49 protein-coding genes are annotated in these 57671 nt (G+C 55.2%); 16 read left to right on the forward strand and 33 right to left on the reverse strand.

Annotated features, from left to right (window positions below; genetic code table 11):
- The first annotated feature begins 103 nt into the window (after window positions 1-103).
- Complete coding sequence (locus tag B9A24_RS01950; RefSeq protein WP_084443447.1) at window positions 104-1567, forward strand: DUF6056 family protein; 1464 nt, start codon at window positions 104-106, stop codon at window positions 1565-1567.
- An 8-nt stretch (window positions 1568-1575) separates the two neighbouring features.
- Here the strand turns inward: B9A24_RS01950 and B9A24_RS22555 are convergent, their stop codons facing one another.
- Window positions 1576-1962, reverse strand: coding sequence for a 3-hydroxyacyl-CoA dehydrogenase family protein (locus B9A24_RS22555; protein WP_234996911.1), 387 nt, complete (start codon window positions 1960-1962; stop codon window positions 1576-1578).
- Between the two features lie 367 nt (window positions 1963-2329).
- On the opposite strand from B9A24_RS22555, the gene B9A24_RS01960 reads away from it, so the two are divergent.
- The 5 genes from B9A24_RS01960 (at window position 2330) to B9A24_RS01980 (ending at window position 6140) form a co-directional block, all read left to right on the forward strand.
- Window positions 2330-2719 (forward strand): RidA family protein, encoded by a 390-nt coding sequence (locus tag B9A24_RS01960; protein WP_084443449.1) that lies wholly within the window; start codon window positions 2330-2332, stop codon window positions 2717-2719.
- 63 nt (window positions 2720-2782) lie between these two features.
- Window positions 2783-2968, forward strand: a complete 186-nt coding sequence (locus B9A24_RS01965) for a hypothetical protein (RefSeq protein ID WP_084443450.1) — start codon at window positions 2783-2785, stop codon at window positions 2966-2968.
- A 118-nt stretch (window positions 2969-3086) separates the two neighbouring features.
- A complete protein-coding gene (gltX, locus tag B9A24_RS01970; RefSeq protein ID WP_084443451.1) occupies window positions 3087-4628 on the forward strand; it encodes a glutamate--tRNA ligase in 1542 nt (513 codons plus the stop codon).
- A 232-nt stretch (window positions 4629-4860) separates the two neighbouring features.
- The gene (locus B9A24_RS01975) at window positions 4861-5136 is read left to right on the forward strand and encodes a hypothetical protein (protein ID WP_143434704.1); all 276 of its coding nucleotides are present in this window, start codon (window positions 4861-4863) and stop codon (window positions 5134-5136) included.
- 233 nt (window positions 5137-5369) lie between these two features.
- On the forward strand, window positions 5370-6140 hold the full coding sequence (locus tag B9A24_RS01980; protein ID WP_084443452.1) for a TIGR00266 family protein: 771 nt from the start codon (window positions 5370-5372) through the stop codon (window positions 6138-6140).
- Window positions 6141-6542: 402 nt separating this feature from the next.
- On the opposite strand, the gene B9A24_RS01985 is transcribed toward B9A24_RS01980, so the two are convergent.
- The 5 genes from B9A24_RS01985 to B9A24_RS02000 form a co-directional block, all read right to left on the reverse strand.
- Entirely contained in the window at window positions 6543-7022 is a 480-nt protein-coding gene (locus B9A24_RS01985; protein ID WP_084443453.1) for a toxin-antitoxin system YwqK family antitoxin, read from the reverse strand.
- Between the two features lie 120 nt (window positions 7023-7142).
- On the reverse strand, window positions 7143-8126 hold the full coding sequence (locus B9A24_RS23050) for a GH3 auxin-responsive promoter family protein (protein ID WP_317044212.1): 984 nt from the start codon (window positions 8124-8126) through the stop codon (window positions 7143-7145).
- Window positions 8090-8659: a GH3 family acyl-acid amido synthetase gene (locus tag B9A24_RS23055; protein WP_317044213.1), complete on the reverse strand. Its 570-nt coding sequence runs from the start codon at window positions 8657-8659 to the stop codon at window positions 8090-8092. The genes B9A24_RS23050 and B9A24_RS23055 overlap by 37 nt, the downstream gene beginning before the upstream one ends.
- Window positions 8660-8767: 108 nt before the next feature.
- Window positions 8768-9499 carry an LPS export ABC transporter ATP-binding protein gene (lptB, locus tag B9A24_RS01995; RefSeq protein ID WP_084443545.1) on the reverse strand — a complete coding sequence of 244 codons (732 nt, stop codon included), beginning with the start codon at window positions 9497-9499 and terminating at the stop codon, window positions 8768-8770.
- A gap of 166 nt (window positions 9500-9665) precedes the next feature.
- Window positions 9666-11516, reverse strand: a complete 1851-nt coding sequence (locus tag B9A24_RS02000) for a M61 family metallopeptidase (RefSeq protein WP_084443454.1) — start codon at window positions 11514-11516, stop codon at window positions 9666-9668.
- Window positions 11517-11667: 151 nt separating this feature from the next.
- Between B9A24_RS02000 and B9A24_RS02005 the strand changes: the two genes are divergently transcribed.
- The 4 genes from B9A24_RS02005 (at window position 11668) to B9A24_RS02020 (ending at window position 14443) form a co-directional block, all read left to right on the forward strand.
- Window positions 11668-12036 (forward strand): DoxX family protein, encoded by a 369-nt coding sequence (locus B9A24_RS02005; RefSeq protein ID WP_084443455.1) that lies wholly within the window; start codon window positions 11668-11670, stop codon window positions 12034-12036.
- 280 nt (window positions 12037-12316) lie between these two features.
- Window positions 12317-13549, forward strand: coding sequence for a glycosyltransferase family 87 protein (locus B9A24_RS02010; protein ID WP_084443456.1), 1233 nt, complete (start codon window positions 12317-12319; stop codon window positions 13547-13549).
- 15 nt (window positions 13550-13564) lie between these two features.
- Window positions 13565-13957: a GtrA family protein gene (locus B9A24_RS02015; RefSeq protein ID WP_084443457.1), complete on the forward strand. Its 393-nt coding sequence runs from the start codon at window positions 13565-13567 to the stop codon at window positions 13955-13957.
- 30 nt (window positions 13958-13987) lie between these two features.
- On the forward strand, window positions 13988-14443 hold the full coding sequence (locus B9A24_RS02020) for a hypothetical protein (protein ID WP_143434705.1): 456 nt from the start codon (window positions 13988-13990) through the stop codon (window positions 14441-14443).
- Window positions 14444-14474: 31 nt separating this feature from the next.
- Here B9A24_RS02020 and recJ read toward each other — a convergent pair whose 3' ends face one another.
- From recJ to pdhA, 12 genes are all read right to left on the reverse strand, one after another.
- The gene (recJ, locus tag B9A24_RS02025) at window positions 14475-16202 is read right to left on the reverse strand and encodes a single-stranded-DNA-specific exonuclease RecJ (RefSeq protein WP_084443460.1); all 1728 of its coding nucleotides are present in this window, start codon (window positions 16200-16202) and stop codon (window positions 14475-14477) included.
- A gap of 334 nt (window positions 16203-16536) precedes the next feature.
- Complete coding sequence (locus B9A24_RS02030; protein WP_084443462.1) at window positions 16537-18366, reverse strand: tetratricopeptide repeat protein; 1830 nt, start codon at window positions 18364-18366, stop codon at window positions 16537-16539.
- 225 nt (window positions 18367-18591) lie between these two features.
- Window positions 18592-20718, reverse strand: coding sequence for a peptidylprolyl isomerase (locus tag B9A24_RS02035; protein ID WP_143434706.1), 2127 nt, complete (start codon window positions 20716-20718; stop codon window positions 18592-18594).
- A gap of 108 nt (window positions 20719-20826) precedes the next feature.
- Entirely contained in the window at window positions 20827-21105 is a 279-nt protein-coding gene (locus tag B9A24_RS02040) for a hypothetical protein (RefSeq protein WP_143434707.1), read from the reverse strand.
- Between the two features lie 110 nt (window positions 21106-21215).
- Window positions 21216-21779, reverse strand: a complete 564-nt coding sequence (gene lptC / locus B9A24_RS02045; protein WP_084443466.1) for an LPS export ABC transporter periplasmic protein LptC — start codon at window positions 21777-21779, stop codon at window positions 21216-21218.
- Window positions 21780-21792: 13 nt separating this feature from the next.
- Window positions 21793-23136 carry a BamG family beta-barrel-assembly machinery protein gene (locus tag B9A24_RS02050; protein WP_143434708.1) on the reverse strand — a complete coding sequence of 448 codons (1344 nt, stop codon included), beginning with the start codon at window positions 23134-23136 and terminating at the stop codon, window positions 21793-21795.
- On the reverse strand, window positions 23123-23875 hold the full coding sequence (locus tag B9A24_RS02055) for a type III pantothenate kinase (RefSeq protein WP_084443470.1): 753 nt from the start codon (window positions 23873-23875) through the stop codon (window positions 23123-23125). The genes B9A24_RS02050 and B9A24_RS02055 overlap by 14 nt, the downstream gene beginning before the upstream one ends.
- A 189-nt stretch (window positions 23876-24064) precedes the next feature.
- Window positions 24065-25969 (reverse strand): pseudouridine synthase, encoded by a 1905-nt coding sequence (locus B9A24_RS02060; protein ID WP_084443472.1) that lies wholly within the window; start codon window positions 25967-25969, stop codon window positions 24065-24067.
- 175 nt (window positions 25970-26144) lie between these two features.
- Complete coding sequence (locus B9A24_RS02065) at window positions 26145-26528, reverse strand: TraR/DksA family transcriptional regulator (protein WP_084443474.1); 384 nt, start codon at window positions 26526-26528, stop codon at window positions 26145-26147.
- A gap of 247 nt (window positions 26529-26775) precedes the next feature.
- Window positions 26776-27252: a 6,7-dimethyl-8-ribityllumazine synthase gene (gene ribH, locus B9A24_RS02070; protein ID WP_084443476.1), complete on the reverse strand. Its 477-nt coding sequence runs from the start codon at window positions 27250-27252 to the stop codon at window positions 26776-26778.
- 180 nt (window positions 27253-27432) lie between these two features.
- Window positions 27433-28203, reverse strand: coding sequence for a tetratricopeptide repeat protein (locus B9A24_RS02075; RefSeq protein ID WP_234996914.1), 771 nt, complete (start codon window positions 28201-28203; stop codon window positions 27433-27435).
- A 44-nt stretch (window positions 28204-28247) separates the two neighbouring features.
- On the reverse strand, window positions 28248-29300 hold the full coding sequence (gene pdhA / locus B9A24_RS02080) for a pyruvate dehydrogenase (acetyl-transferring) E1 component subunit alpha (protein WP_143434709.1): 1053 nt from the start codon (window positions 29298-29300) through the stop codon (window positions 28248-28250).
- A 196-nt stretch (window positions 29301-29496) separates the two neighbouring features.
- On the opposite strand from pdhA, the gene recF reads away from it, so the two are divergent.
- The 3 genes from recF (at window position 29497) to B9A24_RS02095 (ending at window position 31827) form a co-directional block, all read left to right on the forward strand.
- A complete protein-coding gene (gene recF, locus B9A24_RS02085; RefSeq protein WP_084443480.1) occupies window positions 29497-30603 on the forward strand; it encodes a DNA replication/repair protein RecF in 1107 nt (368 codons plus the stop codon).
- A gap of 93 nt (window positions 30604-30696) precedes the next feature.
- A complete protein-coding gene (locus B9A24_RS02090) occupies window positions 30697-31014 on the forward strand; it encodes a DciA family protein (RefSeq protein ID WP_234996915.1) in 318 nt (105 codons plus the stop codon).
- A gap of 249 nt (window positions 31015-31263) precedes the next feature.
- Window positions 31264-31827, forward strand: coding sequence for an acyl-CoA thioesterase (locus B9A24_RS02095; protein ID WP_084443483.1), 564 nt, complete (start codon window positions 31264-31266; stop codon window positions 31825-31827).
- Window positions 31828-31928: 101 nt separating this feature from the next.
- Here the strand turns inward: B9A24_RS02095 and B9A24_RS02100 are convergent, their stop codons facing one another.
- Together B9A24_RS02100 and B9A24_RS02105 are read right to left on the reverse strand one after the other, a co-directional pair.
- The gene (locus B9A24_RS02100; RefSeq protein ID WP_084443485.1) at window positions 31929-32315 is read right to left on the reverse strand and encodes a helix-turn-helix domain-containing protein; all 387 of its coding nucleotides are present in this window, start codon (window positions 32313-32315) and stop codon (window positions 31929-31931) included.
- A 368-nt stretch (window positions 32316-32683) separates the two neighbouring features.
- Window positions 32684-33526: a glycerophosphodiester phosphodiesterase family protein gene (locus B9A24_RS02105; protein WP_084443487.1), complete on the reverse strand. Its 843-nt coding sequence runs from the start codon at window positions 33524-33526 to the stop codon at window positions 32684-32686.
- A 202-nt stretch (window positions 33527-33728) separates the two neighbouring features.
- On the opposite strand from B9A24_RS02105, the gene B9A24_RS02110 reads away from it, so the two are divergent.
- Entirely contained in the window at window positions 33729-34361 is a 633-nt protein-coding gene (locus B9A24_RS02110) for a DUF2939 domain-containing protein (protein ID WP_084443488.1), read from the forward strand.
- 111 nt (window positions 34362-34472) lie between these two features.
- Here the strand turns inward: B9A24_RS02110 and B9A24_RS02115 are convergent, their stop codons facing one another.
- The 8 genes from B9A24_RS02115 to B9A24_RS02150 all read right to left on the reverse strand — a co-directional run bounded on the left by B9A24_RS02115 (window position 34473) and on the right by B9A24_RS02150 (window position 48885).
- Window positions 34473-34748, reverse strand: coding sequence for a PLD nuclease N-terminal domain-containing protein (locus B9A24_RS02115; protein WP_084443490.1), 276 nt, complete (start codon window positions 34746-34748; stop codon window positions 34473-34475).
- Window positions 34749-34858: 110 nt separating this feature from the next.
- Entirely contained in the window at window positions 34859-35497 is a 639-nt protein-coding gene (locus B9A24_RS02120; protein ID WP_143434710.1) for a rhomboid family intramembrane serine protease, read from the reverse strand.
- 143 nt (window positions 35498-35640) lie between these two features.
- Window positions 35641-36612 (reverse strand): polyprenyl synthetase family protein, encoded by a 972-nt coding sequence (locus tag B9A24_RS02125; RefSeq protein ID WP_084443492.1) that lies wholly within the window; start codon window positions 36610-36612, stop codon window positions 35641-35643.
- 323 nt (window positions 36613-36935) lie between these two features.
- Window positions 36936-39446, reverse strand: a complete 2511-nt coding sequence (gene rnr, locus B9A24_RS02130; protein ID WP_084443493.1) for a ribonuclease R — start codon at window positions 39444-39446, stop codon at window positions 36936-36938.
- 355 nt (window positions 39447-39801) lie between these two features.
- Window positions 39802-41757, reverse strand: coding sequence for an ABC transporter ATP-binding protein (locus B9A24_RS02135; RefSeq protein WP_084443495.1), 1956 nt, complete (start codon window positions 41755-41757; stop codon window positions 39802-39804).
- A 225-nt stretch (window positions 41758-41982) separates the two neighbouring features.
- Window positions 41983-42630 carry a lipoprotein signal peptidase gene (locus tag B9A24_RS02140; protein WP_084443497.1) on the reverse strand — a complete coding sequence of 216 codons (648 nt, stop codon included), beginning with the start codon at window positions 42628-42630 and terminating at the stop codon, window positions 41983-41985.
- 157 nt (window positions 42631-42787) lie between these two features.
- Window positions 42788-46294: an isoleucine--tRNA ligase gene (gene ileS, locus B9A24_RS02145; RefSeq protein WP_084443499.1), complete on the reverse strand. Its 3507-nt coding sequence runs from the start codon at window positions 46292-46294 to the stop codon at window positions 42788-42790.
- Between the two features lie 152 nt (window positions 46295-46446).
- On the reverse strand, window positions 46447-48885 hold the full coding sequence (locus B9A24_RS02150; RefSeq protein WP_084443501.1) for an efflux RND transporter permease subunit: 2439 nt from the start codon (window positions 48883-48885) through the stop codon (window positions 46447-46449).
- A 219-nt stretch (window positions 48886-49104) separates the two neighbouring features.
- Between B9A24_RS02150 and B9A24_RS02155 the strand changes: the two genes are divergently transcribed.
- Complete coding sequence (locus B9A24_RS02155; RefSeq protein WP_084443503.1) at window positions 49105-49512, forward strand: hypothetical protein; 408 nt, start codon at window positions 49105-49107, stop codon at window positions 49510-49512.
- Between the two features lie 70 nt (window positions 49513-49582).
- On the opposite strand, the gene B9A24_RS02160 is transcribed toward B9A24_RS02155, so the two are convergent.
- Entirely contained in the window at window positions 49583-51097 is a 1515-nt protein-coding gene (locus B9A24_RS02160) for a glycine--tRNA ligase (protein ID WP_084443505.1), read from the reverse strand.
- A 321-nt stretch (window positions 51098-51418) separates the two neighbouring features.
- Here B9A24_RS02160 and B9A24_RS02165 point away from each other — a divergent pair, with 321 nt between their 5' ends.
- Window positions 51419-52819 carry an inorganic phosphate transporter gene (locus B9A24_RS02165; protein ID WP_084443506.1) on the forward strand — a complete coding sequence of 467 codons (1401 nt, stop codon included), beginning with the start codon at window positions 51419-51421 and terminating at the stop codon, window positions 52817-52819.
- A 197-nt stretch (window positions 52820-53016) separates the two neighbouring features.
- Here B9A24_RS02165 and B9A24_RS02170 read toward each other — a convergent pair whose 3' ends face one another.
- The 4 genes from B9A24_RS02170 to B9A24_RS02185 form a co-directional block, all read right to left on the reverse strand.
- Complete coding sequence (locus B9A24_RS02170) at window positions 53017-53499, reverse strand: hypothetical protein (RefSeq protein WP_084443508.1); 483 nt, start codon at window positions 53497-53499, stop codon at window positions 53017-53019.
- Between the two features lie 47 nt (window positions 53500-53546).
- The gene (locus tag B9A24_RS02175) at window positions 53547-54038 is read right to left on the reverse strand and encodes a DUF4385 domain-containing protein (protein ID WP_084443551.1); all 492 of its coding nucleotides are present in this window, start codon (window positions 54036-54038) and stop codon (window positions 53547-53549) included.
- 819 nt (window positions 54039-54857) lie between these two features.
- Window positions 54858-56492: an Ig-like domain-containing domain gene (locus tag B9A24_RS02180; RefSeq protein WP_084443510.1), complete on the reverse strand. Its 1635-nt coding sequence runs from the start codon at window positions 56490-56492 to the stop codon at window positions 54858-54860.
- A 120-nt stretch (window positions 56493-56612) separates the two neighbouring features.
- Window positions 56613-57506 carry a class I SAM-dependent methyltransferase gene (locus B9A24_RS02185; RefSeq protein ID WP_084443512.1) on the reverse strand — a complete coding sequence of 298 codons (894 nt, stop codon included), beginning with the start codon at window positions 57504-57506 and terminating at the stop codon, window positions 56613-56615.
- Window positions 57507-57671 lie beyond the last annotated feature (165 nt).

The following is a 57671-nucleotide window of genomic DNA, read 5'->3' on the forward strand; positions in this document are numbered from 1 at the left end:
TACTTAAACTAAAACCGACCCCGTAACGTTAACGTTTCGGTGGGGCTTTTTTACGAACTATCCAACTTTCGCAGCATTTGCTTTCAGATGCCTTCTGAACCCCATGAGAAAAGCTTTATTCTATACCTACTACAGCAAAAGGCTTAGTGCCATAGTAATAGCATCAATTGCTGTGCTCACCCTGCTGCCATTCGTCGCCTTATGCTGGTATGCTCATCCCTCGGGTGATGACTTTCTCACTGCCAATGATGTCCGCAAGCATGGGCACTGGGGTTACATAGCATTTATGTATATGCAATGGACGGGCAGATATACGGCCGCTGCACTCTGGGGGCTGGCTAACCCAGTGGCCTATGGCAACACCACGGAAGACTATGGGCTGGTATGCTTACTCATTTTGCTGCTTTTACTCGGTGCGAGTTATGTGCTGTTCCGCGCTCTGCTGGGCGAGCATTTAAAGAGAAAGTATTCATGGCTGGGAAGTGGCGTGTTTGTAGCACTATTTTTACTTCAGATGCCCAGTCCGGCCGAAGGGTTATACTGGATTGCTAGTGCTTACAATTACCTGCTGCCAGCTTCCTTAACCTTGGTTTTGTTGGCCGTATTAGTCCACCATGCCAGCACCCCGACTCAGGCGGCCAGACGCAAATGGCTACTGATAAGTGCCCTGCTGACGGTGCTAGTGGTAGGCAGCAACGAAACAATATCTCTACCGCTGCTAATCTGGGTGCTTAGTTTTACGGCGCTACGCTATATACAGCAACGCCGCCTAAATTGGGAGCACCTATTCCTTTGCGCTGTGTTAATAGCCGCTTGTATAGTGGCGTTTGCAGCTCCTGGCAACTACGTACGGCTTAACCAAGCTACTCGCTACATCGGGTTGCTGGATTGTGTACATCATGCCGCTTCGGCAGCCTACCGCTGCTTAATTGACTGGACGGGCAACGGGGTGCTACCAGCCATCACGCTGCTACTTATGCCCCTCGGCTACCGATTAAGCCGCATACCAGACCTACCACTAAATCGTGTGGCCCAAAATCCCTTTTTTATTGGTCTCTTAATGGTCGTTTCAATGGTAGTTGTCTTAACGATGGGTTACTCGATCAGCAACCACCTAATGCCACTACGGGCCCTTAATGTATTGTATCTGTTTTTTTTGGTGGGCTGGTTTCTGCATGCCTATGCCTGGGCCCGATTCATGTGGCAACGCTTCAACTGGTTGCCACATTCAATTTCCACTCTTATTCGGTGGGCACTCGTTGGCTGGTTGTTTTTCGGGGTCTTTATGACTTCCCAATTCCGCGTGCGTGTCAACCGGCAACAAAACAATGTTGTTGTCGCCTATCAAGACTGGTTGGGCGGTGCCGCCGCACGCTATGATGCTCAGCTAACAGCTCGTTATAAGTATCTGCGGGCCTCATCGCTCCAGGAGGAAATAGTAGAACCATTACTGAATCCGCCCAGGTCTATTCTTTTTCTCGATCTTGGCCGTAATCCCAAGGGTTGGGTGAATCTGGCTTATGCAGAGTTTTTTGGTAAAGCCAGCATTCAAACTAGCGCTAAGTAGCTACTCCTTTACTCATTAAGCTGAAATTGCTCGCCGCGCAAATACATGCTTTTCAGCAACGGACATACTTTATAGCGCTCCTCATGGGTATCCTCCCACAGCGCTTTCAGCACCTCATACACCCGACTAACCCCGATCAGATTGGCCCACTCAAACGGCCCGCGCGGGTAGCGGGTACCCAGCTTCATGCTCTTATCAATATCCTGAATGCTGGCCGTGCCCTCCTGCAAGGTATAGCAGGCCTCGTTGATAATCATGCAAATAACCCGCGGCGTGACCAGGCCCACGCGGTCTTGCACCACGCGGTAGTCGGTGCCCAGGGCAGCGCAGGTTTCGGCCAGCTGGGGGGCATTTTCAGGATTAGGTGAGCTGACTTCTAGGAGCGGGCGGTTCAAGAGCGTAGGTAAGCCGCAGAATCCGAAAATGGAGGAATACCTTTTATTTAGTAAAGTAACTGCGTTGCCAGAAGCTTCCACGAAGTAGGGCTTCTGACCTTTATTATCTAAAACAAAGGGCCACAAGTCTTCACTAAAAGAAAATAGGACATCGGCAGTCGCTAGTACCTCAGAACCCTGCTGTTCAAGCACTTCCCTGGTAGCAGCAGTTTCAGGTGGGTCTAGAGTTAGGAAGCTGTACTCGTGCATCGGTCCAAACTTCTGGCGGAACTCCGCTTCTGCGTGGCCACCATCAATAATCAGCAGGTGCATATTTTCTCGTAAGTTTCGGCTTAAAGATACCTTCCTTCCTCACAACCCTACCAAAATGCCCCCCACCATCATTTATTCCGCCGACGCACCGGCGCCCATCGGTCCTTACAGCCAAGCCATTCAGGCCGGCAACACAGTCTACGTTTCGGGTCAGATTGCGCTGGATGCGCACACGGGCCAGCTCGTGGGCAACGGCGACGTAACGGCCGAAACGCACCAAGTAATGCGCAATCTACAAGCCGTGCTTCAGGCTGCGGGCCTCACCCTACGCGATGTGGTAAAGTGCAGCATCTTCGTCAAAGACCTCGGCAATTTTGGTCTCATCAACGACATCTACGGTAGCTATTTCGACGCCGATTACGCACCCGCCCGGGAAACGGTAGAGGTAAGTCGCTTGCCCAAGGATGTGCAGGTAGAGATTTCCTGCGTAGCCGTGCAAGCCTGATAGGATATCGGGGAGCATAGTGTATATCTTGGCGAAGCTACCTATACTTTACACCACCGTCAGATGAAAGAACTGGGCCTCGGATTATTCATTATTGGCTTATTATCACTGTTTTTGCCCTTCCTGGGGTTGAAGTTTATTTTGCTGGCTTGGATAGACCAATGGGGTACCACTGTAGCGTGGTTGATCCGCGGCGGCGTTACGCTGCTGGGCCTTGTTCTCTATCTCACTTACCGCAACCGCGACTAGCTCCGCCGGTGCAAGCGTTGTCGATCGGCTACAAAACCGCCCGCGCCAGCCGGCGTCGGGCGGTTTTGTCGTACCTTCGCGCCGCGTTTTTTTAGTCTGAGCGCGAATTTTTGTTTGTATGGAAAGAGAAGTTCGGGTGCGATTTGCGCCCAGCCCCACGGGGCCGCTGCACATTGGCGGCGTGCGCACGGCGCTCTATAATTATTTGCTGGCCCGCAAGCTGGGGGGCAAAATGCTGCTCCGCATCGAGGATACCGACCAGAACCGTTTTGTACCCGGTGCAGAGAAGTACATCATGGAGGCCCTGCGTTGGGCCGGCATCGAAATTGACGAAGGCCCGGAGCAGGGCGGCCCCCACGCTCCTTACCGCCAGAGTGAGCGCAAGCCCATGTACCGGCAGTACGCCCAGCAGCTCATCGACAGCGGCCACGCTTACTACGCCTTCGATACGCCCGAGGATCTGGACGTCATGCGCGCCCGCCTCACGGCCGCCAAAGTGCCCAATCCGCAGTACAATGCCATCACGCGCAACCAGATGCGCAACTCGCTTACCTTGCCTGAAGATGAGGTAAAAGAGCTGCTGGCCACCGACGTGCCCTACGTTATCCGCCTCAAAGTGCCCCGCAAAGAAGAAGTGCGCTTTCAGGATCTGATTCGGGGCTGGGTCGTGGTGCATTCCTCGGCCATCGACGATAAGGTGCTGATGAAGTCGGATGGAATGCCGACCTACCATTTGGCCAACATCGTGGACGACCATCTGATGGAGATTACCCACGTTATTCGGGGCGAGGAATGGCTGCCTTCGGCGCCGCTGCATGTGCTGCTGTACCGCTATCTGAGCTGGGAAAGCACGATGCCGCAGTTTGCCCACTTGCCCCTGCTGCTCAAGCCCGATGGCACCGGCAAGCTCAGCAAGCGCGACGGCGATAAGCTCGGTTTCCCCGTTTTTCCGCTCGAATGGCATGGCCAGGATGCCGAGACCGGCGAGCCTACCATTAGCAGTGGCTACCGTGAGAGCGGCTATTTGCCCGAGGCATTTATCAACTTTCTGGCGTTTTTGGGCTGGAACCCCGGTTCGCAGCAGGAGCTGTTTACCATGGACGAGCTGATCGAGTCTTTCTCGATTGAGCGCGTGAGCAAGTCGCCGGCCCGCTTCGACCAGAACAAGGTGCGCTGGTACAACGAGCAGTACCTGCGCGCCAAGCCCGACACCGAGCTGGCGCAGTACCTGCTGGCCGCCTTGCGCGAGCACAACATCGAGTGCTCGGAGGAGAAAGCAGTTCAAATTGCCGGCGTGATGAAGGAGCGCGTGACGTTTCCCCAGGATTTTTGGCGTGAAGCGCAGTACTTCTTCCAAGCCCCCACTTCGTATGATGAGCAGGTGATTGCCAAGAAGTGGAATGCGCCTACCGCAGCCGCGCTGGCCGAGTTTGCCCGCGAGCTACCTGCCTCCTCTGATGTCTCACCCGATGGAATCCGAGCGTTGCTTACGCAGGTGCTCGAGCGGCAAGGCATTAAGATTGGGCAAGTGCTGCAAGCGCTGCGCGTAGCGGTAACAGGCGTCACCGCCGGCCCCGACCTGATGGCGACGATGAGCATTATCGGGACCGCCGAAACTGCACAACGCATCGAAACTGCCGTACAGAGGTTGCCGCAATAAGGCAGACGTAGGGGCGGTATTCTTTGCTTCCGCTTCTTTCCGCATCCACTATAGGGGCCGCGCCGTATTGCTATGGGGCGACCTTTGCGTTTTGGAGCAGGGTGCTGTAACCTAACCCACCGAAAACGGACGACGATATGGCTAAGAAACCCGTCAAAAAAAGAAAAACGACCCGGAAAAGAAGGCTCGGGTACACAAAGACCTGGAAGGCTTTGAGATAAAAATCAATCCGTTGGGCGAAATCACCTCGACCTATACCATTGAAGAAGTCAACCAGTTTTTGAATCGCCATGTGCGCGACAAGAAGCTGGTGAACCGCGATGGGCAGTTCGGCGAGAAAATCGAGGAAGACGAGGCGTTTCCGCTGGAAGAGGGTGCGCCGGAGCCGGAAGAATCAGAAGAGGACTTTATGCGCCGCACGAGCCGCGAGGCGAAGAAGCCTAAGAAGCCAACGGCCGGCGCGGCGGACGATGAAGAAGACATTCCGACTACTGAATCAGCGGAGTAAAAAAAGCCCCCGGATTATTCCTGGGGGGCTTTTTTGTGCTAGCACAATGCGACCCCCCGCGTTAAATCTCTGCCTCCTCTGCGGGAACCGTCGTTCAACGAATTTAGCCCGCAGAGGACGCGGAGGAAGGCGCAGAGGTTCGCAGTGTGCTGATTGCATTTGCTAAGTCGTTGGAGCTGGCAATCATAGCATTTTGCTATACTTGAGAAACTTTTGCTCTTCTCTCTTTCTCTATGCAATCTCACGACGTAGACTACCGCATTCTGGGCAACGATATTCAGGTACTCGAAGTAGAGCTCGACCCGAATGAAACCGTCATTGCTGAAGCCGGCGCGATGGTGTACATGGACGAGGCCATTGCTTTCGAGACGAAGATGGGCGACGGGTCGGAGCCCGACCAGGGACTGATGGGCAAGATTTTCTCGGCCGGGTCGCGCATGCTGACTGGCGAGTCGTTGTTTATGACGCACTTCACGCACCGTGGTGGCTCTGGCAAAAGCCGGGTGGCCTTTTCGGCACCTTATCCCGGCACCATTCTCCCGCTTGATTTGCGTATGCTGCCGCAGGGCTTAATCGTGCAGAAGGACGGGTTTCTGGCGGCGGCGCGCGGGACCAAACTCGCTATTCACTTCAACCGTCGCCTAGGAGCAGGCTTTTTTGGCGGCGAAGGCTTTATCCTCCAAAAGCTCACGGGCGATGGCAAAGCCTTTATTCACGCCGGCGGCACCATTATCGAGAAGCAACTCAACAACGAATTGCTGCGCGTCGATACGGGTTGCGTGGTCGCTTTCGAGCCCAGCATCGACTTCGATATTGTCCGCGCCGGGGGGCTAAAATCGATGATTTTCGGCGGCGAGGGGCTGCTGTTGGCTACTCTGCGCGGCACGGGCAGAGTATGGCTTCAATCGATGCCCGTTAAGAAATTGATTCAGGCGCTTATGCCCGCTGGCGGTAATGCCAGAAAAGAAAGTGGTGGCCTGTTCGGTAGCTTACTTGATGAGTAGACCGCTCTCATGTAAGGTTACACCTTAGCCACTAAGGCGTAACCTGAATACTATTCTATTACGCGCGTTTGTTAGCTACCGCTAAGCTGCGTGGCTATAAAGCCAATGCTAATTACCAAGGTACAAACCAAGACGCCTATCAACCCCATGGTTAAGATGGCACTTAGCGAAGAAAGGTCCCCCTTATCAGAGGTAGAGTTGCGACGGGAAACATAGGAGCGGGAGCGGGCAGTGGGGGCGGGCACAGTGTGAAGTCTAATCGTTCGAGATTTGCACAAAGTCAATACCTGCGCAATATATCAACAATAATGCCGTCTAGAATAATTATATCTCATCTTTCTTTTTACTCATTTACTGTACCTCAACCTTGGCTTCTACGCTCAACCTCAGTTACATAAGAGTTTAAAGTTTTTTAACCGCCTGTAACTTACCCGTATTGTACGTTTCTACTTTCTCCGGCTGGCCATTGGGCGAGTACGAAGTCCAGTCGCCAAGCCAGTAGAAATGGGCATCGTTAGCGTCGGTTTCGAATTGTGCTTGGCCACGTTTTGCCACCCGGCCATTGGGATGATAGTAGGTAATAAGCTGCCGCCCAGCCGGCCGCCGCAAGTACACTTCCTGCCGCTCAAGCAGGCCCGACAGACCGTAATAGCGCCAGCGCCCAACTGGCTGGCCATGCTTGAAGCGCCCCTTGGTACCTATTTTCTTATACTGCTCATCATAATAGGCGTTCCAGCGGCCGTGCCGCTCGCCGGTGCGGTCATACTCATTTAGCGACCAAAATCCGATAGGCAGCCGGTTGCGGGAAGGGGCAGTAGAAGCCGAGCTAGCGCAGGAGGAAAGCGCTATTCCCCAAATTAGCAGGCTGAGTAGCTTACGCATGCAGTACGAGTTGAGATGAATGCCAAGCAACAACAACGCACAATGCGCCGCTGGGAGTTTCACTTAGTGCCGCGCATCTTTCTAAATCAGTTATTTCTCGACAACGAGCTGCTGCTCTGCTTATAAAGTCTTCAGAATCTCGTCGAGTAGCTCCCGGGAATTACTTAAGCGGGGTACTTTATGCTGGCCGCCAAGCTTGCCTTTGCTAGCCAGCCAACGCTCAAACGTGCCCGCCGGGGCCACGGTAAGCTGGGGCGGGGCTAATGCCAAGTCGCGGTGACGCTTGGCATCGTAGTCGGAGTTGAGTTGGCGTAGGGCTTGGTCTAGTATAGCAACGAACTGGTCGGGGCTGGGGGGCAAATTTGTGAACTCAATGAGCCACTGGTGCCCGCCGCGGGAAGTAGCAGAGGCATCGAAGTAGATGGGGGCAGCGGTGTAGTCGCGTACGGTGGTACCCGTGGCTTTGCAAGCGGCAGCAATAGCAGTGTCGGCATTTTCAATCACGACTTCCTCGCCAAAGGCATTAAGAAAGTGTTTGGTACGCCCCGTGATGCGGATACGATAAGGTGCCAGACAGGTGAAACGCACCGTGTCGCCGATTTTGTAGCGCCACAGGCCGGCATTGGTACTGATTACCAAAGCGTAGCTGCGCCCTAGCTCTACCTCCTCAAGCCGGAGGGTGCGCGGGTTTTCGGCCTCAAACTGGTCGGCAGGAATGAACTCGTAATAAATGCCGTGGTCGAGCAGGAGCAATAAGTCTTCCGAATCGGGCTCATCCTGTACGGCAATGTAGCCTTCGGAGGCATTGTAAATCTCAAGGTAACGCATCCGCTCGTGCGGAATCAGCTCTTTAAACAGCGCCCGGTAGGGACCAAAGGCTACCGCGCCGTGCAGAAACAGGCGTAGGTTGGGCCACACCTCCGTAATGTTATCAGCGCCGGCCAGGGCCGTGACGCGCCGCAGCAGGAGCATCATCCAGGTGGGCACGCCCGCCAAGGTAGTCACATTGACGTGCTGCACATGGCGCGCAATGCGCGCAATTTTCTCTTCCCACTCATCCAGCAAGGCTAGCTCCAGGGGGGGGTGCGCAGAAACTCGGCCCAACGAGGCAAATTCTGCATGATAACGGCCGACACGTCGCCGACGCGAGAATCGGAGTCGTCGGGACGAAAAGGATTGGGGCCGTGCGTGCCGCCCAGGGACAAGGTTTTGCCCCCCAGTATCCGCTCCGCTGGATACAGAGCCGTCGCCAGAGCTGTCATGTCGCGGCCGGCGCGGTAGTGGCCCGCCTCCAACGATTCGCGGGTGACGGGAATGTACTTGCTCCGCGCGTTGGTAGTACCACTGGATTTGGCAAACCACGTCACGCGGCCGGGCCATAGCACATCGGCTTCGCCCTGCAATACGCGCTCAATGGCTGGATATAGATCTTCATAACTGCTTACGGGCAGGCGCTGGGCTAGCTCACGACCGTCGAAGCCATCAGCGAAGCCGTAGCGCTGCCCCCATTCCGTAGCCCGTGCCGTATGCAGCAGGCCTCGTAATAACTCGCGCTGTACCTCGTGCGGGTGGTTCCGAAAGTGGTTGATAGCAGTCAGTCGCCGCTGCACGGCCCACGTCAAGACGGAATCAATCATGGAGGTAGGTGGGATTGAGCGGTAATTTGACGGATAGTTACAAACAAAAAACCTCTCGTATCAAGCTTTGCCTGACGCGAGAGATTTAGCACTAACTGCGAACCACCGCTATATTTTACGCTTATACTCGAAATGCTTGCCCAGGTATACCCGGCGTACGGTTTCGTCGGCGGCCAGCTCCTCGGCGGTGCCGGCTTTCAGCAGCTTTCCTTCAAACAGCAGATACGCCCGATCCACGATGCTAAGCGTCTCGTTCACGTTGTGGTCGGTGATGAGAATGCCGATATTCTTGGTTTTGAGCTTGGCCACGATACTTTGAATCTCCTCCACGGCAATGGGGTCAACGCCGGCGAAGGGCTCATCGAGCAGCACGAATTTGGGGTCGACGGCCAGGGCGCGGGCAATTTCGGTGCGGCGCCGCTCTCCGCCGGAAAGCACTCGGCCCAGGTTTTTGCGGACGTGGGTAAGGCTGAACTCGTTGAGTAGCTCCTCCACTTTATCGCGCTGGGCTTGCTTGGGCAAATTGGTCATTTCCAGCACGGAAAGGATATTTTCCTCCACCGTCAAATCACGAAATACCGAAGCTTCCTGCGCAAGGTAGCCCACGCCGCGCTGGGCCCGCCGAAACATGGGCAGCTTGGTGATATTCTCATCGTCGAGGTAGATTTCGCCCGAGTTGGGTTTCACCATCCCTACAATCATGTAGAAGCAAGTAGTTTTACCAGCCCCATTCGGCCCCAGCAAACCCACAATTTCGCCCTGCTCCACGGTCACGCTCATGTCATTGACCACGGTACGGGCCTTGTAGGTTTTGATCAGGTGGTCGGCGCGTAGAATCATGGAGTAAAGGTAAGGGGGGTAGCGAGTTTTAAACTCAGCGGTCATGCTGAGCAAAGCGAAGCATCTCGGGTGTTAAAGTGAGGTTACTAATACACGACTGCACGCGAGATGCTTCGACAGGCGGAGGCCAAATCAAGCAGAATCGCCTTCATTGCTCTTGACTTGATTACGCTTTCGGAGCCAGCAGCTGCGTACGCAAAGCCTGCTGAGCGGGCGTGGGGGCAGGAGCAGCTTCTACTACATTGGTCAGCTCTACCTCAAACTCCTGGGGCGTGGCCTGGCGCTCCTGGGGGGCTTTTTGGTCTTTGGATTGAAAGCGCACCTTCACCGGCGCGGCCGAGGTGGGCTCTACCAACGGGCGCAGGAGCTTTTCGGCATTCGACATATCCAGCTTGGTGCCATTCACAGCCAGAATTACGTCGTCGTCTTGCAGGCCGAAAGCGTTCTGATCGGGCGCGGTGGAGGCTACCTTGAACTGTTGCTTTTCCGTGTCGTAGCCAAAGCCCAAACGACCAAAGGCCAGTACTTTGCTTTGCTCCGTAGGAGCGTAGCGCCAGCCTATTTTGGCGAAGTACTCGGCGTAAGGCAACGGCTGACTGCCGATGACATACTGATCAAAGAACTGCTGAAGCTGCGGGTTAGTCAGAGCTACGATTTCCGGGATCAGCTGACTGTCCTCGAAGGAACGCGTAGGGCCATATTTCTGGCGCAGCGTCAGGAGCACGTCGCGCAGGCTCTGGCGGCCCTGGCTTAGCTCCTGAATGCGGATATCGAGCAACAGGCCAATCAAAGCGCCTTTTTCGTACACGTTCTGGTACATATCCTTGTAGGGGGGCACGAGAATATTGCGGCTCATTTCCGTGAACGACACATCTTTGAACTTAGCGGCGTTGTCGATTTTCTCCTTCATCTTTTCCCGGAATGCGTCGGGGGTTACCAGGCCGCCGCGCACCTGCACCAGCTGAGCAAAGTATTCCGTTACTCCCTCATACAGCCACAAGTGCTGCGACATTTTGGGGTCGCGGAAGTCGAACTCGCCGATTTCACGGCTGTGAATATTAAGTGGAGCCAGCATGTGCAAAAACTCGTGCGAGGCCACTTCCTGCACCATACCGCGCAGGCGCGCCGAGTCGGGAAACTCGGGCAGGAAGTACACCGAGGAGTACGAGTGCTCCATGGCCCCAAAGCCGCCGTCTTTGCTGATCAGCGGCGAGCCGAGAGCGGGGAAATACATCAGGAAATGATATTTCGGCACCGGCATTTGCCCAAAAAACTGCGTCAAGGCCTCCGCCATCGGGCGCATGATTTCGCGCACGTCAGCCGCCTTTATCTGCCCCGTTTCCGATACTACCGATACGCCAATGCGGGCACCGCCCGTGGCGAAGCTGGTCGTATCGGGGCGACTATAGAGGATGGGGCCATCAGCCAGATCAACGTAATTGGGCGCGGTGAATATATCCTGGGTGGGCGTGGGGGCCTTTTTTTCCAGGGAAGTAGCGCCATAGAGGTCGGCAGGCTTGGCCACGGTTACCTGGTAAGGAGCCATTTTGTAGCCCTCCAGGTAGCCGTACAGCCCGTAATGGTTGAGCACGTAGTTCTGGCCTGCTTCGAAGTTCGTGCCGCCCGGCTGGAAGATATAATCGTCGCCCTGCTGGGCATCCCAGGTATCATCGACCAAGTATTCGAGGCGGGCTAACCCTTTGGCTTTGTTGATGACAAACAGGTTAGGATTCGGCTGCGTGACTTTCAGCGCTTTGCCTTTTTTGTCAAAGGCCTTGAAGTTGGTCACAAAGCGGCCGTAGTCTTTTTTGGAGTAAGAGCCGGGCACCACCGAAGGCATTACGTAGGAGACTTGCGCCTCTTTCACGGGCGGCGTATTGACAACTACCCGCACCTGATCATTGGCCACATTCTGCAAATCGACGGCAATCTGATAGCCCGCAGGAGCTGGCTGCTGGGCCGGAGCCGCGACAGTAGCTGCTAATCCAAGCCCAAGGGCAAGACCAAGAATTTTCATGCAATAAGGGTATCGGGGAATGAAAGGAGCGGTTAAAACGAGCGCACAAGGTATACATTGCGCTCCTCGAATTCTTCCCAACGTAGAATAGCCGGGTCGGATTCCCTACCCTGCGGTTTGGCGCTGATTACACCCTTAATTTGCCCCTAGAATGGCCCATTTTACCACCGTTAGTCGCTATGCGCTTGGGTTGCTCCTCGTGGTGGCCGGATTGCTGCATTTTGTGGCACCGGGGCCTTATGTGCGCATTATGCCGCCGTATCTGCCAGCTCCGCTCCTGCTGGTGTATCTGAGTGGCCTCTGCGAAATCGGGCTGGGACTCGGGCTGCTTTTCCGACAGACCCGGCGTTGGGCAGCTTGGGGCGCGGTGGCGTTGTTTATAGCCGTGTTGCCTGCTAACGTGTATATGGCGCAGGTGAATGGCTCGTTATTCCATTTGCCGACGTGGCTCGTATGGGGCCGGCTGCCTTTGCAACTGGTGCTGATTGCCTGGGCGTGGAGTCATACGCGAAAGGAGTAGCCCTTCGCTTCCTGACCTCTGCACCGTTGAAGAAAAACCGCTGGGGGACTTTTTTCGATGACCACAACGATTCACTAAGAAGCTGTTTGAGTTGGCTTTTCGGACCGGTAGAATGAGGTAGAGACGCAATATTTTGCGTCTCCTCGCGCGTGAATCGTGCAACGGCGAGACGTAAAATATTGCGTCTCTACCTCGTTTAGCCACTTGGCAGCTAACTCAAACAGCTTCTAAGCTGACGCTGGGCATCGTACTTTTGCCCCCAAGGGCTCTATTTCGCTTTATGTCAACTACGCTATCGTCTTCTTCTACTCGCTGGCAGCGTTTGTTGCATCACCCCGCTACCCTTCCGGCGGTCTACACGCTGCTGACGGTAGTGGCTACGGTAGTGCAGTTTCTGAAAAGCAGCAATCTGCCTTACACCAACTATAACAACTACATCATCTTCCGCAACGCGTTTTACCACCTGCTGCAAGGTCAGGATATGTACGTTCTGCACTTAGTAGAGCAGTACGATTTGTATAAATACAGTCCCACTTTCGCCCTGCTGATGGGACCATTTGCGGTGCTGCCCAATTTTATAGGATTGCTGGGCTGGAATGCGCTGAACGCCGCCGCCCTCTATTGGGCTGTGCAGCAGCTCCCTACCATCGACATTAGGGCGCGACGTGTAGTATTATGGCTGGCGGCCATCGAGCTGCTGACTTCCATGCAAAATGCCCAAAGCAACGGCCTTGTGGCCGGGCTTATCATTGGGGGAGCCGTAGCGCTGGAGCGTGCTCGGCCAGGGCGAGCGGCGTTGTGGCTTTTGCTGAGTGTGTTCGTGAAGCTCTTTGGGCTGGTAGCTTTCGTCCTGTTTTGGCTGTATCCGCGCCAACGGGTACGTTTCGTAGTGTGGTCGGTTGGGTTAGGAATCGGGCTGGCGCTGCTGCCGTTGGTGGTAGTGCCGCCCGCAGAGCTGCTGGCCCAATATCAAAGCTGGGGCCGGATGCTGGCCGCCGACCATTCAGCCTCTTTTGGCTTGTCGGTGATGGGATGGCTGGAAACCTGGTTCGGATTTTTGCCCCCCAAGACGGCCGTGGTGCTGGTGGGGGCGGCGCTGTTTTGCTTACCGCTGCTGCGTTTCAAACAATACCAGCACGCCGCGTTTCGGACGGGGTTGCTGGCGGCCGTATTGCTGTGGGTAGTCGTGTTTAATCATAAGGCGGAGTCGCCCACGTTCGTTATCGCGGTGGCGGGCGTAGGGCTGTGGTGGAGCTTACAGCCCAGCCGGCGCTGGCCCGATCTGGCGCTCCTGCTCAGCGTCGTGTTGTTCACCGTCCTCTCCCCTACCGATCTGTTTCCGCGCTTCCTGCGTAAGGCGTACGTGGTGCCTTATGTGCTCAAGGCAGTACCCTGCATCTTCGTTTGGGCGCGCCTGACGGTGGAGCTCCTAACCCGTGATTTTGCCCCCCGGCTCACTTCAGCCACCGAAGCACCTGCTACAGCGGTGCCCGCCGCTTCTCTTTCTGTTTAGCTTCTTCCCTTTCCCATGCCCCCCGAATACGCTCAATTATTGATGAAGCTGGTCAAGTATGGGGTAGTGGGAGGCTTTGGGGTAGCCGTCGATTTCAGCTTGACTTATCTGGCCAAAGAGAAGCTACGGCTGAACCCGTATGTGGCCAATGCTATTGGCTTCAGCGTGGCTACCTGCATCAATTTTTTCCTGAACCGCATCTGGACATTTCGAAGCCATGACCCGGCCATCCTTGGTCAGTTCGGCTATTTTGCGCTGGCGGCCATTATCGGATTAGGCCTCAATACCCTGCTCCTGCGCTGGCTGTATCAGCGCTGGAAAGTGCCGTTTTACGTGGCTAAGCTGATTTCTACCGGCGTGGTGGTTATCTGGAACTTCGTGATTAACGCGTTTTATACGTTTGCTTAGTCAGGAAGAAATAGCCAGCTACTTGTAGTGTTGCTGACCTTCTCCGCCAGCGCTCAAATTATTACCGATTCAATCGCCGCTACCGCCGCCCGCGACTCTTTATTGCGGATAGCCAATAACGCCCGGCGTTTCGCCGTGTCAGCACCACGCACCGCTATGTGTCGGCACGTAGTACGGGGCTACTACACCATGCCTAATGGTACAGCTTCACGCGGGCAAAAAGCCTGGGAACAGGTCACAAAGACCTATCTGAGTGGTGCTACCAATGAGCGGTACACTGGCTACACCGAAAACGGGCTGATCGTATTGCGCGAACGGCGGCATAATGGTTCCATTACGTGGCTGAAGCTACTTCCTTACCAGGTAGTCAACGGACAAAACGCCGCTAGGCCTGGTGGAAGTACTAGTGGTGATTATACGCGTGAAGGCTATGTGCGCTGGGGGCCAAAATTGTATCTGGTGCCCCGCCTGACGGCGGAGCGGTAAGGACATCCGCTGGGCGAACCAAAAGCTGCCTCTACTCTTCCCAACGAATATCCTTCAGTCGCAGCTGCAGGCTTTTTACGCCCCGGAACTCGTTCATTTCCACGGTGTAGCACACGCTGAATGGCTCCCCCTGCATGATGCGCTCGTGGTATTCGCCCAATCCAAAACCGATGGCATCTATGGTGCAATGCCCATCCTGGGTGAGTGTGAGCTTGAGGTGAGAATTGCCAACAATACGCGCGGAATGGCGCACGATATATACATTCCGGGACTCAAATACCGGGTTGGAATTGCCTGGTCCGAAAGGCTCCATCTGCCGCAGCAGGTTGAAGAAGGCCGGCGTTACATCACTTAGCTTCAACACGCAATCAATATCCACGGGCGGGATGAGCTGCTCGGGCTGGATGCGGCCGGCTACTATTCGCTCAAACTTTTCGCGAAAGGCCGGCACATTTTCGACGGGCATGGTAAGGCCAGCGGCGTACATATGCCCCCCAAACTGGTCGAGCAGGTCGGCGCACTCTCCTATGGCCTCGTGCACGTCGAAGCCGACCACCGAACGAGCCGAGCCGGTGGCTTTGCCGTCGTTGCTGGCCGTCAGGATGATGGTCGGGCGGTAATACTTATCGAGGCAGCGCGAAGCCACGATGCCCACCACGCCTTTGTGCCAGTCCTGCTTGAAGAGCACCGTGGCGCTGGCCGTGCGCAGCCCCGCGTCGTCTTCAATCATTTGCAGCGCCTCTTTAGTCGTGCTGGTATCGAAGCCGCGGCGCTCCTGGTTGGTTTGATCCACCACGCCGGCTTTTTCTTTGGCTTCTTTCTTGGTTTGGGCCAGCAGCATGGCCACCGAGCGCTTGGCGTCGCCCATACGGCCGGCCGCATTGATGCGGGGGGCAAATCCGAACACCAGACTCGTAATATTCAGCTCATTGACCCCCATCCCGGCCAGCTCGCGCAGGGCATCCAGGCCAGGGCGCTGAGGACGTTGGGGATCATTGAGCAAGCGCAGGCCGTGGTAGGCCAGAATACGGTTTTCGCCCGTAATCGGCACAATATCGGCCGCGATGCTCACGGCCAACAGATCGAGCAGCTCATGGAGCGGCTCTTCATCCAGACCAAGATGCTCGCCCAGCGCCTGCATCAGCTTGAAGCCTACGCCGCAACCTGATAGCTCCTTGTACGGGTACTCACAATCGGTGCGCTTAGGGTCGAGGACGGCCACGGCGGGGGGCAATTCCTGGCCGGGCAAGTGGTGGTCGCAGATGATAAAATCGACGCCTCGCGTGGTGGCATAGGTTACTTTATCCACCGATTTTACGCCGCAGTCCAGCGCGATAATGAGCGCGTAGCCGTGCTGAGCGGCGTAGTCGATACCCGTTTCCGATACGCCATAGCCTTCCTGGTAGCGGTCGGGAATGTAATAGTCGATGCGCTCGGGGCCGAAGAGCGGGAGCAGATACGAGTACACCACCGCCACGGAAGTAGTGCCGTCCACGTCGTAGTCGCCAAATACCAGCACCCGCTCGCCTTCGTGCAGGGCGCGCACCAGACGCGCTACGGCGCGGTCCATGTCGCGCATGCGCAGAGGGTTGGGCAACTCGTGCAGCACGGGGCGGAAGTAGGCGCGGGCGTCCTCAAAAGAACTTACCTCTCGCTGGCAGAGCAAGCTAATGATGGCCTCGTTTACACGCAACGCATCGGCCAACTGCCGCACGGTAGCGGGCTCAGGCACGGGCTTGCGAATCCATCTCTTTTCCATACTAGTCGGCGGGCGTCGATTATAGCAAACGACGACTTCAAAAGTAAGCAGAAAAACGCCGCCTCGCCCACTAGTGCGTATTTTTACCCCCAGCCTTTTGCTCCTGCGTTTTATGAAAAAGCTCCGTGCGTTTTACCAGCAATACCGACAATACATCCTCACTGATGGGCTGATGTACCTGGTTTTCATCCTGTTTATTGTGCTGCTGTTCGTCTTCTTCTCTTAAAAAGGCCTGGTTTGGCAGCGCTGGTTAGAACAAAAAAGCACCTTTACGGTGGAAGTGAAGTAAAGCTAAAAAGGCCTCCACCTGACGCAGGCGGGGGGCTTTTTAGCTTTACGAATTATCCCCGCGCAGCTTGCGGAAGCGCTTGCGGGCCTCGGCCACGTAGATACTGCCGGGGTACTTGGTCAGCACCTGATTGTAGAGCTCCTGGGCTTTGGCATTGTCTTTCAAATCTTCCTCCATAATAGTGGCTGTCAGGAAAAGGGCATCGTCGCTGAGCACGTCGTATTTGGGGTTGCCGGTAATGCGGCTCAGGGTCGTAATGGCCCCTTGGTAGTCGCCGGTGCGGCGCTGGAGCTGGCCTTTGAGGTACCAGGCATCGTCGGTGAGGGCATGGCCGGGGTACTTCTGCAATAGGTTATCGAGGCCCTTTAAGGCTTCCGCCAGCTTATTCTGAAACACGAGCTGCTCCACGGCCGCATACTCGCGCAAAGCCACGCCGGACGTGTCCTGGGCGGTATTATCGGTGATGAGCAGACTGAGCTGCATGGCATCATTGGCGATTTCGCGGCTGGTGGCTTGCTTGAGAATGTCGAGGTGGCTTTGGGCCAGCTTGAAGTTGCCGGCGTAGTAGTTCAGGCGGGCGTTGCGCAGCTTGGCATCGTAGCCCACGGGCGAGTCTTTATGCGTTTTTTCGACCTGCGAGTACAACAGCGTGGCTTCCCAGGGCTCATTGCGCAGCAGGTAGATGTCAGCCAGGTTGAGCTTGGCGTCGTCCACCACGTTCAGGCTGGCGCGGGGCATATCGATTACCTGCTGGAGCAAAGTCATGGCTTTGGGCTTGTCGTCGAGCTGAAAAGCGTAGAGCGTAGCCATATTGCGCAGCACCGGTGCGGTTTCGGGCGTGCGGCCCAGCTCGGTCAGCACTTGTTCGTACTCGGTAATGAGGCTGCGGATTTTGGCTACATCTATCGGAAAGGTGTTGCGCACCTGCTCCTCGCGGGTTTGCACCAAGCGCTGCCGGGCCACGGGGTAAAACGGCCCCTGGCGGTGCTCCCGAATGACGTACTCGTAGCCGGCGATGGCGCTTTCGTAGTCTTTGTTGCGCTGGGCAATAGCGGCGAGGTCCAGCACGCGGCCACCTTCGGCGCGGGCACGGCGGTCGAGGGCTTTGGCCTGCACCAGGGCCCCGGTGAAGTCGCGGCGCTGCACCTGCAGCCAAAGCAGCAGCTCGCTGTACACGGCCTGATCGGGCTGCTGCTGCACGTTCGTAAGCAGGATTTTCTCCAGAGCCTCAAAATCTTTTTCTTCCCGCAGGCTGTTCTGGAGCATATTGCGCACGAAGGGTAGCTGCTGATCGTCGTCGCGAATAAGGCGCAGAGTTTCGGCCATCAGGGGGGCATTCTGCCCGCTCTGGGTGTAGAGTTGAATAAGCTGAGGGGCAAATTCGGTTTCATTGCCGGCTAACTGGCGGCCGCGCAGGTAGGTTTTCTCGGCCCACTCCGGAAGCTTGCGCTTCATAAACTCGGTAGCTACGGGTACCACCTGCTCACCGGTGAGCTGACTTATCACCCGCTCATACTGCTTAGTCGCAGCTGCCTGGTCGCCGCTGGCGGTATAAATGCCCCCCAGCAGCACTCCGTAGCTTACTTCCTTGGGCTGCTGCCTAACTGCTTTCTTCACCAGCTTCTCGGCGTCTTTGTGGCGCTTCAGGCTTTGCAGGGCGCTTACGTAATCGGGCAGCACATTGGGAGCTAGCTGCTCATCGGCACGCAAGCGGCCAAAGAGGAAAGCGGCTTTTTCATTTTCGCCCTTGCGCACGTACTCGCGGGCCAAGGCAATGTCGCCGCCTTCCTGCTGAGCACGCAGAGGCGCTGACAGCGTCATGCCTAGCAGGACCAGAAGGAGGGAACGAAACTGACGAAGATTCAGGTAAAGCATAGCAGCGGATTGGAGGCATGTGCAAATAACTGGCTACGCGCTAGTTTCATTTCACTACCGAGAAAAAACTAATGCAATGACTGAGTAAAAGATCGCAATAATCTATTTAGCAGAACGTCACACTTTGCTTGGTCCCGCGTGAGGCTCAATGGATACTGTGGTAGATACCCTCAACAAAAAGGGTCGCATGAGCGACCCTTTTTCAATGAATTAGCAACGCTCGACTTAAAAGAACTTCGTGCGCTCGTCTTTGATGTTGGCATTAGCTTTTACGGCCTCGTAGATGGCACCATCGGTGCGAGCGATGCGCTGGCTGGCAAGCTGCTGGCGCACTGCTTTCAGATCGGCGGGGGCAGCAGCGGGCGTGATGCTCACGGGCTCCACAATCACGACGCCTTGCTCACCCTGGATGGGGGCTGACTTCTGGCCGGGCTTCAGCCCAAACACTTTACCAACCGCTACTGGCTCGCCGCCTAAGCCCTGAATGATGCCGGAGCTGAGCACTACCTCGTTAGCCGTTTTTACCTGGGCCTGTGCACCGTAAGCGGCGGCAATCTGCTCCAGTGTGCCGGTCTTACCCTTCAGCTTCTCCATAATCTGCTGGGCCTTCAGGTCGTTGCGAACGGCCGCGGTCAGCTCGGGACGGACGCTGGCTACATCGGCAATGCCTTTGGTGCGCTCACCGGTGAGGGCAGCAATCACATACTGGTCGCCGATTTCGAATACCTCCGATACGTCACCTACTTTCGTGGTCTGACCACCCTGGCCGGCACCATAAGCCCAGCGTACGAGCGCGCGGGCACCCTGTAGGTTGCTCACGGCCTGGTCGCCGCGACCCAAACCTTTGACCTCCTGCTTTTGCAACGACTTATCGGCAGCCACTGCTTTGCGGAAGGACTCCAAATTGGTGGCGGCACCTTTCAGCTCCTGGGCCTTCTGGTAAGCAACCTCGCGGGTAGCATCGCTCGAAACGAGGTTCTTCTGCACAGCGGCTACCTGGTACGTCTGCGTGGTTTTGGGAGCCGTGATTTTGATAATGTGGTAGCCGAAAGAAGTCTCAACCGGATTGGGCAGCAGGCCAACGGAAGTAGCGCCGAAGATGGCTTTCTCAAACTCAGGTACCATGCGGCCCTGCGAAAACCAGCCTAGGTCGCCACCGGTAGCAGTCGTACCATCGGTGCCGTGCTGGCGGGCCATGGCGGCAAAGTCAGCGCCCCCCTTTATTTGGGCCAATATACTTTTGGCTTTAGCTAGTGCGGCAGCTTTGGCTTCGGGTGTGGTGCCTTCGGGCTTAATGAGGATGTGACTGGCGCGGGCGGCTACCTGCGTACCGGCTTTCTGACCAGTTATCTTGTAAATGGAGTACACGCTGCCTTCAGCGTAGGGGCCGTACACCTGGCCTACCTGCAAAGGAAGCTGCTCACGGAGCTTCTCGGGCAAATCGCCGGGCGAGAGATAAGCACCGCTATAAGGCTGGTCGGAGTTGAGCTTGGCAAACAGCGAGTCATTAGGAGCCGTGCGGAACTGAGCAGTTAACTGATCAACCGAAGCCCGCACGGCGCTGCTGTCTTCTTTCGAAGCCGTAACCGGAATAGTCACGTACTCGATGGAGCGCCCGTCTTCCACTTTGTAGCGGCCTTTGTTTTTATCGAGGTAAGCCTGCAATTGAGCGTCCGTTACTTTCACCGCCGAATCCGAAATGGAGAAGTACGGCACGATGAGGTAGCGCAGGTTGGCGCGGGTGTTCTGGGCTTCGTGGAAGCGCTTGGCCTCGGCTGAGGTCACGTAGGTGCTCAGCTTGAGCAGGTTGTTGTACTTCGTAGCCAAGCGGTCAGGGGTCAGGCCATTTTCGAAGTTAGTCCACTGGTCCCGAGCCTGGGGGGGCAATTTGTCTAGGTTCTTCAGGTACTCAATTACCTTGGCGCGGTCGAACTGACCGGTCTGTGGGTCGGAGAAGGCCTGACGAATGCTGGGGTGAATATTGCGGCCCTGCACCATATCGGTCAGCTCGTCGTCGGATACTTCTAACCCGAGCGCGTCGAATTGCTCCTTAAAAGCGATGCGGTAGATGGTCTGGTTCCAAGCCTGGTCGCGCAGGTAGCCGAGGGTGTTTTCGTCGGGCTGGCGGCCCTGCTGAGCGACAAAAGCCTGCTTGGCTTGCTCCAGGGTGTTGTTGAAGTCGGTGAGCTCCACTTTTTCGCCGGATATCTCTCCTACCGTATTATCGTTACGATTGAAGAGGCGGTTCTGGCCCGAAATCAGGTCGCCGCCGATAATGAAGAGCAGCAGGCCAATGACGATGGCGCCGACGGCCCAGCCCGATTTTTCTCGAATCGTGTTAATTAATGCCATGTACTTGAAAAAAAGCGCAGTATAGAAAAGTGGAAAGAGTCGCAAAATAACCAGAATCCGCCGGACATTCAAAGCTTTGCGCCAGAATGCCCCCCGGCAGACGATTGCCTAGCGGCGGCCTTTCTTGCGGGGAGCAAGGTTGCGCGACTGGGATTTGGTGGGTGCAGCCTTCGTTGGCGCTGTTGGGCCCGGTGTTTCGTCTTTGGTTTGGCTCAGGTAACGGTACCACATCATGCAGGCAAACGACACCATAAACAGCCAATAATTGCGGGATATTCCCTCCAGGCTATTAAGGACGACGGTTTCGTAAACCCCAATCACTAGGGCTACTACCGCCACGGAGAACAGCACGGTGCGCCCCATTGCTCTATCAAATTGAAAATCCATGTGGTTGCTTAGCTGTAAACCAACGGGCTACGCTGGCAATTTGTAGTAGTCGCTTAAAAAGCCCCCAGCCAAGTAGGCAGCATTTCACTAGCGCCTGAGTGGGTATTTTATTACTCCTCTACCGGCGCTTCCACGGTGAAAACGCCTGCGGGCTTAAGAATTTTGTAGCGCGAGAAATCCTGGTTGGCCGTCAGACCGGTACCCGTCAGAATCTCGGTGGGCGTTTCGACGCGCACGAATTTCTCCGTGTAGATAATCGCTTTCTGCTTGTCGTAATACAACTCTTCGGAGTTCATCTTTTGCTTTTTCTCCTCGTTGCTCACCCGTACGTCATTGCGTACCAGATAAAGATTTTTGGCTTTATCATACCGCCCGTATTTGCCTTGCAGGGTGTTGACGATAGCGCCACTCTTTGAGTAAAACGTCACCTTCATGCCCTTCGGGTACACCTGGTCGCCGCTCTCAAATTGCTGCGATACTGGAGCCGTGAGCTTGATTTGCAGCTTGGCCGAGTCGCTGACCAGCATAGTCACATTGGTAGCTTCCAGTAGCGGCCCATTGTACACCACCTTCTTTTTGACCTCGGCTTCGTTCTTCTGGCAGCCCGTACTTAAACCGGCCACTACCAAAATGCCCCCCAGGAGCTTCATCCAACCACGACTACGCGTCAGCATGAGTGTACAGCGGTTATTCAATGCGCCGCTTGATAAACCAGCGGTTGTTCAGGCTTAGGCCCAACTGCACCCGCACGTAATCCTCGCGCACGTTGCCGTTGGGGTTATCCACGTTGGGGTCAGTGTTGCCGCGCTGTCCGTAGGTGAAGGCCAGGTTCATGCTGGCAGCTTCCAAAGCCGTAGCCGACGGCACGGGCAACGTGAAGCCCCAGCTTATGGCGCGGTCGTAGAGCGTCTGGCCGGCGGGCCGATACGGCAACTGCGCGGCGCTGATGCCGGCGCGGTAGGTTACGCGCTTGAAGTAGCTATCAACGGAGGTTGGGTCGGGGGTATATTCGCCCCCCAGCCCTACACGCACGGTATTATCCAAGACGATGCCAGTAGTAGCGCCGCCGGCTATGCCAAACGAGCGGAACTTCGACCATTGCTGATGCGCCACGTCGAGGTTGGCACTGAAGTTTTTGTTGTTGTCGATGCTGAGGCCGAACTGGGCCATGGCGGGCACGCGGGCCTCCCCCTTCTGGCTATCTTCCAACTGAATACGCTCCAACTGATTACCAGCTACGTCTTCGCGGTCCAAGGAAGTGTTGCGCACCCCGTTTATGCTCGACCGGAAGGTATAAACGCCCCCCAGGTTATAGTTGAACTTGCTGTTGATAGTGCCCCGGTAGTGCGCCGCCCCCCGAAAGGTGAAATCGGAGTAGCGTACGTGCTCCAGCAATACCACGCTGGCCAACTGCGTCACATCGGTAACGTCTGGGGGTGCCACCTGAGTAGCTACGCGCTGATCGATGCTACCGAATACATACGCCGCCGTACCGCCCACCGTCAGGCCCTTAGCCACGCGGTATGCTTGGCCCAAGTAAGCTTCCGTCAGGCCACCTTCGCCCTGGAAGCGCTTGAGCACGCGCGTTCCGGCGGGCCCATTAGCTACGATTTCGACTACGTTGCTCTCATAATCGACGGCGCTGTAAGGCTTCAGGCCCACCGCGCCAGCCCAACTTTTGGACAGCGGCACGGCCAGCGCCAGGTAGCCCAGCGTACCGCTCCCGTCACGCTGGGAGTTGTTCTGATTACGAATGGTCTTGATTTGCCCGTTTATAGCCATTTCGTAGGTCGTACGGGCCGTGTAATAGAGCAAAGCAGGATTCAACTCGTTTATATGAATGCTGTTGGGCGCGGCCAGACCGACACCGCCCATTCCCTGCTGCCGCACCCCGCCCGTATTCAGGTTGGCATCGCCCAGACCCAGACGCGAGTACGGCGAGTTGCCGAGCCCTTGTCCCTGGCTGTGCGGCGCTGTTGCCAAACTCATCAACCCTACACCGATCAGGCCGGCTAATTTATTCTTCCACATAGTCAATGGTATGCACCAAAATTCGGTGAAGCCCGAGCAGCACGAGTTCGGGAATTACAAAGATAGGGCCTTTGAGCCGCGATTGAAAAAAGGCCGCGTCGCCACCCGCCAGGAGCACCCCCAAAGCGGGCCGCTGCGCGCGGTACTGATCAAGTATTCCATTAACTTCTGCCACTGCCCCATTGAGCACCCCACTCCGAATAGCCGACTCCGTATCATTACCAGTCAGCGGAATCCCAGCCGTCAGATCGGGGGGCATTTCCAGGTACGGCAGCCGGCCCGTAAACGTGTGCAGGGCCTGAAAGCGCAGCCGCAGCCCCGGCGCGATACTCCCGCCCCGAAAGGTATGACCGCCTTCGACCCAGTCGCACTTGATGGCCGTGCCCGCGTCGACAATGAGCGAGTCGCGGCCCGGCCGTAGCCACGCGGCCCCCACCGCCGCCGCCAGCCGATCGACCCCGAGGGTTTGGGGAGTAGCATATCCATTACGAATGGGCAGAGGCGTAGAAGCCGGTCTAAACTCTACTATTTGCCCCGATACCAGGGACCGTAAATCAGCAGCCCATATATCTGTTGGCCCCGCTACCGATGCCAGAATAACGTGCGCTGGCTTCCACCGTTCCACGACCTCGCCTACCTGCTCTCTGGTCTGAACAATGGCGGTTTCGCGCAGTACATCGGCCTCAAAGCAACCGTATTTCACGAAGGTGTTACCAATGTCGAGGGTGAGAGTAAGCATGAAAAACAGGGCTTTACTGACGATACTGGCGTAGTCAGTTCTTCTTAAGAAGAAGCCGCTAACGATAGTAGCCGTTAAAGCAGTCGAGAGTAACTAGATGGAAAAGCTGAACGCGGCGGAGAGGCCCAAAAGCAGATGAACGCCTTACCGACTTGATCATGAGTCGGTAAGGCGTCCGTAGGTTGCTTCTTACAAGAAATACTTCAGGCGGATAACTTCTTTCTCGTTTAGATAGCGCCACTTGCCGCGGGGCAAATCTTTTTTGGTAAGGCCCGCGTACTGCACCCGGTCTAGGGTTACTACTTCGTAGCCCAAATGCTCGAAAATGCGGCGCACGATACGGTTACGACCAATGTGCAGCTCCACGCCCACAAAGTGCGCGTTGCCGGCCACCACGGCCACATCATCTACTTCGGCTTTGCCATCCTCCAGCTCTACGCCTTCAGCAATCTGGCGCAGATGCTCTTCGGTAAGCGGCGTGTTCAGCTCTACCTGATAGATCTTTTTATTCTTATGCGAAGGGTGAGTGAGCTTCTGGGCTACCTCGCCATCGTTGGTAAACAGTAGTAGACCAGTCGTATTGCGGTCCAGGCGGCCAACTGGGAAAATGCGCTCCTTAGAAGCCGTAGCCACCAGATCCATTACTGTTTTGCGGCCTTCCGGGTCGTCGGTGGTAGTAATGAAGTCTTTCGGCTTGTTGAGCAGCACATATACCTCTTTTTCGCGCTTGAGGTTGGTTTTGCCATACTGCACCGTATCAGTGGGCTGCACCTGATAGCCCATTTCGGTAACGACCTCGCCATTCACTCGAATCTCGCCGGCGGCAATAAGCGCATCCGCCTCGCGGCGTGAGCAAACCCCCGCGTTAGCGATGTAGCGATTCAGGCGCAGCGTGTCGCCGGCCGAATCGTCTTCCTCCCGCCGACGCTTGTTGCCGCGGGTTTTATCCTCCTCGTAAAACTTCAGGTTCTTGTAAGCGGGTGATTCGCCGGGCACTTCGTCGCGCTTGGGCTTATCTGCCCGGTTACTGCTGGCATCACGCGCTGGCCGATTCTCGGGCCGCGCCGGACGCTCACTAAAGGGCCGGGCATCACGGGGAGCAGAGGTACCGAAGTCGCGGTCGCGGCTACCGGCATTGTTCCGGTCACCGTAGCTGCCGCGCTCACCAGTGCTGCGGGGGGCAAAATTGCCGCGCTTATCATCCGCGTTGCGGTTGCCAAAACCACCCTCGCGGCGCTGGTCGTCGCGGGGGGCAAAGTTGCCCCGGTCTTCGTCGCGGCGTGGTTTGCCAAAGCTGCCTTCGCTGCGGTCGCGGCGGTCGTAGCCACCCTCGCGGCGCTGGTCGTCGCGGTCAGAATCTCTGTCCTGGGGGGCATTTTTAAAATCGAACGGCCGCGCCGGACGTATCGGCCGGTCCGGGCCCGACTCGTCGGTTCGTGAGTCGCGGCGAGTATCGGGCTCGTATGGAGTCTTAGCAGGCGCCGGCTTATCAGTTTCGAAAGGATTGATCTTGTTAAATTTTCGGTTGCGCTCACCCGCTCCGCCGCGCGGAACGGCTGGCTTGCCTTCCTGCCGATATGGCTGACCCGGCCAGTTGGCCTTGGGCTGATAAGGTTGCGCGGGCCGCTCGTCAGCGCGGTCACGGTCACCACGACCGAAACCACCTTCGCGGCGGTCATCAAAGCGACGGGGAGCGTCACGATCAAACGAGCGCGGGGACCGCTCATTGTTGTTGCGATTGAAAGGAGGCCGGCTGTCGCCATCGCGCCGGGGGGCAAAGTTGCCGCGCGGCCCGCGCTCTTCACCCCGGTTGAAATCGCCGCCAGTTGGCCGGCTGCTTCTATCACCAAATTTGCCCCCCGCGTTTCCTCCACCAGAGCGACTACCACCGGCAGTATTACCCCCAGTATTAGGCCGACCAAAAGCAGGGCGCGAAGGGAAGTCGCTGCCACGGCGGGAGTCGTTGCCATCCCGATTAGCGGGGCGGTCCGAGAATTTGCGGAAGCCCTCGGAGCCGCCCGTATTACCGGAGGGGCGGGAGTCGTTGCGGCCGTTGCGGCCGGCATTAAAATCGGGTTTGTGCTTTTTGCCCATGGTCGGGGAAGTAAGTGCCGTATCGCTACGGTACGGTTAGAAAGTAAATATCGCTAAATAAGACGAGGTGATGCTAACGCACTAGTCATCAAAACAGTGCCCGAACCTGCGCCGCAACCCTGCCGTGGGTAGCCGGTCGCAAGTCCGGGCAATTCTGTAAGTAGCAGGAAAGCTGTTAGTCGCGGCGCGCCATTTTAGCCTCAATGGAGTGCTGGGTATGCGGCACAGCCCGTAAGCGCTCCTTTGGAATCAATTTGCCGGTACCGATGCACACACCGTAGGTGCCGTTTTTGATGCGCACCAGCGCATTCTCCAACTGCTGAATGAACTTCATCTGGCGCGAAGCCAACTGGTTCATGCTTTCTTTTTCGGCCGTATCAGCACCGTCTTCCAATACTTTGGATGATGAAGCTGTATTGTCGGTACCCGAATCGTTGCGGCGGCTCAGTGTTTCTTTGATAAATGACACCTCCTTACGGGCGGCCGTAAGCTTGTCCTGGATAATCTCTTCGAACTCCGCCAGGTCTTCTCTGGAGTAGCGTATGGTTTCTTCACTCATGTCAGCTCGGAAAAGTAAACTATTGAATGTAAACTAATTAGCCAACCTTTTTTAAAACAAAGATCAGCTTGATACCCCTCCTAACGCCGGCATAACCAGTTTAGTTGTTAGAAGTAAAATGCCTTCAGGGAGTTACGACTTTAGTATTTTCACGGATTCCATTGGAGCATTTGGGCGCAAAGCTACAGTTTTGTGCGCTAATTGACCACAATACCTTCATCTTACGAAAGTTGGTTCCGCTCCTGAATCAAAAGCCGAGCATTTGGATAGCCGCTACGGCTGCCTCTACTCCTTTGTTCCCATGTTTGCCCCCCGCCCGGTCCCAAGCCTGCTCCAGCGTATTCGTTGTCACTAAGCCGAAGATGACGGGCTTGTTATATTTCAATCCCACGTTGGTGATGCCGTTGGCTACCGCGTGGCAGATGTAGTCATCATGCTTTGTGTCGCCTTTGATAACTACCCCCAAACAGATAACGGCATCAATTTCTTCGTGCTGGGCCAACAGTTGCGCGCCCAATGTCAGCTCAAAGCTGCCTGGCACTGTATTACGGAAAATATTATCGGCCTGAGCGCCATGCTTGAGCAAGGTCTCGTAAGCGCCAGCGCTGAGTATGTCCGTGATTTCACGGTTCCACTCGGCCACCACCAAGCCAAAGCGCTTATCAGCAATGTCAACGAAGTGGTCAGAATTATAATCGCTAAGATTTTTAAGGGCGGTTGCCATTAATCACAGGTTTTGCGGAATGATTGTATTGGACTGACTAAGACTTCCTATTATTACTTAATCTTCGAAGAGTTGTCAAAAACACTAGTACTGACAAAAAGAAAAGGACGGTATGAAACCGCCCTTTTCCTTTTGTCACATTTGCTTAGTTGATCCGCGGACTCTGCGAATCCAAAAGGCCTATTTGCCAGCCACTGCCTGCACGCGGGCTAGGTACTGCTTCGCTTCCCTAACCTCGGCAGCATTCTGGTACTCGTCTACAATCCGGGTGTAAGCTTTCATCGCCCCGTCGTAGTCTTTGGCAAGCTCGCGGGCCGTAGCCTCCTTCATCAGGTAGCCGGGCGAGAAGTACTCGTTAGACTTATAATTAGCAGCCTTCTCATACTGATCAGCGGCCTCTTTGAACTTGTTCAATTCCAGGTAAGCATCACCGGTCAAGGCATAGGCACGAGCTTGCACCAGCAAATCGTCCGATGTGAAATCTTCCAGATAATCAATGGCATTTTGGTATTTACCATCTTTCAAGGCAGCTACACCAGCATAGAAGTTGGCCAGATTAGCGGCTTTCGTCCCATTATATTCGGAAGTGACAGCAGCCAAGCCATCGTACTGCCCGTCGCCTTTGAGCGCTTTATTCAGTGAGTCAGCCTCCCAATAGTTTACCGCCTGATACATGGCAGCCTGCCCTTTTTCGTTCTGGGTAGTACGCCAGGTATAGTAAGCAAAACCGCCAACTACGGCCAGCACCACGACAGCCAGCAAGCTTAGCAAGGCCGTCTTATTGCGCCGTACGAAATCTTCTGACTCTACCAGCCGGGTGGCCAGCGCGTCGGGGTCTTCCATCAACGGATGCTCGGTTACACCGTCCGTGATGGGCTGGTTGGGATCTGCGGGTACCTCTGTCCGTTGGCGGGCATTCGGAGTATTGCGCGTGTAGGGAATCTTCGACATTGCGGGGGGCAAAAATCAGCCTCGCGGCTGGGAAAAATCGACGGTTAGTCGCGGATGTAAGGATAGTCCTGCTGCACGTACACGTCTTTGTAGAGCTCGTCGGCAGTTGGATAAGGGGAAGTTTCAGCAAATTCCACGGACTCGTTTACGGCCGCTTTGATTTGCTCATCAATGGCATTCAGTTCGTCCTCGGTGGCCATGTTGTTCGTCAGGATAGTATGACGGACAGCCTCAATGGAATCGCGCGAGCGATAGTCTTCCAATTCTTCTTTCGTACGATACTTAGCCGGGTCACTCATGGAGTGGCCCTTGTAGCGGTAGGTCTTGAACTCGAGCAACGTAGGGCCTTCGCCGGCGCGGGCGCGCTCAGCGGCCTGGGCTACGGCCTCGTGCACATCTTCTACGTTCATGGCATTCACCGGGAACGATGGCATATCGTAGCTTTCTCCCAGCGTGTATAGCTCCGTTACGTTGGAGCTGCGCTGCACTGCGGTGCCCATCGCGTAGCCGTTGTTCTCGATCACGAAGATGACCGGCAATTTCCACAGCATAGCCATATTGAAGGCCTCATGCAAGGCTCCCTGGCGCACGGCACCGTCGCCCATGTAGCAGATGCAGAGGTTACCGGTCTTGTTATACTTTTCGGAAAAAGCAATACCAGCACCCAGCGGAACCTGGCCGCCCACGATGCCGTGGCCGCCCATGAAGTTAACGTCCTTATCGAACATGTGCATGGAGCCGCCTTTGCCTTTGGAGCAACCAGTAGCCTTAGCAAACAACTCAGCCATGATAGCATTAGGCGACGTGCCTAGCGCCAGCGGATGCGCATGGTCGCGGTAAGCGGTGATCCACTTATCGTCTTTGGTAAGCGCCGTTACGGCCCCAGCCACGCAAGCTTCCTGGCCGATATACAGGTGGCAGAACCCTTTGATCTTTTGCTGCCCGTAGAGCTGTCCAGCCTTTTCCTCAAACTTGCGCATGAGCTGCATCTGCTCATACCACTGCAGGTAAACCTCTTTAGGAAATTGGGGTTTGGCAGGTATCGTGGCTTTAGGCGCGCCAGTGGCTTCCTTTGCCTCTTCGTTAGAGGGTGGCAAGCCCGAGTCAGGTTGGTTTACTGTCTTGGTAACCGACGCTGCGTCGTTACCGTTGGAAGTGGCTTTCGGGCTTGCCGCTTTTTTTGCCGACTTAGTCGCTTTTGAGTCAGCCTTTACTTTCGTCTCCGCCATCGTGCTTTCGGTTGTTCGCGTTTGGGATGCGAAAGTACGCAAAAGGATTGCAATTTCGAACCGGATGATTCTGGAAAGCCTACACCTGTTATTCTTTAAAAACTACGACGAAGCCACGTTGGCTTTCTCTCCCCACATCAATTGCTTCGTCGGCGACAACGGAAGTGGCAAGACGAATCTGCTTGACGCTATCCACTACCTGTCGCTCACCCGTAGCGCCTTTGCTACTGCTGATGCGCAAAGCATTAAGCAGGGCGCTGAGTTCTTCGTGGTGAAAGGCCGCTTCCAAACGCCCCCTGCCGATGCCGACACTATTCAGTGCAGCCTACGGGTTGGCCAAAAGAAAGTGGTTACTCGCAACAAGCAAGCGTACGAGCGTATCGCGGATCATATAGGTCGCTTTCCTGTGGTGCTCATCTCGCCCTACGATACCGACCTGATTCGGGAGGGTAGCGAGGAGCGCCGTAAGTATTTCGATAGCCTGATCTCGCAGCTCGATCATGATTACCTGGAGCTGCTCATTACTTACTCCAATCTGCTGCGTCAGCGCAATGCGCTCCTAAAGATGGCTGCTGATGGCCGGGGCTACGACCGGGACTATTTGCTGGTACTCGACGAACAGTTGGTACCTGCCGGGGGACAAATTATGGAGCGACGGCAGCAATTCCTGACCGAGTTTACTCCCCTTTTTCAGCGCCATTACCAGCAGCTGGCTGATGGCCGGGAACAGGTGACATTGGAGTATAAAAGCCAGCTGCCCGGCGCTGACTTTGCTCATCTGCTCCGCACCAATGAGCGGCGTGATATTATGCTCCAGCGCACTACTATTGGACCCCACAAAGATGACTTCACTTTTCTAATGGATGAGCTGCCGGTAAAAGGCTACGGCTCGCAGGGCCAGCAGAAGTCGTATGCCATTGCCCTCAAGCTGGCCCAGTTCGAGATCTTTGCCAGCCGCAAGCAGCATAAGCCCCTGCTTCTCCTAGATGACATCTTCGACCGCCTGGATGAAAAGCGCATCACCCGCCTCATGCAGCTGGTAGCTGAGCATACCTTTGGGCAGGTCTTTCTTACCGATACGCACCTGGAGCGCACCGACCGAATCCTAGCTACTATCTCTGAGCAGGTAGCGCGCTTTGCGGTGCAGAACGGTACGGTCACAACTCTCTAGCCGGGCTGGAATAACGTACCTTTGCAGGCACCTGCTTTTGCCTCCCAGCGGCTATTCTGCCCTCTGGCTCGCGCATTAGTGTATTATATTGCCTTGAAAAGACCAAGCGCTTCCGACAACTCCCGCCAAGCTGATATAGTCCCGTTGAAGGATGGTATCAAGGCTTTGCTGAAAGCCTATCGCTTACAAGGGAAGTTGAATGAGGTATTCGTAGTGTCAAGCTGGGAGCGCATCATGGGAAAGGCCGTGGCGCTGAAGACCCAGGAGATATACATCAGCAACGGTAAGCTGTTCGTGCGCCTGAGCTCGGCCCCACTGAAGCATGAGCTGGTGATGGCCAAGACGCGCGTCATGGAGCTTATCAATGATGAGGTTGGTGAAACCGTTATCAAAGAGGTGATCTTTCTCTAGGCTTTGTCATTGTAGTAGGTAAGCTGTTATCAGTAACAGAGAAGAGAGCCGCAGTTTTGCGGCTCTCTTCTCTGTTACTGATAACAAGACTAATCAGGTGTAAACAGCGTCCTTGATAAGAACGGCATGAAATCAATCGTCGCTTAATGGAGGTTGAGTTGCTACTCTGTTCTGACTAATTCAAACTCTTCTAAGCTAAAATAGCTCGATAGATACTTCTACTGTACTACTTCTATTTCTCCCGTTCTCATGTCAACCTCCCTCCTCCCTGACTTCCGACTAGTGTCCCACTCGCGGGTCACGCTCACCGAGCTTATGATTCCTTCTTATGCCAATCTGGGGGGCAAAATTCATGGCGGCATTCTGTTGTCGCTAATGGATAAGGTGGCCTATGCCGCTGCTGCCAAACACGCCGGCACTTACTGCGTAACGGTGAGCGTGGACGGCGTAAATTTCTTGCAGCCGGTGGAAGTGGGCGAGCTGGTGTCCTTGCTGGCCTCAGTCAACTACGTAGGCCGGACTTCACTAGTCATCGGTATCAAGGTCATTGCTGAAGACGTTCGCACCGGCACCGTGAAGCATACCAACACTTCCTATTTCACGATGGTGGCCAAGGATGATGACGGTCGCCCTACCCCAGTGCCCGGCCTGGTATTAGAAACCCCCGACGATACGCGGCGCTTCCTGGAATCTATCAAACGCAAGGAGCTCAAAGCTCAGTTCAGCGCTGAGTTTGACAACGCTCGCTCCCTACTGGCCGTGGCGCAGCAACTCGACTTACTAGGCAATGAGAACTGTCAGTTGGGCTACTAAAATCGCTTTGCTTTAATACTACTTCAGTCAAATGCCCACCCTATCATTTAAATGCCAATACACGTTCGTAACGACCCTATGTTTCACGTGGAACATATTTGTCACTTAGGCCCATACACTTTCAACAAGAGCTCATTATAGGCTTCTAACAGCGCTATATACTTAGCCTGAAGAGCCATAAACTGCTTAGTTGGATCATTATCGTTCAATTGTAGTGGTGCTGAACGTTGTGTTACAGTGCTTGTAACAGCAACACCAGGTGTACCGGACACAAATGGCAGCGTCGCTTGTTGTAACGATGTAAAGTCCTGAGAAAAATCATGCGTAATGATGTCACCAACTTGTTTTACAAAACCGTAATCAAGTGTTTCCTCCTTGAACTTGCGATAGATGGTTGGACGCGTAATACCCAGTTCCTCCACGATGCGAGTGATGGAAATACCACTATTTTTGATGGCATCTTGAAGAATTTTGCCCTGGTGCGGCATAAGCAAGCGTTAGGAATCAGTGAGGTTGTAAAGGTGTTTAATTTGTTTCACATGTACAAATGTGAACGTAAAAACGTACAGTTACACAGTGTGTAAATACAATACACTGATACACTACGTAACACGCAACAATGCCGCTTTACACATACACTGTAACATCGACTATCGTTACAGTTTGTGTTACATCTGTACAGCTTCAAGATGAAACAGCTTAAATAAGCCAGAAAAGCCCTTTTTTATGTTTGGACATATGTAACAGCACACTCTACTCTGAAATCAGCCATTTGTACAGATACTCGCTTAGCCCTCACTAATAAAACAGCGCGTGATCATCTGCTAGACAGATGTCCATTCCTGCCGAATAATGATTAGTGTGCCAGTAAATGCACCAAGAGGTCAGGATAATCAGTGGTGATACCGTCGACGCCGAGCGCAATGAGGCGTTGCATTTCGACTGGTTCATTCACCGTCCAGGGGATAAGCCGCATGCGGCAGGCATGTACCTCTGCCACCAATTTCTCATCGACGAGGGCGTGCTCAGGACCGTAGGCGGCAGGCACGAACCCAAGCTCACTTAGATGCTTAGCCAGCGGTTGGTCATCCTCCACTAATAAGGATAGAGGCAAAGATGAAATCTGGTTGTGGGCCACTTGCAAGACCCGTTTATCAAAGCTCAGCAGGGTGGTTTGACCAGCTATATCAGTGGCATGCACAACGGCTAGTACCAACTCCAGAAAGTGCTCGGGCGAGGGATGAAATTTGCCATCGCCGGCAGGACTGCATTTTATTTCAATACTAAATAATGGGAGTGGACGGCCGAGCCGCTGAGCGTAGTCATTACCCTTCGTAATGACTTCCTGCAACAGAGGCTTGTAAGCAGTCTCTGGCACCTGACGCGGAAAGCTAGGGTTTCCTATGGAGCCACAATCGCAGCGACGGATGGCGGCGTAAGGCAGCTGGAAAAGGTTGTGCAAACGCTCCCTGGTTGGGTCGATGCGCTTGCCGGCGGCATCTCGACAGAAGGCACCTGAAAGCCAGGGTTCATGCGAAACCACTACCTGCTCGTCGGCTGAAATAACGACATCTAATTCCAAGGCATCTACCCCCAACTCCAAAGCATGCATAAACCCCGCAAGGGTATTTTCGGGACGTAGGCCGCGGCAACCACGATGACCGTGTATTTCGGGGATGATAATGGGCTTGGGGGGCATTTCTGGGGGGTTAGGGAACCCTGAATACGCGTAGACGACTTGCGTAGATTAGGTTTACGAGGCAAAAAAGCCCCCCAGGCGGCAATCATAAGATTTTGTGTCCAGATAGCGTTTAGGTACTTCACTCAGGCATGTTGCCAGCAGTGAATTGCGGTACTTTGGCCCCTCCTAAGTTGTATTCGTTGCCCTTTTACCACATTTTATGAAGAAAGCGTTGTTGCTCGGATTATTGGTTATTTTAGTAGCAGGCGGTTACTGGTACTACCGTACGGTAGTTGCGGCCAGTCCACAATACTCCCTCGCGCAGGCTGCTAATGCCGTGCGCACGCATGATGTGGCCGCCTTTGAACGCTACGTGGATGTTGACAAAGTAGCGCGCAACTTAGTAGACCAGGTATCTGAGGAAAGCTCGTCGCTGGAAGGGCTACACATGAATGGAGCGCTTATTCAAAGCGCCTTACGGCTACTGAAGCCTCAACTGGCGCAATCGGCGCGACAGGAAGTGAGACGCTACATTGAGACGGGCTCGGCGGAACAGGCAGCGGCTGGGGGGCAAAATATCGGCGGAATAAACGTGTCGGTGCTGGGACTGGCCGGACGCGTAATTGGTTCAAACCCGCAATTCAAAGGGATTAAATATGTAAATCAACAGGATGCGCAAACTTTGGTCGGGCTGGAAATCACGCAGCCTCAATACGACACGACGCTCGTTCTGGAATTGAAAATGCTGGACCAGGGTGACTATTGGCGCGTGACGGAAATAGCTAATATGGGCACTTTGATCAAGCGCACAGCTCGACTGGAAAAGCAACGACTGCTGAAGGGCAATAAGTAACGGCTTTCCCTCGTAGTGCTCGGTCATCGACCAACGATTCAACACATATTTATACCACACAAAAGCCCCAACGCTACTTAGCGTTGGGGCTTTTGTGTGGGCGATTAAGGCCTATTTGCGGCCTGAAAACAAGAAGTAGATGATGGAGCCCAAGAACGGGAAGAACCAAATGACCAAGCCCCAGATGATTTTCTTGCCAATTGACCAATCTTGCTTAATAAGGCTGATAACAGCAAAAACGGCCAGCGCTAGATAAATAATCCCAGCGATAGTAGTGGTGCCATCGCTACGACGACCGGAGCAACTGCTGAGCAGGAAAGCCAGCGAAAGAGAAAGTGACAGGGCCGCTCCCGGCAGACGTTTGGTTAAAGTGAGAAGATTGTTCATAGCAGGTGAAGTTGGAAGGAGAGATGTGCTTGAAAGACCTCCTTTACGCACCTGCTGAGGCAATAGATATGATTATGCTTATTTATATATACTAAACGTTTGACAGTCAGCTATTTAAATAGATAAGCCTGCACTTCATTCCAGAAAATAGAAGCTGACGCGGGTACTAATGCAAGCGTGAGCAGAATACCGTACAGCGCCCCGTAAAAGTGCGCGTCGTGGTTGATATTATCGCCTTGCTTGCGGCCTTGGTAGTAAGAATAAGCCAGGTACAGCACCCCAAAGATGACTCCCGGAATGGCAAACGGAATGGGGAAAATGTAGATGCCGCCCTGCACAGGATTAAAGAGAATAGCCGAGAAAACCACGGAAGCCACCCCGCCCGACGCGCCCAGGCTGTGGTAGTCGGGGTCGTTGCGGTGGCGTACGTAGGTAGGAATATCCGACACAATAATGCCCCCCAGGTACAGTAGCAGGAAGCGCCAGATGCCCCCCATCGGCCCGAATACCTGCACGAAGACATCCTGAATTAATTGCCCAAAAGAGTAGAAGGCAATCATGTTAAAGATGAGGTGCATCCAGTCGGCGTGCAGGAAACCGGAGGTGAGGAAGCGATACCACTCGTTACGACGGCGCACCAGGAAGGGCGTCATAATCCAGCTTTCGCGCAAGCTAGCGTTCGACCAGGCGTATAAAGAAATGCCCCCCGTCAGGATTATGAGGGCGAGTACAACGTTCAGATTCAGCATTAGAAAACAGAGAAGTAAAAGGAGAAATAAGGGAAGCCGCATTGTACGGCTTCCTGGCGCTTTCGTCGGCTTGGAGAAGGTGGAGAAACTACGCTGGGGAGCGAAATGCGCAGAGCGAGCCCAAATCAGGCCAAAACCCAGGCTTAGCTTTCGCGGGCCATCAGCTCCAGAGCCCATTGCCGCAGGAGAGCCTTGCGCTCGGCCGGCGCGTCCACGCGCTCCAGGTGCTGGAGGGCATCCTGGAAGTAGTCGTTGATAAGCGCTTCCGTTTGGGAGCGGATACCGAGCTGGTCGTACACTTCCGTAATTGCCTGGACCTTGGCGGCAGCGTCGGCAGTAGGCTGGCCGAGGTACTGAGCCAGCACGGCTTGCTGGGGGGCTTTTGCCTGGGCCTGGGCCGTGAGCAGCAGAAAGGTCTTTTTATCCGACACAATGTCGCCGCCCACGCGCTTGCCGAAGGTGGCCGCGTTGCCGTACACGTCGAGCAGATCGTCGCGTAGCTGAAAGGCAATGCCCACGTCGGTTCCGAACTGGCGCAGGTGGTCGGCATCTTCGGGTGAAGCGCCACCCAGCAAGGCACCCAACTCCAGGCAGAAGCCGAGCAGCACGGCCGTTTTCAGCCGAATCATATCCATGTATTGCTCGATGGTGACCTGCTCATTGGTTTCGAAATCCATGTCCCACTGCTGACCCTCACAGACCTCGGCAGCCGTCTGGCTGAACTTGCGCAGCGCCGTCGGCAGCAAGGTCGGTGGCACGTCCAGAAACAGCTCGTAGGCCCGCACCACCATCACGTCGCCGCTAAGGATGGCCACGTTGGCGTTCCATTTCTCGTGCACCGTGGGTTGGCCCCGGCGCAAGGGCGCCTGGTCCATGATGTCGTCGTGGAGTAGGGTAAAATTGTGGAAGACTTCGGTCGCCAGCGCCGGCCGTAGCACGGGGTCCAGCTTGTCGGTGAAGAGGTGGGCGCCCATGAGGGTAAGCAGGGGGCGGATACGCTTGCCACCCAGAGCCATGATGTAGCGAATGGGCTCATAGAGGGCAATTGGCTGCTGGCCGTAGTCAAGAGTAGCCAGGGCGGCGGTTATTTTTTGCGTGAAATCAGTGGGGCTCACAGGGGGCAAATTGTGTTAGAGCGGAAAGGTACGGACGTTGGGCCTCACCCCCCGGCCCCCTCTCCCAAAAATAGGGGGAGCCCGACGCTCGGCCTACGCGGCTGCGTCGGCTTGCGCCTCCGTAACCGCTACCGGAGGGTGTGTTCTAGTACAAAAAAAAGCCAACGACTTACTGTCGCGGGCTTTTTCTATTTACAAGGTCTTAATTCCATTGCTAGCATGGTAGCGGTTACGGAGGTGAAAGCCGAAGGTGCTGCGCAGGCCAACCATATGGCTCCCCCTCTCCCCTAGGAGAGGGGGCCGGGGGGTGAAGCCAATCGTTGTTAGCGCCGGCGCTTACCGCCACCACCCGGACCACCACTGCTTTTGCCGCCCTGCTCAGGTCCTCGCTCTGACCGACGACCACGGCCGCTTTCCTCGCGGCGCGGCGGGTCGTTGCGGCGCTGGGCCATGGGGCGCTCATCCACTAGCTCAAAGTCGATGGTGCGGTCGAGCAGGTTGGCTGCTTTTACAATGACTTGCAGTTCGTCGCCGAACTGAATGATGCGCTTGCTGCGCTGACCGACGAGGCGGTAGTTGTCCTTGTCCAGCTCGAAGAAGTCGCCGGGAATATCGCTGATGCGGATCATGCCTTCGCACTTATTCTCCTCCACTTCCACGTACATGCCCCACTCGGTAAGGCCCGATACCACGCCCTTGAACTGCTCGCCTACGCGGGCGGCCATGTACTCTACCTGCTTGTATTTGATGCTGGCGCGCTCGGCATTCGCGGCCAGCTTCTCGCGCTCCGAGGAGTGTTTGCACTCTTCCTCCACGGCCTCAGCTTCCACATTTTTGCCCCCCTGCAGGTAATGTTCCAGCAGGCGGTGCGCCATCATGTCGGGGTAGCGACGGATGGGCGAGGTGAAATGCGAATAGTGGTCGAAGGCCAGACCGAAGTGGCCCAGCGGTTCGGTGGTGTACTTGGCCTTGGCCATGGTCCGAATAGCCAGGGTCTGAATCACGTTCTGCTCGGGCTTGCCCACCACGTCTTCCGACAGGCTGTTCAACTCGTTGCTAAGCTTCTTGGGGTTGTCCAGATTCAGATCATGACCGAACTTTTTGGCGAACAAAGCGAAGTTCTGCAAGCGGTCAGCATCGGGGGCATCGTGAGTACGATACACCATGGTGAAGCGCGGCTTGGTCTTCTTTTTCTGGAACACGAAGTCGGCCACCTTGCGATTGGCCAGCAGCATAAACTCCTCAATGAGCTTGTGCGCATCCTGGCGCTCCTTCACGTACACACCCACCGGCTTACCGTTCTCATCCAGCTGGAATTTTACCTCCTGCGTTTCGAAGCCGATAGCTCCTTTCTTGAAGCGCTGGGCCGAGAGCTTTTTGGCAATGTTGTTCAGGGTATTCACCTCCTCGGCAAGGTCACCCTCACCGGTTTCGATGCGCTCCTGGGCGTCGCCGTAGGCAAAGCGCCGGTCGGAGTGAATAACGGTTTTGCCAAACCACGAGTCGTAGAGCTTGCCGTTTTCGTCCAGCTCAAACACAGCCGAAAAGGTCAGCTTGTCTTCATTCGGCCGCAATGAGCATAGACCATTTGACAGGCGCTCGGGCAGCATCGGAATCACGCGGTCGACCAGGTAAACCGAAGTCGCGCGGTGGCGGGCTTCCCGCTCCAGCATCGACTCGGGCCGCACGTAGTGGGTCACGTCGGCAATGTGAACACCGATTTCCCAGTGGCCGTTTTCCAGCTTTTGGATGGATAGCGCGTCGTCAAAGTCCTTGGCGTCGGCGGGGTCAATGGTGAAGGTGGTGATGGCACGGAAGTCGCGGCGGCGGGCAATTTCTTCTTCCTTAATGCGGTCCGAAATGCCTTCCGACTCTTCTTCCACATCCTGGGGAAACTCAAACGGCAGCCCGAACTCCGCCATGATGGCGTTGATCTCGGCCTCGTTCTCGCCGGCCTGTCCAAAGGAGCGCACGATTTCGCCCACTGGCTGGCGGCCGGGGTCGTCGGGCCACTCCGTGATGCGCACGAGTACCTTCTCGCCGCTACGGGCGTCGTTGAGGCCTTCGTGGGGCACAAATACGTCGAAGTACATCTTGCGGTGGTCGGGCGATACGAAGCCGAAGCCGGCGTTCTGCACCGTCAGCTGGCCCACTACTTCCTCCCGCTCCCGCTTGAGTACTTCCACCACGTCGCCCACCGGCCGGCCGTCGCGCTCACCGCGCAGACGCACGCGTACCGTGTCACCGTTCATGGCAAACTTCAGGCGGTCGGTGAACACGCGAATGTCGTTCTCGCTTTCCTCGCTTACTACGAAAGCGTACTTGTTGGTGGCCAGCGCCACCTTACCGGTAATAACGTCGCCGCCCGAGCCGCCGGGCCGCTCGCGGGAGCGTTGGCGGTCATCGCCGGGGAAGTCGAAGCCAGCATCACGGCGGCGGTGTACCAACGGATCTTGTCCAAACTGGGCCTCAATGGCGGCGCCATCCGGCCGGGATTTGCCCCCCCGGTTGCGACTACGCTCGGGGCGCTGGCCGGCGTCGGGCTGCACGCGCGCGGCGGCCGGATCGGTGAGGCGGTAGTCGTCGTTCTGGAGGTGGGTAAGCTGATTGGATTTGCGCAGGGCTTTGAGGTGATCAAACACTTCGTCGCGCTGCTCTTTGGTGGTCACGCCCAAGCGGCGCGAGAGTTGACGGTAGGAAAATACTTTGCCGGGGTTGTCGGCAAATACCCGGTACACTTGCGTTTTGGTAACGGGGGCAACGGCGGCTTTTTCGCCGCGGGCAGCTTTCGCGCGAGGGGCGCGGGGAGCTGCAGATTCATCTTGTTTCTTCATTCGAAAAGAAGGTGCCGCCCAGTGGTTGTCGTTTTCGCAGGCGGCCGGAAAATAGGTAGGTTGGAGTATACGCAGGTGCGTTTCTCCGGGGTTAAGCAAAAATTAGAAGTCGCCGGAAAGGCGATTAAAAGTGGGCGGAAGTAAGTGTTTCCGCACCAAAGTAGATACTACGAAATATTAAAGAAAATAACTATTTCCTGCGGATAATGATGGGTTATGAAATTATTGCGAGGTAGCAATTTGGCGAATCGTTGAGTGTAACGCGAAGCGGTGCTTCGCTCGTTGTTTAGCGGATTAAGTCGTTGCAAAAAGCCACCCAGCGTTAGTCGTTCAACGAGCGAAGCACCGCTTCGCGTTACATCCCAACGGCTAGGTTGGGGGCTACTTCCGCCGCCCGCCGGGCCTGAGCTGCCCGAATATCAGAGGGCTCATCCTTGGGGATGGCACTGAGCAAGGTGCGCGTGTACTCTTGCTGGGGGTTGGCATACACATCAGCGGCGGGTCCGCTCTCCACAATCTGCCCCTTATTCATCACCAGCAGCCGATCCGACATGAACCGAGCCACCGACAAGTCGTGAGTGATAAAAAGGTAAGTAATGCCAAAGTCCCGCTTCAACTGGTTCAGCAGATTTAATACCTGAGCCTGTACCGACACGTCCAGCGCCGACACCGACTCGTCACAAATGATGCACTTGGGCTGCAAGGCTAACGCCCGCGCAATGCAAATGCGCTGGCGCTGCCCACCCGAAAACTCGTGCGGATAGCGCAGGTAATGTTCCTCGCGCAGCCCTACGGTGCGCAGTAGCTCCATTACCTTGGCTTTTTGCTGTTGTTTGGTGCCGCCCACGCCGTGCACCTGCATAGGCTCGATGATGGCCTCGCCTACCGTCATCATGGGGTTGAGTGCCGCGTAGGGGTCCTGAAACACCATCTGGAACTCGCGCCGCCGCCGCCGCAACTCACCCGCCGGCAGCGTAGCCAGGTCAGTGCCTTCGAACAGAATGCGACCTGCCGTTGGTTCCACTAAGCGCAGTAAGGCTCGACCCAGCGTCGTCTTGCCGCAGCCCGACTCGCCTACCAGCCCTACTGTCTCCCCAGGATAGATATCGAAGCTCACATCATCCACCGCTCGCACGTATTCTTTGGTCCGATTGAACAAGCCTTTACGGATGGGAAAGTGCACGTTCAAACCTTCAACCCGCAGCAGCACCGGCCCGCTGGTCTCGGGCTTCTTCAAGCCGTTTTCAGCGGCTAATTTGCCCCCTAAAACAGGTGCTGAAATAGTAGATTCCGAAGCTCCTTTTGGGGCAGAAACGGCCGCAAAATGTTCCCCGTGGAACATTTTCGGGATTTCGACCGGCAAGTTCTCCGTCAGCATTGGGGCCTTATCTAACTCAACGCTAGGAGCTTCGGGCTGCGGAGCACTGATTTCGGTAAGCTGGCCGGAAGCGTCTTCAGCCATAAAATCGGCTACAACGGGTAAACGTTGCTTGCCCACGGAAAGCTTGGGCCGGCAGGCCAAAAGGCCCTTTGTATAGGGGTGCTGGGGGTTGGTAAAAATATCGAGCACGCGGCCTTGCTCCACCACCTCTCCCCGATACATAACGAGGATGCGGTCGGCGATTTCAGCTACCACGCCTAGGTCGTGGGTGATAAAGAGAACAGCCGTGTTATTCTGGCGTCGCAGGTCGTCGATGAGTTGGAGCATACGCGCCTGCACCGTTACGTCGAGTGCGGTGGTGGGCTCGTCGGCAACGAGAATGGCGGGGTTGCAGGCCATGGCCATGGCAATCATCACCCGCTGTTTTTGCCCCCCAGATATTTCGTGCGGATACGCTTTGAAGATCTTCTCCGGCCGCGGTAGCTGCGCGGTAGCAAACAGCTCGATGGTGCGCGCTTCGGCTTCTTTGGAGGACAGCGACGTGTGCAGGCGCAACGCCTCCACCACCTGCGCCCCGCAGGTATGCACGGGGTTGAGCGAGGTCATCGGCTCCTGAAAAATCATCGAAATCTCGTTGCCTCGCACCCGCCGCAATTGCTCATCTGAGAGCTTCAGCAAGTCCACTTCTCCCAATTCTTCCGAATGAAACCGCGTCTGACCCGTGGTGACGCGGCCGGGGGGCATTTGTATCAGCCCCATCAGCGCCAGCGACGTCACTGACTTCCCTGACCCCGATTCGCCCACAATAGCCAGCGTCTCGCCCCGGTGCAGCTCAAACGACACATCGTTCACCGCCCGCACGTCGCCGCGGTGAGAGGTGAAGTCAATAGTCAAGTTGGAGACGGTGAGAAGAGGCTGCACGGAGTTGATAAGCTAAATAAAGGGTTCGTTGGGAAAGCGATTCGCACTCACCAAAGCTAGTTAAAAACAGTAGTCGTTATGGCAAACGCTTGTCATCCTGACGAAGGAAGGACCTTATCAGGCTGAAACGAGTCGTTGGAACGATCATCATTCTGGCTTGACAAGGTCCTTCCTTCGTCAGGATGACAACCACTCTTAAAGCGACCGTTGACTTTTAGCGGAGTAAACTATCTACTATAGCTGAACGTGCTCAGTGGACGTCGGCTCGGTATCGCGGGGCGACAATACGGTGTTCTTAGGCGAGTCTTCGTGCTGAAAGAACTTGCTTTGATTAAGCAGAATAAACGCCACGCCAATGAAGATAGCCGAGTCGGCGATATTGAAAATGGGCCACAGCGAGAGGTGAGAACCACCAATCAACGGCCAGCTCATCGGCAAAAAGCCTTCGTACAGGTCCAGGTAAATCATGTCGATTACCTGCCCGTGCAGCCACGGCGTGGGCGCTTCAAAAGGGGCGTTATTATAGATTGCGCCATAGAACATGGAGTCGATCAGGTTACCGATGGCGCCGCCCAAAATAAGCCCCCCACAGGCTAGCAGGCCGGGATGCGTATGTCGAAAACTGTGCTTGCGAATGAGGTAGGCAATAAACGTGACGGCTACCAGACGAAAACTGGTTAGGATGATCTTGCCGTAGGGCGCGGGCAGCTCTACCCCGAAAGCCATGCCCGGATTCAGGGTGTAATGGAGCTTAAACCAATCACCGATGAGCGGAATTTCGCCCGGCATTCCTGGCTCCATGTAGGTGTGCACTGCCCATTTCGAGACCTGATCGATGAGGATAACCAACAAGGCCAGCAAGTAATATTTCCAGTACTTCATTCTTGTGCTAATAACGCTTGAGTACAAGCTCCGGGGGGCATTTTATGCCATTTTGGGCCTGAATTGCGGGTTTTTGGACGACTTTAAACGCACCCTCCGATGCTTTGTGCGAGGTTATACCAGCCGAGCTTTTAACGGCTCGGTTGGCTATTCAGTATCAAGCAGTTACCACTTCCAGCTGAGCCGGCACGCTGTAGTCATCAAACTCCAGCGTCACGCCGCCCGTCAGCTCCGGACTGAAGGTGAGCGAAAGCGCCTGCGTTTCGGTGCGGATATAGTCGCCGAAGAACTGCACGGCGGCCGCCAGATCGGGCTGCTCGCCGCCTAGCGTGACGCGGATTTTGTCCTGCACTTCCAGGCCGCTGTCCTTGCGCAGGTTTTGCAGACGGTTGACCAGCTCACGGGCTACACCTTCGCGACGCAGCTCATCAGTCAGGGTTACGTCGAGGGCTACGGTGAGCGGGCCGTCGGTAGCAACGAGCCAGCCGGGCAGGTCATCGGTGCGGATTTCTACGTCGTCGGGGGCCAAATTCAGCTGCTCCCCTCCCACTTCCACCGCCAGCGTGCCGGTCGTTTCCAGCGCGCTGATTTCCTCGGGCGTCATCTGCTGAATACGGGCCGCCACGGATTTGAGCTTAGCGCCGTACTGCTGACCCAAACGCTTAAAGTTGGGCTTCACCGACTTCACCAACACGCCGCTTGTGTCGTCCAAAAACTCCACATGCTTCACGTTTACCTCAGCGCAAATAAGGTCTTCCACCTTACCTACCTGGTCACGAGTTGTGTCATTCAGCACCGGTACCAAGATGCGTTGCAAGGGCTGGCGCACTTTTAGCACCGACTTTTTTCTTAACGAATGGGTCAAAGAGCTGATGCGCTGAGCCAGTTCCATACGCTCCTCCAAGGCCGTATCAATCCGGGTTTCGTTCGCTTCCACGAGCAAGGTCAGGTGCACCGATTCAGGAGCCAGTGGCGTGTTATTGGCTAAGGCTTCCTGGCGCATACCGTCGGTCATGTTCTTGTAAAGCCACTCCGCAAAGAAGGGCGCGATGGGCGCCATCAGCTGAGACACGACCACCAAGCATTCCTGCAAGGTCTCGAAAGCCGCCTTTTTATCCGTGGTCAGCTCGCCCTTCCAGAAACGGCGGCGCGAGAGCCGCACGTACCAGTTAGACAGCTGATCGGTGACGAAATCCTGGATGGCGCGGGCCGCTTTGGTGGGGTCATAGTTGTCATAATGCCCCCTGACTTCCAGAATCAAGGATTGCAGCTTCGACAACACCCAGCGGTCCAGTTCACTCAGATCGGTGAGCGGAATCCGGTCAAACTCGCGGGTGCGGAACTCGTCGAGGTTAGCGTAGAGGGCGAAAAAGGAGTAGGTGTTGAACAGCGTGCCGAAGAAGCGGCGCTGCACCTCCGTCACGCCGGCGGGGTCAAACTTGAGGTTATCCCACGGTGGCGCGTTGGCAATCAGATACCAGCGCGTGGCATCGGGGCCAAACTGCTGGATGGTAGCAAACGGATCGACGGCGTTGCCGAGGCGCTTGCTCATCTTCTGCCCGTCTTTGGCTAGCACCAACCCGTTGGCAATCACGTTTTTAAATGCAACCGAATCTTCCAGCATCACGCCCAGCGCGTGCAAGGTAAAGAACCAGCCGCGGGTCTGGTCAACACCTTCGGCAATAAAATCGGCGGGGAAGTTCTTCTGGAATTTTGCTTCGTTTTCGAGCGGGTAGTGCCACTGCGCATAGGGCATGGCGCCGCTATCGAACCACACGTCGATGAGGTCGGTTTCGCGGTACATGGCCTGGCCGGTGGGCGACACCAGGAATATATCGTCCACGTAGGGCCGGTGCAGGTCAATTTGCCCCCCAGCCGTCAGCGGATTGTGAGTCATAATCTCGGCGGCCACAGCCTTGTCAATCTCCGCGCTCAGCTGGGCGATAGAGCCAATGCAAATCTCCTCCGAGCCATCCTGACTGCGCCAGATGGGCAGGGGCGTGCCCCAGTAGCGCGAACGGCTCAGGTTCCAGTCAACTAGGTTTTCGAGCCAGTTGCCGAAGCGGCCGGAGCCGGTGGTTTCGGGCTTCCAGTTAATGGTTTTGTTGAGTTCGATGAGACGGTCTTTGACGGCCGTCGTCTTGATAAACCAGGAATCGAGCGGGTAATACAGCACGGGCTTATCGGTGCGCCAGCAGTGGGGGTAGGTGTGCTCGTACTTCTCCACTTTGAAAGCGGTGCCATCCCCTTTCATCTTGATGGCAATGCTCTCATCGAGGGTTTTGTAGTCGGCCCCGGTTTCATCGTGGCCGTCGTAGTTCTTCACTAAACGCCCCCCAAACTCGCCCATCTGCGGCACATAGCGGCCCGTGCGGTCCACGATGGGCGTCAGCTTGCCTTCGGCATCGGTAACCAGCAGGGCCGGAATATCATTGAGCTGTGCTACGCGGAAATCATCAGCTCCAAAAGTGGGCGAGATGTGCACGATGCCGGTACCGTCTTCGGTCGTAACAAAGTCGCCGGCAACGACACGGAAGCCTTTTTCTTCGCCTTCAAAGGCTGGAAAACCTGTGTCGTGACCGAAAAGACGCTCATATCGGATTCCTACCAGGTCGGCACCTTTGAAGGTTTTTACAACTTTATAAGGCAGTTTAAGCCGACTTAGAGTTTTATCAAAAAATACCTTCAGTCTCTCATCATGAAGCACAGCTTCAATTGGATATTCATCACCTTTCTCTAACCATCTCAGCAGTGCCTCGGAAAATTCTGGTGACTGCGGGATAGAAACACCAGTAGCTTCTTCCGAGAAATATTTGCCAAGCAATTCACTAGCAAGGATTACTACTATCGGCTGGCGAGTATATTGATTGAAAGTACGAACTACCGAATATTCAATGTTTTTGCCAACGGCTAACCCAGTATTGGCAGCAAGTGTCCATGGCGTCGTAGTCCACGCCAGAAAGAAGACATTAACTTCTTCATCTAGCCCAAAAAAATCATCTGGCAGTTCCTCCAGCTTCACCTTAAACTGCGCCACTATGGTCGTGTCCTTCACGTCGCGGTAGGTGCCGGGCTGGTTTAGCTCGTGCGAGGAAAGGCCAGTGCCAGCAGCGGGCGAGTAAGGTTGAATGGTGTAGCCTTTATACAACAAACCCTTGTCATAGAGCTTCTTGAGCAGCGCCCAGCAGCTTTCGATGTACTCCGGCTCGAAGGTGATATAGGGGTCGTCGAGGTCAACCCAGTAGCCCATTTTCTGGGTTAGGTCGTCCCACTGCGCTTTAAAGCGCATCACCGTTTCGCGGCAGCGCTGGTTGTAGTCGGCAATGGAAATCTTCTTGCTGATGTCTTCCTTCGTAATGCCCAGCTCCTTTTCTACCTGTAGCTCAATGGGCAGGCCGTGGGTATCCCAGCCGCCCTTGCGCGACACCTGCTTGCCCAGCAAGGTCTGGTAGCGGCAGAAAATATCCTTTACCGTCCGGGCCATTACGTGGTGAATGCCGGGCGCACCATTTGCCGACGGCGGACCTTCGTAAAACACGAACGTGGGCTGGCCCTCGCGGGTGCTCACGCTCTTCTCAAAAATGCCGTTCTCCTGCCACCATTTGAGGATGTCGGTACCAACCTGGGCGTAGTTGAGCGGCTGTTTGTATTCGGAATATTTCATGGGGTGGTGTTGTCGTGCTGGCGGGAACCTCATCCCTAGCCCTTCTCCTCGGGGAGAAGGGGACTAGTTCTAAAATGATAGAAGACTAGCATTAGAAAAGCTAAAATTAGTCCCCTTCTCCCCGAGGAGAAGGGCTAGGGATGAGGTGATTATTACGCTTCCGTACCTAACCGCTTCACCGTCATACGGCTGAGGTTAAGTTCGTAGTCATCGTCTTCCTGGTGATAATCGTCGTCGTAGTGTTGAAGTAAGGATTTATTAATGGTCTCATCCTTACCGTGCTCAAAGGTGACGAGCAAGCAGGGCAACAGAATGAGGTTGGAAAAGTTGGTGATTAGTAGGCTCGCCGACATCAACAAGCCCAGGGCTTTGGTGCCACCAAACTCGCTGAAAGCAAACACACTAAAGCCCAGGAACAGTGTAATGCTGGTATAAATCATACTAGTTCCCGCTTCCCGCAACGTGGTACTGATAGCAGCCTTCACTTTTCGCCCGTTCACAGCTAACTCCTGCCTGAATTTGGCCAGCAAGTGAATGGAGTTGTCGCCGTCAATACCCAGGGCAATGCTGAAAATCAGGGCCGTGCTGGGTTTAAGTGGGATGCCAAAGTAGCCCATCAGGCCCCCCGTCAGAATGAGCGTAACCAGGTTGGGCAGCAACGTAAAGAACACCGCCCGCAGCGAGCGGAACAGAATCAGCACGACCAGCCCTACCAGCGCAAAGGCAATTAGAATACTCTCTTTCAGCGTATTAATGAGGTATTCGTTGCCTTTCGTAAAGAGAATAGTAGTGCCCGTCAGCTTCACCGTCATCCCCGAACCGTTGAAAATCTCCTGAATCTGGGGCTGAATCTGGCGGTTGATCAGCGTGTCGAGGTTGCGGGAGCCGATATCGGCAATCTTGAGGGAGATGCGCGCGCGCTGGCCCGTGGAGTCGGCAAAGGAGCGCAACAGCTTATCACTCATCGGGCCATTGGCCGACCCTTGTCCTCTGGACTGAGCCAGATACCGCAGGATAAAGTTTCGCTCCGAGTTATCGGGGAGGCGATAATACTCGGGATTGTCATTGTAGAAAGCCTGGGTCGAGGCTTTCAGGAAGGTAACGATGCTGACCGGCGACGAGAGCACTGGCTGGGTGCGCAGAAATTTCTCCAAACGGTCAATCTTCTCCAGGTTCTTAGTCTTGAGAATTCCTTGCTTCTTGCCCGTGTCAATCACGATTTCCAGGGGCATAATGCCGTTGAAATGCTGCTCAAAGAACTTCAAATCGCTATTGACGGAGCTTTCCTTGGGCAAATCGTCCACCATATAAGAGACGGATTTGATTCGGGTGATGCCCAATAGAGATATGGCCACAAGGCCCGCGCCTATCAGATATACCGTGCCGCGGCGCTCCAGTACCAGGTGCTCAAAAAACTCCAGCAGCTTGGTTAGCGGCTTGGCATCAAGGTGCTCCAGCTGCTTGGGTGTGGGAGGCGGCAGATATGTAAATACTGCCGGAATAAGGATGAAGGAGACGAGAAAAGCCACGAAAATATTGATAGTAGCGATCAGGCCAAACTGATACAAGATGGCAATATCGGTGAAGCAGAACACGAAAAAGCCGATGGCCGTCGTCGTGTTATTCATCAAAGTCACCAACCCGATTTTGCGCACCACGCGCGTCATGGCTAGTATTTGATTCCCTGATTTGCGGTAATCATAATGGTAGCGCGAGAGCAGATACGTACAGTTGGGAATCCCGATAACGATCAGGATACTGGGAATCAGGCCGGTCAGCAGGTTGATTTTGTACCCAAGGAGCACCATGGTGCCCACGCACCATACCACCACCACCAGCACCACCAGGATGGGGAAGATAACAGCGGCCCACGTCCGGAAGAACATGAACAGGGTAGCGGCCATCATGAGCACCGTGAGCAGCACGAAAAACTTCATTTCGGCCGCCACTTTCGTGGTCATGGTGGAGCGCACGTAGGGCAGGCCCGCGTAGTGCAGCCGGATGCCCGTTTTCTTGCTAAACGCCTCCGCGTGGCCCAGTATATCGTTCATCACTGCCTGGCGGCGCGAGGAATTCAGGTACTTGGGGTCCATGGTGAGGGCCAGCAGCGTGGCGCCCGTGGTGGGCGAGATGAGCTGACCTTTATAGAACTCTACCCGATTCACTTCCCGCATCAGGCTGTCCAGCTCGCGTTGGGTTTCGGGGGCTTTCTGAAAGATGGAAATGGCCTTGAACTGCTGCGTAGCCGTGTCCTTGCGCAGGGCCAGCACCTTCGATACCGACAGCACGCCATTCACGCCTTCGACCGCGGACAGCGTGTCGGTGAGGTTGCGCAGCTCGGTGAAGTTGCCCAGCTTATACACGCTGCTGTCCTGCAAGCCCAGCACGAGCACGTTGCCGTCTTCGCCGAAGGTTTGCTTGAACTGCTGGAAGTAGACTACATCCGGGTCATTCGGACTCACGACCTGGGCAAAGTCGTAGGTCATTTCCACGTCTTTGGCTTTCCAGGCCATAAACACGGTCATCACGGCTATGAGCAGGATAAGAATCCGCCGCTGCTTGATGACGAAAAGCGCAAGAGAGCTCCACATAGGCCGTTAAAATGCAGCAAAGGTACGGAAAGCCTGGTAGGTAATAAATCTATAGCTGTTCAAACTGCAACCGCCTCAGGCAACTGAACAGCACGCATTTGAATCTTTCAACTTAAAAGTTTGTAAATGAAGGCAGTCCAATCTGCGTATTAGTCCGTCTATCGCAATTTTTGTCCCCCAATGCCGTTTTGAATGCTGGCTTGCTAGCTTCCCGCTTCCATGATTTTGTACCAAACGCCTACCGTGTCCCTTGCCTATCATGCTGCTACTGCTACCATGCAGCTGCAGTATGCGGCGGCCTCATTGGCGGAAACTTTTGAGAAAGTATATCAGTTGGCCCTCGAAGCTATGCACAATCTGGGTGTGGATAAGTTGCTTCTAGACCTCAAGCGCAACGCCCCACCCACCGACGAGGACGAGGAATTTCTGCTGGCGCCCATCCTGCGCTACTTGCCAGCTCAGTCGGCCCGGCCGCTGTTCATTGCGGCACTGCTCTCAGAAGGCCAGTATCAACACCAGATGGGCTGCTACTCCCCTTCTTTTGACCGCACGTTTGCCCCCCAACAAGTGGAGTTCAATTACTTTACTTCCCGCCGCGAAGCCACCGATTGGCTGGGAGATAACTAAGATAAGATCTTACAAAAAAGCCCCCCAGAGTATTTCTGGAGGGCTTTTTTGTATAGTTTCTCGACGAGGTCTACAGCTTCTCAAAAATTCGCTTGAAGCTAACAGCTTCGCCAATGTAGTTGCGTAGCTCGCTGATCGGCATGCGGGTTTGTTCGCGCAAGTCGCGGTGACGAACCGTTATGGTGTTATCCTCTAAGGTTTGGTGATCGACGGCAATGCAGAAAGGCGTACCGATGAGGTCCTGGCGGGTGTAGCGCTTGCCGATGGCGTCGCGCTCTTCGTACACGAGGCGGAAATCGTGGCGCAGCTCGTCGAAGATTTCGGTGGCTTTTTCGGGCAAACCGTCTTTGCGTACCAGCGGGAAAATGGCGGCTTTCACCGGCGCCAAAGCCGGGTGCAGACGCAGCACGGTGCGGGTTTTGGTTTGCTGCTGCTCGCCCTCCCCTTCCGTGATGGTTTCCTCGGTATATGCCTGGCACAGCGTAGCCAGGAACAGGCGGTCGGCGCCCACGGAGGTTTCTACTACGAAGGGCACATAGTTGCCGTACGCCTTGCCGTTCTCGTCGAGGTCGTTGTCGAAAAACTGCTGCTTTTTGCGACTTAGCGCCTGATGCTGAGTCAGGTCGAAGTCGGTGCGGGAGTGAATGCCTTCAATTTCCTTGAAGCCGAAGGGAAATTCAAACTCGATATCCACAGCCGCGTTGGCGTAGTGAGCCAGCTTGTCGTGGTCGTGGAAACGCAGCTTCTCGGCGGGCAGGCCCAGCGCTTCGTGCCAACGCAGACGGGTTTCTTTCCACTGCTGATACCACTCCATCTCGGTGCCAGGGCGCACGAAGAATTGCATTTCCATTTGCTCAAACTCCCGCATGCGGAAGATGAACTGGCGAGCGACAATCTCGTTGCGGAAGGCCTTGCCAATCTGGGCAATACCGAACGGAATCTTCATCCGAGCCGACTTCTGCACGTTCAGGAAGTTGACGAAAATACCCTGCGCCGTTTCGGGCCGTAGGTAAATCAAGGTCGAGTCGCCTTCCACCGAACCTACCTGGGTGGAGAACATCAGGTTGAACTGCCGTACTTCGGTCCAGTTGGCGGTGCCTGATACGGGGCAGGCTATTTTCTCGTCGATGATGAGCTGACGTACGCCGGTTAGGTCCTCGGCCGTGAGCAGACGGCCCATATCGGCCAGCAGCATATCGGCGCGCACTTTGTCGCCGACGTTTTCGTAATGGGCGGCTTTTTCCTCTAGTAAAACGTCGGCGCGGTAGCGCTTCTTCGAGTCCAAATTATCAATCATGGGGTCGGAGAAGCCGTCGATGTGGCCGCTGGCTTTCCAGGTGAGCGGGTGCATGAAAATGGCCGCGTCGATGCCCACCACGTTCTGGTTGAGCTGAGTCATAGCCCGCCACCAGAGCTGCTTCAAGTTATTTTTCAGCTCCACGCCGTTAGGGCCGTAGTCGTACACGGCTTGCAGGCCATCGTATATTTCGGACGACGGAAACACGAAGCCGTATTCCTTGGCGTGGGCCACAATGTCCTTTAGCTGGGTATTTTCGAGGGAAGGTTTCTGCGTCGGGTTGCTCATGCGGGCAAAGATAGTTCGTCGATTTAACTGATTGGGCGGAAAACCGAAGATTCGTGGCTGACTGCTTTGCCGGGCCATTATACAGCACCGCGCAATTGGCCCCCAAGCCGCGGCCCAAATCTTTTTCATAGCTCAGTTGACCGCCCACCCGGCCGCTTGCGTATCGGGGCCATTACAGGTAGTAGTGTCGCGTTGAAATTCGCTTCCTTCGGCTAGCGCATTTCCTCCAACGCGCCAGTTGCGGTAACAATTTGATAATCTTGCTCCGTTTTCGGTGGCATTACCTTTGGGCGCCCATTTTTTTCTACCAATTCCCCTCCTATGTTTGGCTTAGAGCCTCAAGTGTTACTGCTCCTGATGATTTGTCTGGTAGCAGCCTGCGCTTTCGAATTTGTCAATGGCTTCCACGACACGGCCAATGCCGTCGCCACGGTCATTTATACCAATACCCTCCGCCCTTGGGTAGCCGTTATATGGTCGGCTTTCTGGAATTTTATTGGCGTGTTTGCCGGTGGCATTGCCGTGGCCATGGGTATCGTGTACCTGCTGCCCGTCGAGAGCCTCGTGGATCAGAACGTGTATCACGGCATTGCGATGGTGGGGGCGCTTATCCTGTCGGCTATTATTTGGAACGTGGGTACATGGTATTACGGCATTCCGGCCTCCAGTTCCCACGCGCTGATCGGCTCTATCCTGGGTGTGGGTATCGCCTTTTCGCTCTTGCCCGAGTCCAGCGGCGCGGCTGTCAACTGGAGCAAGGCCGGCGAAACCGGCGTGGCGCTGCTGGTGGGTCCGCTGTTTGGCTTCACGCTTACCATTCTGCTGATGTTCGTGTTGCGCCGCTTCGTGCGCAACAAAGCCATCTTCCGGGAGCCCCACAAACGGAAGCCCCCGCCCCTCTGGATTCGCCTTATCCTGATCGTGACCTGTACGCTGGTGAGCTTCTTTCACGGCTCTAATGACGGGCAGAAGGGCGTTGGCCTCATCATGCTGATTCTAATCGGCATTGTACCCACCTTTTTCGCCCTCAACGATGACCTGAACCCCTTGGATATGCGCGCCTCCCTGGCCCGCGTAGAGCAGGTGGTGCAGAAGGTAGATCCGGCTGCGCTCAGCGCCGACGACCGTAAAACGTTAGTGGATATTCAAACGCAGACGGCCGCTCTGGACCGTGTTTTCGTAGGAAAAACCAGCGTGCGCGAGCTCCCGCAGAACGCCCGGTTTGAGATTCGCAAAGCAATTCTTCTGCTCGACAATCGCACCAAAAAGCTGTTGGGCAGCGAGCGGCTCACCCTGAGCTCCTCTGACCAGAAGACTTATCGAGAGGGCATTACTGACCTTCGCACCTACACCGATTATGCCCCCTGGTGGGTACTGCTGATGGTGTCTACTTCCCTGGGTCTGGGCACGATGGTCGGCTGGCAGCGCATCGTCAAAACCATCGGGGAGCGCATCGGCAAGGAGCACCTGACTTACGCTCAGGGTGCCTCCTCCGAACTGGTTGCCGCGACCATGATTGGCGTGTCTACGGCTATTGGTTTGCCTAGCTCTACCACCCATGTATTGTCGTCGGCCATTGCCGGCTCTATGGTGGCCAACCGTGGCGTGAAGAACCTCAACCCGCAGATGGTGCGCAATATCGCGCTGGCCTGGGTCCTCACGCTGCCCGTTACCATGGTGTTGTCGGGAGGGTTGTTTTTATTCTTCCGAGCCATACTATAAGGCTGGATTCATCTTGCATAGAATCAAAAAAGCGCCTTTCATGAAGGCGGCTTTTTTGATTCTATGCTTTTCAACATCTATTATAGAAAACCCGCCGGGGGCATTTTCCGCTTAAAACATTGTATGAAATGACGATAGGGCGGCTAGTTATCCACTTTTCCACATAACAAATCACGTATTTTGTGGATAACTACCAACTAGCTTGGCCACTGTACTTCCAGATCATCGGATATAAACACGCCGAAGTTGACAAACTGCAGCTCGTCTTCATCAAAGTATAAGTCAATCATTTCCTTTTCGTAGGAGAGGCGTACCTCGCCCGTTTCCATGCGCTCCATTTCGGGATTGTTATATTCATGGCGACTCATCAGGTCCTCAACAGCAGCCTGACTCTTGCCGTGAATTGGCTCACCGAACAGGCGCAAACCGGGGTGGTCCGTTTCGATGCAGCTGAGGCGGTAGTCGTCTTCGCGGTCGAAGTACAGGGAGTAGCCTTCTTCCAAGTAGTTCCAGGCCTGGTGCTCGAACTCATCGTCTTCCTCCGACTCTTCGATTTCTTCGGGCTCGCCCATCAGAGCGCGCACCTCGTCCATGGAGGCCCCAAACTTCAGGGGACCCATGCCGGTGCCCAGGGTGATTTCGTTTTCTTCCATGCTGGTTGGTTGGTCAGGCTTTGTCATAGCCGTAGGGTGAGGTCTAAGTTTAGATAAAGGTAGGAATCTGTGGCTCACTTGCCGTAGCGCGCCTGAAATTCGGTACGCTGCCGTTCGTATTCGGGTTCGTGCTGGGCCTCGTCCCACTTCTGCTTAAAGATGGCAGCAGCGGCAGCTTTCTCGGGGTCTTCGGAGGCGCGGGGCAGCTCGGCTCGGCCGTGGGCGCCACTCTGGCCCTTTTTATCGGCGGGCACCGGACCATCATACTTTTTGCCGCCCTTATGATTGGCGTAGCGCCGGGCCCGCGTGAAGCCCATTTGCAGAAATTTACGGGCCATATCAGCTCCCACGAAGTCGTTGGCTTTCAGATAAGCCAGAAACAGAGTATAAATGCGTTCCGACGACTCCCGCGCTACCTCTGGGGTGCGAAAACGCCAGTGCGGCAGTATTTCCGACTTGTAGGGCTCTACCAGCAGTACGCCCTGCTCGCCTTTGCCCACGCGGTACAGCTCCGGCTGCTGCCGAAAATCAACTTTTTTGAAATCGAGCGAGTAATCGAACGGCATGACAGGTACACGGAAGCTGGGCTGCTGTATACGCTGAAAGCCACGAATTGTGTCGGGGGGCTTTTTTGAGAGAAGGCCCGATTTATCCACAGGGTTAATAACTTTTTAAAAGAGATTTTAAGAAATATTTTTTTAATCCCCTACCATTAGGGCTGTGCATAAGTTGATAAGATTTGAGAGTTATACACAGGGCTGAAAACTTGTGTACAAGCTCAGGCTTATGCACCAGCTATCAACAGGGTATGTGGATTGTAAATGGCTGATTTTAAACGAATTATTCAGATTATTCACAATTCAAACGTTATCCACGAATCCACAATCCACACCAACCCGGCAGTGTGGATTAGGTCTTTTTTGGGGCGAAGTTGTCCACCCTTATCCACAGCCGAAGTGTGCTGTATTGGCTTCCAGACCGGCAAATAAACTTGTCCGCAATTTCTCCACGAGTTATCCCCAGGTTACGCCTGTATTATCCACAGATTACCTACGTATGGATGACCGCGTGGATAACCTGGTGTATAGCCTGTGGAAAACCCGAAAAAAGCTCCCTGGTGCGGCAGAAGAGCAGTTGTTGACTTGTGGATAGCGCCGCTCAAAGCCGAAGCAGTTCATGAGCAGCCATAGCTGTCAGGACAAACTCAACCAACGGGATTATCGGAGCAGCCAGGCAAAAACAAAAAGCTGGTTACGCTCCGTCTAGGGCCAGATAGAGCGTAACCAGCTTTTTATTCTCACGACCAGAAACTGAGGATAATCAGGGTAATCGGGTAGGCACGGTCTTTTCGGCCCTTGGAAATGCTCTCACGGCTATTAATCAGCCTAAAAAGCCAGGTTCTCCTCCTGCTCCCAGTTAGAGCGTACTTCGAGCTTCTTGGAAAAAAGATACACTGGCTCAGCCGGCAGCCGAAACTGCGGGTCGCCGCCGCGCCAAGTACCGTTGGCGTCAGCATCAATCAGTACCCGAATCTGATAAGAGCCGGGGGCAATATTGCTGAACACGTAGCGATTTTTCGGACTGTCGAGCACGGCCACGGGCTGGAAGCTGTCGTTTATCAGCTGAACCTGGTAGCGCGTGAACTTGGTTTTGATGGCCCCGGATAGCGTACCCGTTGGTGATTGGTCGGATACGCGCAGCCGCAGCGGCCGCAAGCCCAACGACTGGCCCGTGACGCTGGTAATGGCGGTGCTATCGAGGATGATTGTAGCTGTTTTCTTGGCCTTCAAATTCAATTTGATGGTTAAACGGGCGCGGTCGGGGCTGAGCGTACCGTCCTGGGGCAGGCGAAGCGGTCGGCGGGCTGTCGAGTCTTCCACCAAGGTGCCAAAAGGCTGGTTAGGGAGCAAAATAATTGGCTCGGTGAACAGAAACCGCACCTGCCCCTGAGAATATACTTCCTGCGGGTTGTTTTCGACGGTATAGGCCGGCCCACGCCGCGCCGCGTTACCCTGAAAGCGTACATTAATGGTGTCGCGGCCTATATTGCCCACGCTATCGGTGGCGGTTAGCACATATCGCCCCTCCGCGACGGCTTTCGTTTTATAAAGCACCACCGATTTGCCCTGATCAGTCACCTGCAGGGCATTATTTAGCTGCGTCATGGCTTCGGGGGAAGGAGCCGCGCCACCTTCGGGCAAAGGTGCTACCACGGCTTGGCGGACACCTTCGTTGTAGCTCACTTTGAACTGAGTGGGCGCACCCTGCCGGCCAGTGGCCAGCGGGCGGCGGGCATCAGGGCGCACCATCACCAGCGGTATTGAGTCGAGGCCAGGCGCTACGGTAATCAGCTCGGGCAGGTAGGCTATCCTCTCTCCTTCCTCGTAGCGGCGCGTATTATTTTTGTCTTGCAGGGCAAACAGGCGGTAGCGGCCCTCCCGCAGATTTTGAAAAGCGTACTGCCCATCTTTGGTGGTACGGACAAGATAATACGGCTTACCCCGCCGAATATTAGCCGTATCAGCTTCCGGGTAAAGAATAACCGATATGTCCTCGGCCGTTCGCTTGGTGAGTAGGTCCGTGACGCGCCCAAATACGCGGCCCGAATCCAGATCGGCACCCGTGCTGAAGCTCAGCATGACGTTGGGCGCTACGTTGCTCTCCGTAATATCCGTAATGGCCGTGCCGAAGTTGAACGAGTAGGTCGTGTTTTTATCGAGAGGCTGTTCAAAGGTGAGCGTGATGCCACCCTTGTCTTCACGCACCTGATACTTATTCTCATCCGGAATAACGGGCGCGATAATCAGGTTCTTTTGCAAATCCTTCAGCTGCACCGTCTCCGAGAATTCCAGGCGAATGCTTTGTTGGCTGACGTTGCGCGCGCCCTGCTCCGGCGAGGTTCGTACCAGCTTAGGCACCGTCAGATCCTTCGGCCCACCCTCGGGCGAGCTGACAGCCGCGCAGCCACTTATTCCACCTCCAATTCCCAGTAAAAACAGCAGACGAGCGCGTACAGACATCAAAGGTGAAGTGGTGAAAGGTAAGATGGTGAGTTTGTGAAGAGTGAAGGAGTGAAAGGTGAGATTCTACAACTGTCCTAATTGCCACTTCATAAATTCACCATCTCACCTTTCACCACTTCACCTTTTAGCAGCTACGTAAATTAAGCTTGAATATTGCCCTTCGTGCTCCGCCGCGTATTGATTGGACTTGTAGCCGGCTTTAAGTACGCTTAGCAACCCACCATTACGCTCGGCGCGGTGCTTTTCGCTGAGCATGCTCACGTAATAAGCGTCTAGGGGCAACGGCAATGTTTCCCGAACCACGAGCTTATGCCTTTTGAGCAAAAGGGTCATGGTTTTGGGGCTGAAATGGTACAAGTGACGCGGCACGTCGTAGGCAGCCCAGTCCTGGCGGTAGTGCTGGGCATCGAAGCTTTCTACGTTGGGCACGGCAATGACCAGCACGCCGTCGGGCTTGAGCGAGCCGATAAGCTGCTTAAGCGTACCGGTCAGCTCGTGTACGTGTTCGAGCACATGCCAGAGCGTAATAGCATCAAACGACTCAGGAGAAAAGCCCCCCAGATCCTCCGCGCCGATGGGCTGACCCACGCGGCGCGCCGCTTCTTCGCGGGCGCGGGCATTAGGCTCCAAGCCGGCTACCTGCCAGCCATTTGACTTACAGGCCGCCAGAAAATGCCCGGTGCCGCAGCCGTAATCCAAGACTTTTCCTTTACGGGGGGCTTTTTTATTGAGCAAAGCCACCTTGCGGCGCATGGTAAAAAACCGCGCGACTTTGTAGGCCTGATTAATGACGCCTTGGGCTCCGCTGTTGTGCGACACGTACTCGTCCGACTCGTAGTAGCGCCCGATGTCGGCGGCCCCGGGCCGCGGGTTCGTGAACTGAAAGCCGCAGCTCTCGCACTGCACGATGGCAAAGCTTTCGTTGCTTACCGACTTGTCTTCTACGACCAGCTTGTTGCGAAACTCGCTTTTGCCGCACACCGGGCAGGCTGACAGACGTTCGTAGGACACAGGTTAAAGAATAGAATTTTTGGTAAAAGTAACAGATATGTCTCTGGACTCCTTTACCCGAAAAAAAGCTCAATAAAAGCCAATTGAAATGTTAATAGGAAACTGAAGTACCAAATAGCTGACAAAGCCACGGTGAACGATACCCATCGTATAGCAGCCCAATAA

Origin of the sequence: Hymenobacter roseosalivarius DSM 11622, from assembly GCF_900176135.1 — a bacterium.
In the GTDB taxonomy this organism is placed as follows: domain Bacteria; phylum Bacteroidota; class Bacteroidia; order Cytophagales; family Hymenobacteraceae; genus Hymenobacter; species Hymenobacter roseosalivarius.

Bases quoted from the DNA above. Each gene is read 5' to 3' on its own strand.
- B9A24_RS01950 (WP_084443447.1), top strand. From the start codon at position 104: ATGAGAAAAGCTTTATTCTATACCTACTACAGCAAAAGGCTTAGTGCC.
- B9A24_RS01960 (WP_084443449.1), top strand. From the start codon at position 2,330: ATGCCCCCCACCATCATTTATTCCGCCGACGCACCGGCGCCCATCGGT.
- B9A24_RS01965 (WP_084443450.1), top strand. From the start codon at position 2,783: ATGAAAGAACTGGGCCTCGGATTATTCATTATTGGCTTATTATCACTG.
- gltX (WP_084443451.1), top strand. From the start codon at position 3,087: ATGGAAAGAGAAGTTCGGGTGCGATTTGCGCCCAGCCCCACGGGGCCG.
- B9A24_RS01980 (WP_084443452.1), top strand. From the start codon at position 5,370: ATGCAATCTCACGACGTAGACTACCGCATTCTGGGCAACGATATTCAG.
- B9A24_RS01985 (WP_084443453.1), bottom strand. From the start codon at position 7,022: ATGCGTAAGCTACTCAGCCTGCTAATTTGGGGAATAGCGCTTTCCTCC.
- B9A24_RS23055 (WP_317044213.1), bottom strand. From the start codon at position 8,659: ATGATTGATTCCGTCTTGACGTGGGCCGTGCAGCGGCGACTGACTGCT.
- lptB (WP_084443545.1), bottom strand. From the start codon at position 9,499: ATGATTCTACGCGCCGACCACCTGATCAAAACCTACAAGGCCCGTACC.
- B9A24_RS02000 (WP_084443454.1), bottom strand. From the start codon at position 11,516: ATGAAAATTCTTGGTCTTGCCCTTGGGCTTGGATTAGCAGCTACTGTC.
- B9A24_RS02005 (WP_084443455.1), top strand. From the start codon at position 11,668: ATGGCCCATTTTACCACCGTTAGTCGCTATGCGCTTGGGTTGCTCCTC.
- B9A24_RS02010 (WP_084443456.1), top strand. From the start codon at position 12,317: ATGTCAACTACGCTATCGTCTTCTTCTACTCGCTGGCAGCGTTTGTTG.
- B9A24_RS02015 (WP_084443457.1), top strand. From the start codon at position 13,565: ATGCCCCCCGAATACGCTCAATTATTGATGAAGCTGGTCAAGTATGGG.
- recJ (WP_084443460.1), bottom strand. From the start codon at position 16,202: ATGGAAAAGAGATGGATTCGCAAGCCCGTGCCTGAGCCCGCTACCGTG.
- B9A24_RS02030 (WP_084443462.1), bottom strand. From the start codon at position 18,366: ATGCTTTACCTGAATCTTCGTCAGTTTCGTTCCCTCCTTCTGGTCCTG.
- B9A24_RS02035 (WP_143434706.1), bottom strand. From the start codon at position 20,718: ATGGCATTAATTAACACGATTCGAGAAAAATCGGGCTGGGCCGTCGGC.
- B9A24_RS02040 (WP_143434707.1), bottom strand. From the start codon at position 21,105: ATGGATTTTCAATTTGATAGAGCAATGGGGCGCACCGTGCTGTTCTCC.
- lptC (WP_084443466.1), bottom strand. From the start codon at position 21,779: ATGCTGACGCGTAGTCGTGGTTGGATGAAGCTCCTGGGGGGCATTTTG.
- B9A24_RS02050 (WP_143434708.1), bottom strand. From the start codon at position 23,136: ATGTGGAAGAATAAATTAGCCGGCCTGATCGGTGTAGGGTTGATGAGT.
- B9A24_RS02055 (WP_084443470.1), bottom strand. From the start codon at position 23,875: ATGCTTACTCTCACCCTCGACATTGGTAACACCTTCGTGAAATACGGT.
- B9A24_RS02060 (WP_084443472.1), bottom strand. From the start codon at position 25,969: ATGGGCAAAAAGCACAAACCCGATTTTAATGCCGGCCGCAACGGCCGC.
- B9A24_RS02065 (WP_084443474.1), bottom strand. From the start codon at position 26,528: ATGAGTGAAGAAACCATACGCTACTCCAGAGAAGACCTGGCGGAGTTC.
- ribH (WP_084443476.1), bottom strand. From the start codon at position 27,252: ATGGCAACCGCCCTTAAAAATCTTAGCGATTATAATTCTGACCACTTC.
- B9A24_RS02075 (WP_234996914.1), bottom strand. From the start codon at position 28,203: ATGTCGAAGATTCCCTACACGCGCAATACTCCGAATGCCCGCCAACGG.
- recF (WP_084443480.1), top strand. From the start codon at position 29,497: ATGATTCTGGAAAGCCTACACCTGTTATTCTTTAAAAACTACGACGAA.
- B9A24_RS02095 (WP_084443483.1), top strand. From the start codon at position 31,264: ATGTCAACCTCCCTCCTCCCTGACTTCCGACTAGTGTCCCACTCGCGG.
- B9A24_RS02100 (WP_084443485.1), bottom strand. From the start codon at position 32,315: ATGCCGCACCAGGGCAAAATTCTTCAAGATGCCATCAAAAATAGTGGT.
- B9A24_RS02105 (WP_084443487.1), bottom strand. From the start codon at position 33,526: ATGCCCCCCAAGCCCATTATCATCCCCGAAATACACGGTCATCGTGGT.
- B9A24_RS02110 (WP_084443488.1), top strand. From the start codon at position 33,729: ATGAAGAAAGCGTTGTTGCTCGGATTATTGGTTATTTTAGTAGCAGGC.
- B9A24_RS02115 (WP_084443490.1), bottom strand. From the start codon at position 34,748: ATGAACAATCTTCTCACTTTAACCAAACGTCTGCCGGGAGCGGCCCTG.
- B9A24_RS02120 (WP_143434710.1), bottom strand. From the start codon at position 35,497: ATGCTGAATCTGAACGTTGTACTCGCCCTCATAATCCTGACGGGGGGC.
- rnr (WP_084443493.1), bottom strand. From the start codon at position 39,446: ATGAAGAAACAAGATGAATCTGCAGCTCCCCGCGCCCCTCGCGCGAAA.
- B9A24_RS02140 (WP_084443497.1), bottom strand. From the start codon at position 42,630: ATGAAGTACTGGAAATATTACTTGCTGGCCTTGTTGGTTATCCTCATC.
- ileS (WP_084443499.1), bottom strand. From the start codon at position 46,294: ATGAAATATTCCGAATACAAACAGCCGCTCAACTACGCCCAGGTTGGT.
- B9A24_RS02150 (WP_084443501.1), bottom strand. From the start codon at position 48,885: ATGTGGAGCTCTCTTGCGCTTTTCGTCATCAAGCAGCGGCGGATTCTT.
- B9A24_RS02155 (WP_084443503.1), top strand. From the start codon at position 49,105: ATGATTTTGTACCAAACGCCTACCGTGTCCCTTGCCTATCATGCTGCT.
- B9A24_RS02160 (WP_084443505.1), bottom strand. From the start codon at position 51,097: ATGAGCAACCCGACGCAGAAACCTTCCCTCGAAAATACCCAGCTAAAG.
- B9A24_RS02165 (WP_084443506.1), top strand. From the start codon at position 51,419: ATGTTTGGCTTAGAGCCTCAAGTGTTACTGCTCCTGATGATTTGTCTG.
- B9A24_RS02170 (WP_084443508.1), bottom strand. From the start codon at position 53,499: ATGACAAAGCCTGACCAACCAACCAGCATGGAAGAAAACGAAATCACC.
- B9A24_RS02175 (WP_084443551.1), bottom strand. From the start codon at position 54,038: ATGCCGTTCGATTACTCGCTCGATTTCAAAAAAGTTGATTTTCGGCAG.
- B9A24_RS02180 (WP_084443510.1), bottom strand. From the start codon at position 56,492: ATGTCTGTACGCGCTCGTCTGCTGTTTTTACTGGGAATTGGAGGTGGA.